General features: G+C 60.9%; 48 protein-coding genes, 2 tRNA genes and 5 pseudogenes (1 of these 55 running past the window's edge). 22 read left to right on the forward strand and 33 right to left on the reverse strand.

Features of this window, described 5'->3' with window-relative positions; translation table 11 throughout:
* The 4 genes from JWR98_RS23340 to JWR98_RS23355 form a co-directional block, all read left to right on the forward strand.
* Positions 1-684, forward strand: a 684-nt coding sequence (locus JWR98_RS23340) for a FecR family protein (RefSeq protein WP_205491319.1), incomplete at its 5' end; no start/stop codon positions are given.
* A gap of 116 nt (positions 685-800) precedes the next feature.
* Positions 801-3,368, forward strand: a complete 2,568-nt coding sequence (locus tag JWR98_RS23345; protein WP_078734508.1) for a TonB-dependent receptor — start codon at positions 801-803, stop codon at positions 3,366-3,368.
* Between the two features lie 137 nt (positions 3,369-3,505).
* Positions 3,506-4,114, forward strand: a complete 609-nt coding sequence (locus JWR98_RS23350; protein WP_078734509.1) for a biliverdin-producing heme oxygenase — start codon at positions 3,506-3,508, stop codon at positions 4,112-4,114.
* Positions 4,115-4,230: 116 nt separating this feature from the next.
* Positions 4,231-4,632 carry a YbaN family protein gene (locus JWR98_RS23355; RefSeq protein ID WP_078734510.1) on the forward strand — a complete coding sequence of 134 codons (402 nt, stop codon included), beginning with the start codon at positions 4,231-4,233 and terminating at the stop codon, positions 4,630-4,632.
* 49 nt (positions 4,633-4,681) lie between these two features.
* On the opposite strand, the gene JWR98_RS23360 is transcribed toward JWR98_RS23355, so the two are convergent.
* A complete protein-coding gene (locus JWR98_RS23360) occupies positions 4,682-5,245 on the reverse strand; it encodes an NAD(P)H nitroreductase (protein ID WP_205491320.1) in 564 nt (187 codons plus the stop codon).
* A 139-nt stretch (positions 5,246-5,384) separates the two neighbouring features.
* Between JWR98_RS23360 and JWR98_RS23365 the strand changes: the two are divergent.
* The 3 genes and pseudogenes from JWR98_RS23365 (at position 5,385) to JWR98_RS23375 (ending at position 9,019) form a co-directional block, all read left to right on the forward strand.
* Positions 5,385-6,823: pseudogene (locus tag JWR98_RS23365) on the forward strand (di-heme oxidoreductase family protein).
* 31 nt (positions 6,824-6,854) lie between these two features.
* Positions 6,855-7,919: an imelysin family protein gene (locus JWR98_RS23370; protein WP_078734513.1), complete on the forward strand. Its 1,065-nt coding sequence runs from the start codon at positions 6,855-6,857 to the stop codon at positions 7,917-7,919.
* A gap of 2 nt (positions 7,920-7,921) precedes the next feature.
* Entirely contained in the window at positions 7,922-9,019 is a 1,098-nt protein-coding gene (locus JWR98_RS23375) for a DUF1513 domain-containing protein (RefSeq protein ID WP_205491348.1), read from the forward strand.
* Positions 9,020-9,107: 88 nt separating this feature from the next.
* Here JWR98_RS23375 and JWR98_RS23380 read toward each other — a convergent pair whose 3' ends face one another.
* The 5 genes and pseudogenes from JWR98_RS23380 to colR form a co-directional block, all read right to left on the reverse strand.
* The gene (locus JWR98_RS23380) at positions 9,108-9,335 is read right to left on the reverse strand and encodes a hypothetical protein (RefSeq protein WP_078734514.1); all 228 of its coding nucleotides are present in this window, start codon (positions 9,333-9,335) and stop codon (positions 9,108-9,110) included.
* On the reverse strand, positions 9,332-10,051 hold the full coding sequence (locus JWR98_RS23385; RefSeq protein WP_078734515.1) for a lipopolysaccharide kinase InaA family protein: 720 nt from the start codon (positions 10,049-10,051) through the stop codon (positions 9,332-9,334). The genes JWR98_RS23380 and JWR98_RS23385 overlap by 4 nt, the downstream gene beginning before the upstream one ends.
* A 4-nt stretch (positions 10,052-10,055) precedes the next feature.
* On the reverse strand, positions 10,056-10,736 hold the full coding sequence (locus JWR98_RS23390; RefSeq protein ID WP_078734516.1) for a class I SAM-dependent methyltransferase: 681 nt from the start codon (positions 10,734-10,736) through the stop codon (positions 10,056-10,058).
* 187 nt (positions 10,737-10,923) lie between these two features.
* On the reverse strand, positions 10,924-12,204 hold the full coding sequence (locus tag JWR98_RS23395) for a sensor histidine kinase (RefSeq protein WP_205491321.1): 1,281 nt from the start codon (positions 12,202-12,204) through the stop codon (positions 10,924-10,926).
* Positions 12,194-12,876 (reverse strand): annotated as a pseudogene (colR, locus tag JWR98_RS23400) (two-component system response regulator ColR). The gene JWR98_RS23395 and the pseudogene colR overlap by 11 nt, the downstream one beginning before the upstream one ends.
* Positions 12,877-13,077: 201 nt before the next feature.
* Here colR and JWR98_RS23405 point away from each other — a divergent pair.
* Together JWR98_RS23405 and JWR98_RS23410 are read left to right on the forward strand one after the other, a co-directional pair.
* Positions 13,078-15,027, forward strand: a complete 1,950-nt coding sequence (locus JWR98_RS23405; protein WP_205491322.1) for an LTA synthase family protein — start codon at positions 13,078-13,080, stop codon at positions 15,025-15,027.
* A gap of 51 nt (positions 15,028-15,078) precedes the next feature.
* A complete protein-coding gene (locus tag JWR98_RS23410) occupies positions 15,079-15,798 on the forward strand; it encodes a phosphatase PAP2 family protein (protein WP_205491323.1) in 720 nt (239 codons plus the stop codon).
* Positions 15,799-15,876: 78 nt separating this feature from the next.
* On the opposite strand, the gene groL is transcribed toward JWR98_RS23410, so the two are convergent.
* The 5 genes from groL to JWR98_RS23435 form a co-directional block, all read right to left on the reverse strand.
* Positions 15,877-17,523 carry a chaperonin GroEL gene (gene groL, locus JWR98_RS23415; protein ID WP_078734520.1) on the reverse strand — a complete coding sequence of 549 codons (1,647 nt, stop codon included), beginning with the start codon at positions 17,521-17,523 and terminating at the stop codon, positions 15,877-15,879.
* A 50-nt stretch (positions 17,524-17,573) separates the two neighbouring features.
* Complete coding sequence (locus JWR98_RS23420) at positions 17,574-17,870, reverse strand: co-chaperone GroES (RefSeq protein WP_003175874.1); 297 nt, start codon at positions 17,868-17,870, stop codon at positions 17,574-17,576.
* A 247-nt stretch (positions 17,871-18,117) separates the two neighbouring features.
* A complete protein-coding gene (locus JWR98_RS23425) occupies positions 18,118-18,594 on the reverse strand; it encodes an FxsA family protein (protein WP_003175875.1) in 477 nt (158 codons plus the stop codon).
* A gap of 66 nt (positions 18,595-18,660) precedes the next feature.
* Complete coding sequence (locus JWR98_RS23430; RefSeq protein ID WP_078734521.1) at positions 18,661-19,392, reverse strand: HugZ family pyridoxamine 5'-phosphate oxidase; 732 nt, start codon at positions 19,390-19,392, stop codon at positions 18,661-18,663.
* A gap of 96 nt (positions 19,393-19,488) precedes the next feature.
* A complete protein-coding gene (locus JWR98_RS23435; RefSeq protein ID WP_042945227.1) occupies positions 19,489-20,496 on the reverse strand; it encodes a DUF481 domain-containing protein in 1,008 nt (335 codons plus the stop codon).
* A 132-nt stretch (positions 20,497-20,628) separates the two neighbouring features.
* Between JWR98_RS23435 and JWR98_RS23440 the strand changes: the two genes are divergently transcribed.
* From JWR98_RS23440 to JWR98_RS23455, 4 genes and pseudogenes are all read left to right on the forward strand, one after another.
* On the forward strand, positions 20,629-21,003 hold the full coding sequence (locus JWR98_RS23440; protein ID WP_003175878.1) for an MGMT family protein: 375 nt from the start codon (positions 20,629-20,631) through the stop codon (positions 21,001-21,003).
* 43 nt (positions 21,004-21,046) lie between these two features.
* A pseudogene (locus tag JWR98_RS23445) lies at positions 21,047-22,578 on the forward strand (AmpG family muropeptide MFS transporter).
* A 156-nt stretch (positions 22,579-22,734) separates the two neighbouring features.
* Positions 22,735-24,449, forward strand: a pseudogene (locus JWR98_RS23450) (proline--tRNA ligase).
* A 20-nt stretch (positions 24,450-24,469) separates the two neighbouring features.
* Positions 24,470-25,423: a hypothetical protein gene (locus JWR98_RS23455; protein WP_205491324.1), complete on the forward strand. Its 954-nt coding sequence runs from the start codon at positions 24,470-24,472 to the stop codon at positions 25,421-25,423.
* Positions 25,424-25,485: 62 nt separating this feature from the next.
* Here the strand turns inward: JWR98_RS23455 and dinB are convergent, their stop codons facing one another.
* Positions 25,486-26,544 (reverse strand): DNA polymerase IV, encoded by a 1,059-nt coding sequence (gene dinB / locus JWR98_RS23460; RefSeq protein ID WP_078734524.1) that lies wholly within the window; start codon positions 26,542-26,544, stop codon positions 25,486-25,488.
* Between the two features lie 276 nt (positions 26,545-26,820).
* On the opposite strand from dinB, the gene JWR98_RS23465 reads away from it, so the two are divergent.
* From JWR98_RS23465 to JWR98_RS23480, 4 genes are all read left to right on the forward strand, one after another.
* A tRNA-Met gene (locus JWR98_RS23465) sits at positions 26,821-26,897 on the forward strand.
* A 205-nt stretch (positions 26,898-27,102) separates the two neighbouring features.
* Positions 27,103-27,179: transfer RNA gene (locus JWR98_RS23470), tRNA-Met, on the forward strand.
* 266 nt (positions 27,180-27,445) lie between these two features.
* Complete coding sequence (gene mprF, locus JWR98_RS23475) at positions 27,446-30,088, forward strand: bifunctional lysylphosphatidylglycerol flippase/synthetase MprF (protein WP_205491326.1); 2,643 nt, start codon at positions 27,446-27,448, stop codon at positions 30,086-30,088.
* Entirely contained in the window at positions 30,088-31,368 is a 1,281-nt protein-coding gene (locus JWR98_RS23480) for a virulence factor family protein (RefSeq protein WP_078734526.1), read from the forward strand. Before mprF ends, JWR98_RS23480 begins: the two co-directional genes overlap by 1 nt.
* A gap of 133 nt (positions 31,369-31,501) precedes the next feature.
* Here the strand turns inward: JWR98_RS23480 and recJ are convergent, their stop codons facing one another.
* Positions 31,502-33,211, reverse strand: a complete 1,710-nt coding sequence (gene recJ, locus JWR98_RS23485) for a single-stranded-DNA-specific exonuclease RecJ (RefSeq protein ID WP_205491327.1) — start codon at positions 33,209-33,211, stop codon at positions 31,502-31,504.
* Between the two features lie 157 nt (positions 33,212-33,368).
* Positions 33,369-33,910 (reverse strand): annotated as a pseudogene (locus JWR98_RS23490) (YaeQ family protein).
* Positions 33,911-34,046: 136 nt separating this feature from the next.
* Here JWR98_RS23490 and JWR98_RS23495 point away from each other — a divergent pair.
* Positions 34,047-35,246 (forward strand): CaiB/BaiF CoA transferase family protein, encoded by a 1,200-nt coding sequence (locus JWR98_RS23495; RefSeq protein WP_078734529.1) that lies wholly within the window; start codon positions 34,047-34,049, stop codon positions 35,244-35,246.
* Between the two features lie 168 nt (positions 35,247-35,414).
* Here JWR98_RS23495 and JWR98_RS23500 read toward each other — a convergent pair whose 3' ends face one another.
* The 10 genes from JWR98_RS23500 to ffh form a co-directional block, all read right to left on the reverse strand.
* Complete coding sequence (locus tag JWR98_RS23500; protein ID WP_042945231.1) at positions 35,415-35,699, reverse strand: DUF3509 domain-containing protein; 285 nt, start codon at positions 35,697-35,699, stop codon at positions 35,415-35,417.
* Positions 35,700-35,921: 222 nt separating this feature from the next.
* A complete protein-coding gene (thrC, locus tag JWR98_RS23505; protein WP_003175891.1) occupies positions 35,922-37,331 on the reverse strand; it encodes a threonine synthase in 1,410 nt (469 codons plus the stop codon).
* 67 nt (positions 37,332-37,398) lie between these two features.
* On the reverse strand, positions 37,399-38,703 hold the full coding sequence (locus tag JWR98_RS23510; protein WP_003193959.1) for a homoserine dehydrogenase: 1,305 nt from the start codon (positions 38,701-38,703) through the stop codon (positions 37,399-37,401).
* Between the two features lie 127 nt (positions 38,704-38,830).
* Positions 38,831-39,562 carry a thioredoxin fold domain-containing protein gene (locus JWR98_RS23515; protein WP_003175893.1) on the reverse strand — a complete coding sequence of 244 codons (732 nt, stop codon included), beginning with the start codon at positions 39,560-39,562 and terminating at the stop codon, positions 38,831-38,833.
* A gap of 142 nt (positions 39,563-39,704) precedes the next feature.
* Positions 39,705-40,601: a site-specific tyrosine recombinase XerD gene (gene xerD, locus JWR98_RS23520; protein WP_078734530.1), complete on the reverse strand. Its 897-nt coding sequence runs from the start codon at positions 40,599-40,601 to the stop codon at positions 39,705-39,707.
* 175 nt (positions 40,602-40,776) lie between these two features.
* Positions 40,777-41,127 carry a 50S ribosomal protein L19 gene (gene rplS, locus JWR98_RS23525; protein WP_003175895.1) on the reverse strand — a complete coding sequence of 117 codons (351 nt, stop codon included), beginning with the start codon at positions 41,125-41,127 and terminating at the stop codon, positions 40,777-40,779.
* 45 nt (positions 41,128-41,172) lie between these two features.
* Positions 41,173-41,946 (reverse strand): tRNA (guanosine(37)-N1)-methyltransferase TrmD, encoded by a 774-nt coding sequence (trmD, locus tag JWR98_RS23530; RefSeq protein ID WP_176156668.1) that lies wholly within the window; start codon positions 41,944-41,946, stop codon positions 41,173-41,175.
* Positions 41,928-42,464 (reverse strand): ribosome maturation factor RimM, encoded by a 537-nt coding sequence (gene rimM / locus JWR98_RS23535; protein ID WP_003175898.1) that lies wholly within the window; start codon positions 42,462-42,464, stop codon positions 41,928-41,930. Before rimM ends, trmD begins: the two co-directional genes overlap by 19 nt.
* A 5-nt stretch (positions 42,465-42,469) precedes the next feature.
* Positions 42,470-42,721 (reverse strand): 30S ribosomal protein S16, encoded by a 252-nt coding sequence (gene rpsP, locus JWR98_RS23540; RefSeq protein ID WP_003175899.1) that lies wholly within the window; start codon positions 42,719-42,721, stop codon positions 42,470-42,472.
* 251 nt (positions 42,722-42,972) lie between these two features.
* A complete protein-coding gene (gene ffh / locus JWR98_RS23545) occupies positions 42,973-44,349 on the reverse strand; it encodes a signal recognition particle protein (RefSeq protein ID WP_065924831.1) in 1,377 nt (458 codons plus the stop codon).
* A gap of 231 nt (positions 44,350-44,580) precedes the next feature.
* On the opposite strand from ffh, the gene JWR98_RS23550 reads away from it, so the two are divergent.
* From JWR98_RS23550 to JWR98_RS23560, 3 genes are all read left to right on the forward strand, one after another.
* Positions 44,581-45,393: a cytochrome C assembly family protein gene (locus tag JWR98_RS23550; protein WP_078734531.1), complete on the forward strand. Its 813-nt coding sequence runs from the start codon at positions 44,581-44,583 to the stop codon at positions 45,391-45,393.
* 12 nt (positions 45,394-45,405) lie between these two features.
* The gene (locus JWR98_RS23555; RefSeq protein WP_205491338.1) at positions 45,406-46,644 is read left to right on the forward strand and encodes a transporter associated domain-containing protein; all 1,239 of its coding nucleotides are present in this window, start codon (positions 45,406-45,408) and stop codon (positions 46,642-46,644) included.
* Positions 46,645-46,920: 276 nt separating this feature from the next.
* The gene (locus JWR98_RS23560) at positions 46,921-48,231 is read left to right on the forward strand and encodes an MFS transporter (RefSeq protein ID WP_205491340.1); all 1,311 of its coding nucleotides are present in this window, start codon (positions 46,921-46,923) and stop codon (positions 48,229-48,231) included.
* Between the two features lie 111 nt (positions 48,232-48,342).
* On the opposite strand, the gene purT is transcribed toward JWR98_RS23560, so the two are convergent.
* From purT to JWR98_RS23605, 9 genes are all read right to left on the reverse strand, one after another.
* On the reverse strand, positions 48,343-49,524 hold the full coding sequence (purT, locus tag JWR98_RS23565) for a formate-dependent phosphoribosylglycinamide formyltransferase (RefSeq protein ID WP_078734534.1): 1,182 nt from the start codon (positions 49,522-49,524) through the stop codon (positions 48,343-48,345).
* 96 nt (positions 49,525-49,620) lie between these two features.
* On the reverse strand, positions 49,621-50,859 hold the full coding sequence (locus JWR98_RS23570; RefSeq protein ID WP_078734535.1) for a hypothetical protein: 1,239 nt from the start codon (positions 50,857-50,859) through the stop codon (positions 49,621-49,623).
* On the reverse strand, positions 50,856-51,332 hold the full coding sequence (locus tag JWR98_RS23575) for a CS1 type fimbrial major subunit (RefSeq protein ID WP_205491342.1): 477 nt from the start codon (positions 51,330-51,332) through the stop codon (positions 50,856-50,858). The genes JWR98_RS23570 and JWR98_RS23575 overlap by 4 nt, the downstream gene beginning before the upstream one ends.
* Before the next feature lie 48 nt (positions 51,333-51,380).
* Entirely contained in the window at positions 51,381-52,124 is a 744-nt protein-coding gene (locus JWR98_RS23580; protein ID WP_078734537.1) for a pilus assembly protein, read from the reverse strand.
* Positions 52,125-52,137: 13 nt separating this feature from the next.
* The gene (locus JWR98_RS23585) at positions 52,138-54,666 is read right to left on the reverse strand and encodes a CS1-pili formation C-terminal domain-containing protein (protein WP_205491344.1); all 2,529 of its coding nucleotides are present in this window, start codon (positions 54,664-54,666) and stop codon (positions 52,138-52,140) included.
* 119 nt (positions 54,667-54,785) lie between these two features.
* A complete protein-coding gene (locus JWR98_RS23590) occupies positions 54,786-55,277 on the reverse strand; it encodes a CS1 type fimbrial major subunit (protein WP_078734539.1) in 492 nt (163 codons plus the stop codon).
* 408 nt (positions 55,278-55,685) lie between these two features.
* Entirely contained in the window at positions 55,686-55,901 is a 216-nt protein-coding gene (locus tag JWR98_RS23595; RefSeq protein ID WP_078734540.1) for a DUF1289 domain-containing protein, read from the reverse strand.
* Positions 55,898-56,422, reverse strand: coding sequence for a gamma carbonic anhydrase family protein (locus JWR98_RS23600; protein ID WP_078734541.1), 525 nt, complete (start codon positions 56,420-56,422; stop codon positions 55,898-55,900). Before JWR98_RS23600 ends, JWR98_RS23595 begins: the two co-directional genes overlap by 4 nt.
* 32 nt (positions 56,423-56,454) lie before the next feature.
* The gene (locus JWR98_RS23605; protein ID WP_078734542.1) at positions 56,455-57,057 is read right to left on the reverse strand and encodes a CoA pyrophosphatase; all 603 of its coding nucleotides are present in this window, start codon (positions 57,055-57,057) and stop codon (positions 56,455-56,457) included.
* Positions 57,058-57,203: 146 nt separating this feature from the next.
* Here JWR98_RS23605 and JWR98_RS23610 point away from each other — a divergent pair, with 146 nt between their 5' ends.
* Positions 57,204-57,671, forward strand: the 5' portion of a protein-coding gene (locus JWR98_RS23610; protein WP_205491346.1) for an NUDIX hydrolase. It continues 69 nt past the right edge of the window; 468 of the gene's 537 nt are visible here — the first part of the coding sequence; the start codon lies at positions 57,204-57,206; the stop codon falls past the right edge of the window.

Below are 57,671 nucleotides of genomic sequence, written 5' to 3' on the forward strand. Positions count from 1 at the left end.
GCCACGGCCGCCGTGCTGCTGATCGGTCTGTTCAATTTCAGCAACCTGCCGGTGCGCCTGCAAGCCGACCATCTCACCGTGGTGGGCGAACGCCAGCGCCTGCAATTGGACGACGGCTCCCAAGTACTGCTCAACACCAATTCGGCGTTTTCCAGCACCGTGCAGGGCCATCAGCGCATCGCCCGCCTCTACCAGGGCGAAGCTTTTTTCGACATCCCGCCAAGCCACGGCCTGCCCCTGCAAATCGACGCCGGCCCGGTACGCGCCAGCGTGCGCGACACGGCCTTCGCCGTGCGCTACCTCAATGGCGAGGCGCAAGTGCAAGTGCAGCGCGGTGATGTGGACCTGAGCAACACCCTCAACGATGCCCGTGTGCGCCTCAGCGCCGGGGAAAGCATCCGCATCGGCCCCAAGGGCTTCGGCCCACCGGCCAAGCTGGATGCCGACAAGGACCTGGCCTGGGTGCAGGGCCGGCTAGTTTTCGAAAACTGCCCGATGAGCGAAGTGCTCGCCGAGTTGCGCCGCTATTACCCAGGATGGATCGTCAACACCAACGACAGGCTCGCCAGCGTCACCGTCACCGGTAATTACCGCCTCGACCAGCCGCTGGACGTGGTGCGCTCCCTGGCGCACATCACCTCGGCCAGGCTTTCGGAATTCCCGGCGCTGGTGATCCTGAACTAAATGAGAATAATTTTTACTCGATAGGCCCCGGTGGTACGTCTCGTCTTAGCCAATGCAACTGATTCCTATTTGGTTCGGTTCGCAACTATAAAGATTCGTACCCCGGAGCGCTCTCGATGTCCTCTCGTTTCAACCACCGGTCTTCTTCGCCCGTGTTGTCCTTGCTGACCGCCGCCATTCTGCTGGCCGGCGTGCCGGTGATGACCGCCAGCGCCGCCGAACCTGCAACGCGCAGCCACGGCAATTACACCTTCAGCATTGAACAGCAACCGTTGGTTTCGGCGCTCAATGCCTTTACCTCGGTGACCGGCTGGCAAGTCGGCCTGCCGGCAGAGCTGGGCCAGGGTGTGTCGTCGCCTGGCGCGCACGGCCCGCTGTCGCCGGAAAAAGCCCTGGATCGGCTGTTGGTGGGGACCAACCTGAGCTATCGCAAACTGGGCAGTAACAACATCGTGCTGGAAAAACGTGCGGCCGGCAGCACCCTCAACCTGCAACAGGTGACCATCAGCGCCACCCGCAACGAGCAGGACGTGACCCGCGTGCCAAGCACGGTCAGCGTGTATGAGCGTGAAGCACTGGACCGCCAGAACGTGAATAACATTCGCGAACTGGTGCGCTACGAGCCTGGCGTATCGGTGGGCGGTGCCGGCAGCCGCTCGGGCAATGCGGGCTACAACATTCGCGGTATCGACGGCGACCGCATCCTCACCCAGGTGGATGGCGTGGAGGTGCCGAATAACTTCTTCAACGGTCCCTACGCCAAGACGCGTCGCAACTACGTCGACCCGGAAATCGTCAAGCGCGTGGAGATCCTGCGCGGCCCGGCCTCGGCCCTGTACGGCAGCAACGCCATCGGCGGTGCGGTGAGCTACTTCACCCTCGACCCGGATGACATTATCAAGCCCGGCCAGGATGTCGGCGCCCGCCTCAAGACCGGCTACAGCTCCGCCGACGAGAGCTGGCTCACCTCCGGCACCTTTGCCGGTCGCGTACAGAACGTTGACGGCTTGCTGCACCTGAGCCAGCGCAACGGCCACGAAACCGAATCCTACGACGGCAACAATGCCACCGGCCTGGCCCGCACCGGCGCCAACCCGGAAGACGCACGCACCACCAACATCCTGGCCAAACTGGGTTGGAACTACGGCGATGACAATCGCCTGGGCCTGACCTACGAGAAGTACAAGGATGATCGCGACATCAACCTTAAAAACGCCGTCGGCGGGCCGTTCACCGGGGGACGCGGCTTCAATTTCTATCGTGCCCGTTCGGGCAACGACACCATCACCCGTGAGCGCTTCGGCCTGGAAAACAGCTTCGCGCTTGAGTCGCCGATCGCTGACCGCATCAAGACCAGCCTCAACTACCAGATCGCCAAGACGGACCAGACCACCGCCGAAATCTATCAACCGTCACGCCGCGTATTGCGCACCCGCGAGACACTCTACGAAGAAAAACAGTGGGTCTTCGACGCACAGTTGGACAAGGCCTTCAGCCTGGGCGCAACCGATCATCAAGTCACCTACGGCACCACCCTCAAGCAGCAGAAAGTCACCGGCTCGCGTGAGGGCAGTGCCACTTGCCTGACAGTCGGCAGCGGCTGCACGGCCATCGGCGCCCCCAGTCCATCGGCCAGCGACAGTGTCAAGCGCGCCAGCGATTTCCCGGACCCGACCATCAACACCTACTCGCTGTTTGCCCAGGACCAGATCGCCTGGGACAAGTGGACCTTCCTGCCCAGCGTTCGCTACGACTACACCCAGCTCAAACCCAAGCTGACTGAGGCATTCCTCAACACCGTCGACCCAACGCGGATCTACGATCACAGTAACAGCGAGAAAACCTGGCACCGCGTCACGCCGAAATTCGGCCTAACCTACGCATTGACCGAGCAATACACCTGGTTTGGCCAATATGCGGAAGGCTTCCGCACCCCTTCGGCCAAGGCTTTGTACGGCCGCTTTGAAAACCTCGATCAGGGCTACACCGTCGAGCCCAACCCGAACCTCAAGCCGGAAACCAGCAAGGGCATCGAAACCGGCATTCGCGGCAACTTCGACGCCGGCTCCTTCGACATCGCCGTGTTCTATAACAAATACCGCGACTTTATCGATGAAGACGCGGTGGTTGCCGGCAGTACCATCGAAGCCTTCCAGGCCAAGAACATCAAGCGCGCGACCATCAAGGGCGTGGAAGCCAAAGGGCGCCTGGACCTGGACGCGTTGGGTGCACCGCAAGGGCTCTACACGCAGGGGGCGATCAGCTACGCCCATGGCCGCAATGACGACACCGGCCAGCCGCTCAACAGCGTCAACCCACTCAAGGGCGTGTTCGGCCTGGGGTATGAGCAGGCGCAGTACGGCGCGCTGGTCAGTTGGACGCTGGTCAAAAAACAGAACCGCGTCGACAGCACCACCTTCTTCGCGCCCGACGGCAATTCCAGCAATGGCCCGTTCAAAACCCCAGGCTTCGGCATCGTCGACCTGACCGGTTTCTACAAAGTCACCCAGGACGTGACGCTCAACGGCGGTCTCTACAACCTCACCGACAAGAAGTACTGGAACTGGGACGACGTGCGCAGCTACGACGGTGTCGGCGAAGCCGGCGTGACCTCGCCCGCCAACCTCGACCGCCTGACCCAGCCCGGCCGCAACTTTGCGATCAATGTGATCTGGGACATCTGATAACGCCGCCCGCTTACCCCCGCCGACATTTCATCGGCGGGGTGAGGATTTTTTACTGTGCCGCGTCTTCTTGTTCGTCTAGTTGATAACAGCTCTCTTTACGGGCAACCAGGCGCTTCCCTTCCCAAGGACTTTTCATGACCGTTTCCACAACCACAGAACGCCCAAGCCTGCGCTCCCAGCGCCTGAACCAGATTACAAACGAGCCGCACACCAAGCTGGACGCTTTGGTCAAGGCTCACGCGCCGTTTGAAACCCAGGCCAACTTCGCGCGGTTCGTGGTTGCGCAGTACCTGTTCCAATCGGAACTGGTGAGCCTGTACAACGATGCCGAACTGATCAAGATCGTGCCTGACCTGGCCGAACGCTGCCGCGCCGAGGCCGCCAAGCTTGACCTGAGCGACCTGGATACCGAAGTGCCAGCACCGGTACCCGGCGCGGTGAAAAACCCAAGCAAAGCCGAGGCCCTGGGCTGGCTGTTCGTCTCCGAAGGTTCCAAGCTGGGCGCCGCGTTCCTGATCAAACGCGCCGTGGGCCTGGGCCTGGGCGAAACCTTCGGGGCCCGCCACCTGGGCGAACCGGCCGGCGGTCGCGCCGAGGGCTGGAAGCGTTTTACCCGAACCCTCGACGCTCTGGAATTCAGCGCCGAAGAAGAAGCCGCCGTGGAAAAAGGCGCGGTCGATGCGTTTGTGCGCTTCACCGTGTTGCTGGAACAGGCGTACGCTAGCGCACCTGAACTGGCCTGACCCCCCAAATTGAAATGCAATTTAAGTGTGGGAGGGGCGGTGCGACGATTCGACTTGCTCCCTCCCACACTTACATCATTTCAAGCTGATTTTTTTTTCATACTTTGCAAATACCCATGACTGGCAAAACCCAATCTCCCTCAAAAATCGCCCAGCTCCTCTTCGGCCTGCTGGCCTACGTCAGCCTGGGCATCGGGCTGGTGGCGATTGTCATACCGGGGTTACCCACCACCGAATTCATCCTGCTGGCCGCCTGGGCCGCCACTAAAAGCTCGCCCCGCCTGAGCGCCTGGCTGGAAAACCATCGCCTGTTCGGACCGATCCTGTACAACTGGCGCAACGGCCGGATCATCGCGCGCCGGGCCAAAATCAGCGCGACGGTGAGCATGGTGCTGTGCGCGATGTTGATGCTGGTGATGCTCGACCACGGCTGGCCGATCTACCTGGCCATTGCCGGGATGGGCCTGGGCAACCTGTGGATCTGGTCGCGCCCCGAGCGATTCGTAGCGCCCATCTGAACCCTCGGTTGCCGTAAGCCTGCTCACCCATAAAGCGGGACGCGGGGGGTTACCGACCTGTCCAGGCCTGAACAAACTGCGCCAGATCTTCTTTCGGCGCCGTGCGCGGTGGGTTCTGCGGCGTGCCCAGGTAAAGGAAGCCAATCACCTCTTCATCCGCCGTCAGCCCCAGGCCTTGGGCGACATGGGCTGAATAAGACAACTCACCGGTGCGCCACACCGCGCCAATCCCCTGGGCGTACGCCGCCAGCAAAATACCGTGGGCCGCACAGGCAGCGGCCAGCAGTTGCTCGGACTTGGGCACCTTGAAGTGCTCCTGCAAATGCGCAATCACCACCACCACCAACGGTGCGCGCAAGGGGCCGTTCTGGGCCTTGTCGATGACGGCTTGCGGGGCGTCGGCGTCCTGCAGGCGCGCGGCCTCGGCCAGTAGCGTGCCCATCTGCTCGCGGGCGGCGCCTTCCACGGTGAGGAAACGCCAAGGCCGCAACTGGCCGTGGTCGGGCGCCCGCATGGCGGCGGCGAACAGCACGTCGCGCTGCGCCTGGGTCGGTGCCGGCTCCAGCAAGCGCGGCACGGAAACACGGTTGAGCAAAGCGTCGAGAGCCTGCATTGGCCACCTCCAGAAAAAAATGTGCGGTCATTCTAGCGGGAATGAATCGGCTACCACCAAACGATAATTGCTCTTATTCATTCCCCCCGGCCCTGTTAGACTTTGCGACCGCATTTTTCGCCTTGGTCCAGGAAACTCGATGTTCCGTTCGCTTTTTCGCCTGTCCGTCGCCTGCATGGCCTTGAGCTTGACTGCGTGCGACGACGCCCCAAGGTTTGCCAAGGCCGAGCCGGGCGAAGCACGCGCGGGCGGCGCGGCGACGGTGAACAAGCGTGACCAGAACGCGTTTTCCTTGCCGTCGGCCAACCTGCCGCCAACGCGCCGCGTGGATTTCAGCGTCGGCAACAGCTTCTTTCGCAGCCCCTGGGTAATCGCGCCGTCCACCACCACCGCGCGTGATGGCCTGGGCCCGTTGTTCAACACCAACGCCTGCCAGAACTGCCATATCAAGGACGGTCGCGGCCATCCGCCGCTGCCCGACGCGGCCAATGCCGTGTCGATGCTGGTGCGCCTGTCGATTCCCCTGTCCAGCCAGGAGCAGCCGGCCTACGCCAAGCTCATCGAGCAGGCCGGTGTCGTGCCGGAGCCGGTCTATGGCGGGCAATTGCAGGACATGGCGGTGCCGGGCGTCGCGCCGGAAGGCAAGGTGCGCGTCGACTACACGCCGGTGAATGTCACCTTCAAGGACGGCAGCGTCGTCGAACTGCGCAAGCCCAGCCTGCAGATCACCCAGCTCGGCTACGGCCCGATGCACCCCGATACACGTTTTCGGCGCGCATCGCCCCGCCGATGATCGGCCTGGGCCTGCTCGAAGCCATCAGCGATGCGGATGTGCTGCGTAACACCGACGCGAAAACCGCTGATAAAGAAGCCCTCGTCGGCCGCGCCAATTGGGTCTGGGACGACGCTCAACAAAAAACCGTCCTCGGGCGATTCGGCTGGAAAGCCGGGCAACCCAACCTCAATCAACAAAATGTTCACGCGTTTTCTGGTGATATGGGCCTCACCACCTCCCTGAGACCCTTCGATGACTGCACCGACACCCAAGTGGCCTGCAAGCAGGCGCCTAACGGCAATGGCCCCGACGGCGAGCCGGAAGTCAGCGATAACATCCTGCGCCTGGTGCTGTTCTACACCCGCAACCTCGCCGTGCCCATGCGCCGCGACGTCGACAGCCCGCAGGTGCTGGCCGGCAAGAACCTGTTCTACCAAGCCGGTTGCCAGGGCTGCCATAAACCGACATTCACCACGGCGGCAAGCGCTGCCGAACCTGAACTGGCCAACCAGGTGATCCGCCCCTACAGCGACCTGCTGCTGCACGACATGGGCCCAGGCCTTGCCGACGACCGCAGCGAATTCAAGGCCGGTGGCCGCGACTGGCGCACCGCGCCGTTGTGGGGCATCGGCCTGACGCAAACCGTGAGTGGCCATACCCAGTTTCTGCATGACGGCCGCGCGCGCAACCTGCTGGAAGCCGTGCTCTGGCACGGCGGTGAGGCACAAGCGGCGCAACAGCATGTGTTGTCCTTCAATGCCGAGCAGCGCGCTGCGTTGCTGGCGTTCCTGAATTCTTTATAAGCTTCGCCCCACTTACACAAGGGAGCTCGACATGTTCCGTCCCAAGTTGTTGTTCACCAGCCTGGCCGCCCTCGCCCTCGGCGCCTGCTCGCCACAAGACCCACAAGCCGTGACCTCGGCGGCAATCGCCAAACAAGTGATCCTGCCGACCTACAGCCGCTGGGTCGAAGCCGACCGCCAACTCGCCGTCAGCGCCTTGGCCTACTGCCAGGGCAAGGAAAACCTGGACACCGCCCGCGCCGACTTCCTCCACGCGCAAAAAGCCTGGGCCGAGCTGCAACCGCTGCTGATCGGCCCGCTGGCCGAAGGCAACCGTTCCTGGCAGGTGCAGTTCTGGCCGGACAAGAAGAACCTGGTAGGTCGCCAGGTCGAGCAACTGGTCGAAACCCAGCCGCAGATCGACGGCGCCGCCCTAGCCAAGTCCAGCGTGGTGGTGCAAGGCCTATCGGCCTACGAATATATCCTCTATGACGCCAAGACCGACCTGGCCGACGACGCGCAGAAAGCCCGTTATTGCCCACTGCTGGTGGCGATCGGCGAGCGTCAGAAAGCCCTGGCCGAAGAGATCCTGGCCAGCTGGAACAGCACCGACGGCATGCTTGCGCAGATGACCAAGTTTCCGAACCAGCGCTACGCCGATTCCCACGAGGCCATCGCCGATCTGCTGCGCGTACAGGTGACGGCATTGGACACCCTGAAGAAAAAACTCGGCACGCCGATGGGCCGCCAGACCAAGGGCATCCCGCAGCCGTTCCAGGCCGATGCGTGGCGCAGCCAGTCATCCTTGCAGAGCCTGGAGGTCAGCCTCAGCGCCGCCCGGACCGTGTGGGTGGGCGTCGACAACAAGGGCCTGCGTGGCCTGTTGCCGGCGGATCAGAAGCCATTGGCCGACAAGATCGACGCCGCCTACGCCGCGTCCCTGAAACTGTTCGCCAGCAACCAGCGCACCCTCAACGAACTGTTGAACGATGACGCCGGGCGCCAGCAACTCAATGACCTTTACGACAGCCTCAACGTGGTTCACCGCCTGCACGAAGGCGAATTGGCCAAGGCGCTGGGCATCCAACTGGGCTTTAACGCCAACGACGGTGACTGATGATGCTCAGGCGACAGGCTTTGGCCATTGGCAGCGTGCTGCTCAGTGCACTCACATTGGGTGGCTGGACGCTGTTCAAGCAAAAAGACAAAGGCCCGCTGCTGCTGTCGGCACGGGATGATGCGCACGGCAAGCACTACGCCGTGGGTTATCAGCTGGACGGCAAGCAAGTGTTCGCCACCCAGGTCGGCCAACGTTGCCACGACATCATCAACCACCCGACGCAGCCGATTGCACTGTTTGTCGCCCGTCGCCCGGGCACCGAGAGCTACCTGATCGACCTACGTAATGGCGCCTTGCTGCAGACCCTCACCTCGAACGTCAATCGCCACTTCTATGGCCATGCGGTCATCCACAAGAGCGGCGACTGGCTGTACGCCACCGAGAACGACACGTCCGACCCCGGCCGCGGCCTGCTCGGTGTGTATAAGTTCGAAGGCGAGCGGCTGGTGCACAGCGGCGAGCTTTCCACCCACGGCATCGGACCGCACCAGGTGTCATGGATGCCCGACGGCGAAACCCTGGTGGTGGCCAACGGAGGCATTCGCACCGAAGCCGAAAGCCGCGTGGAAATGAACCTCAACGCCATGGAACCGAGCCTGGTGTTGATGCAGCGCGACGGCACCCTGATCAGCAAGGAAACGCTCAGCCAGCCAATGAACAGCGTGCGCCATATGGGCATCGCCAGCGACGGCACCATCCTGACCGGTCAGCAATTCATGGGGCCGTCCCAGGAGCGTTCCGAGCTGCTGGCGATCAAGCGGCCGGGGCAACCGTTCGTGGCGTTCCCGGTGGCTGATGAGCAGTTGCAGGCGATGGGGCACTACACCGCCAGCGTCGCCGTGCACAGTGAACTGCGCCTTGTAGCGCTGACGGCCCCACGGGGCAACCGCTTCTTTATCTGGGACATGGACAGCGGCGAACTGAGCCTGGATGGACCGTTACCCGATTGCGCGGGCGTCGGTGCGGTGGCCAATGGGTTTGTCGTCACCTCGGGCCAGGGCCGTTGTCGGTTCTACGATTGCCGCCAGCAACCGTTGGTAGCCACACCGTTGGCCTTGCCGGCGGGACTCTGGGATAACCACCTGCATCTGATTTAAACAAAATGGCGCCTGCCCCCGCGCTGATCGACAAGCAAAAAAAAAGGGCCTCGCATCGCAAGGCCCGTTTCGGGTGGTTTCAGTCGTTTCAACTCTGCGGCCTCATTCCTTGAGACAGGCCAAACATGAACAGCAGCAGATCGTGATCAGGCTTGGCCGCCACACTCGCCTTGGCAACGCGCGGCAGCAAACATTGCGCGCCGTCCTGCGTTGCACTGAGTACCTGCGTGCGAGGCTGTTCCCACGCGGCCAGGGCCAGGGCTGCAACACCCAACGCCCCCACCAGGAACACACCTCGTGCTATTTCTAGCTTCATTTGGTTAAACCCTTGATAGCGCTGCCAAACGCCGTCTCATAAAAGTAGCTGAGTTTTTGCCAGTCGCTATCGTTCCACGACGAATGGCGGCGCAGTTGCCGCATATCATGGGACGCCGCCCGATGAGCGGTCAGGCGCTGGCGACACTTCTCGAAATCCAGCAGCGCCACTTCCACATTGGCCGCGTCGCCCTCGCCGGTTACCCGCACAAAAATGTGCTTGATATACAGGCAACCGTGCTGCCAGCGCCCCTTATGCATACGCGCCAGGGTAGAGGCCAATTCCTTGAGGACACGCTCGTGCACCCACTCGCCGTAGCGTTCACGGCCACCGCCGGCGTACCAGTGTTCAATTTCTTCGAAACCATCGAGTGACGCAGTCACCAGCAAGGCCTTCCACTGGTGTTCGGCATCGCGCCGCGCTTCGCAGAACACCAGCTCAGGCACGCGCACATCCAACAGGCGCAGGCCCTTCAGGGCATCTCGCTCGCGCAGCACGGTGGGACGGCCGAACGGGTGCAGCCAACTGCGATAGATATGGCCGGTCTGGCGCTTGCTGTAGAGCAGGCGGCCGTTGGCGCTCGTTACGCGCTGCACACCACTCTCACCGCCGCGTCGACGGTTGGGTTCCTCGACCCATTCGCCTTGCTGGCGCCAGAAATAGTCAAAGCGTTCCTCTGGAGCTACGTGACTGCCTGCTACGCACTCAACTGCCATCCTCTTACCTCTTGCGTAATACGTACACCCGCCACATGGCGTAGAACGGTATGAAGTCCAGGGATTCCTGAACACGGAAACCGGCTTCCTCGAATTCTGCTTCGACGGTAGCAGCCGGTAACACAAACCGGTTTTGGTAACTTTCCTGCTCACCTTTTTTGCGACGCTGGCCTTCCAGGCGCTTGCGTTTCCACGCTTTGAAATTGCCGTCGACCCACAGCGAAACGATCACGCTGTCGCGGGTAACTCGCTGAAACTCGCGCAATATCGCCATTCGGTGCGCCGGATCACCAATGTGGTGCAGCAGGCGCATACAAAAAATGCTGTCGACCGAGTTATCGGGCAAATTGATATCAAAGGCAGATGTCTGCAAGGGCCGTACCCGTTTCACCACCTCCGCCGGCTGGGCGACAGTCGCGACTTTCAACATCGAAGCCGAATTGTCGGCACCGATGATCACGCGGTTGGGTTTCTCAGCCAACAGCGGCCAGAAACGCCCGGCACCACACGGCAAGTCCAGCACCAAGCCCGGCTCACCGGCCATCGCCAGGGCGCCACGGGCCAATTGTTCATCACGTTTATGGGACAAGCGACGCGCCAGACTGTCCTGATGCTTGAGCAAATATTCCCGGGCGTGTTCGTCGTCGTACTTTTCGGAAAATTCGAGCTTGATGGGGTTAGGCATCACTGATCTCCAGTTACTGATGCCTACAACCTTAAGCAGCGCACTGTGATCAACAGGTCAACCGTGTGTGAAAAACTTGTCCTGTCCAATCCCATACATTTCAAGACTTTACAAGCACAAACAGCAGCATGGGGCCATCTTCGCCGAATTGCGGGCAGGTCTGGCAGGATAGCGGCAGAGGGCAAGGTCAGGCCTTGTCCGGCCCCAGTTCGACGTGGAAGCGGCAGCCGTTGGGCTCCATGGTGCTAAGACTGACGCTCCAGCCCTGGTTCTCGCAGATACGCTGCACCAGCGACAAACCGAGCCCCAGTCCATCCCCGCGTTTTTCACTGCCGCGCACGAACGGCTCGAACATCGCTTCGCGCTTCTCTTCGGGAATACCCACGCCGCTGTCCTCGACCACGAACCCGCAGGGCTCCAGGGTCAGCCGGATAAAACCGTGCTCGGTGTAGTGCGAGGCGTTGCGCAGCAGGTTGCCCATAACCGCGTGCAGAAAGGTGGTGTTGTAGCGCGTGTCCAGTGGCTGGCCCGGCTGGTAGATCAGCTCAAGGCCCTTGTGCTCGATTGGCTCACGCCAGATGCCGAGCAAGTCCTCAGCCACCTGGATGAGGGTCACCTGGGGCGACATCGATGCATCGTTATGCTGAGCGCGGGCCAGCATCAGGAAGGTCTGCACCAGCTCGCGCATCTCTTCGCAGGCACGGGCAATGCGCTGCACCTGGTTACGCCCGCGCTGGTCGATGGCCGGGTTTTCCAGCAACAGCTCACAGGAGCTGGCCAGCACCATCAACGGCGTGCGCAATTCGTGGCTCACATCGCTGGTAAACAACTGCTCGCGAGACAAGGCCGCGCGCAGCCGCCCCAATGTGGCGTCGAACGCCACCGCCAGCTCACCCACTTCATCGGCCGCATAGTCCGGCGCCAGGGGCGGCGCCAGGCCCAGCAACTGGTCGCGGTGACGCACCTGGCGGGCCAGGCGGACCACCGGCGCCATCACCTTGCGCGCCAGCACCCAGCCGAGGAACACCGCCAGTGCCAGGCTGAGCACGAAGCCCACCAGCACCACGGCGAACAGCACGCGCTCACGCTCTTCGAAATCGCTCTGGTCCTGCAACAGCACATAGCGCCGGCCGTCGACGACTTCGACCATGGCGTGGTACGACAGTGATTCGCGGAACACTTCGTGAAAACCTGGTTCCAGGTGGCGCAGGTCCTTGGGCAGTTCGAAATCACCCGGTCCGCCGCTGAAATAGAACAACTGGTCCGGCTCGGGTCGGTGGCGCCAGTCTTCGACCGTGTCCATCAGCAGCAAGCGTTGCAAATCACCGCCCAGGCCCGCCGAGATCAACTTTTCTTCCACCAGGTGCACGGTCGCGATAATGCCCATGGCGAAGGCCCCCGCCACCAACGCACTCATCAAGGCAAAGGCAATGATGATCCGCTGGGAAAGGCTTTGCTTAAACTCCATCACGCCCCTCGGCCAGGCGATAACCAACGCCGTGCACTGTCTGCAGTAACGGTTTGGCGAAGGGCTTGTCGATGACTTGGCGCAACTGGTGGACGTGGCTGCGCAGGCTGTCGCTGTCCGGGCAATCGTCGCCCCACAGCGCCTCTTCAAGGATTTCGCGGCGCAGCACGTGAGGACTTTTTTGCATCAGCACCGCCAGCAGCTTGAGGCCGACCGGGTTGAGCTTGAGCAGGCGCCCTTCGCGGGTGACTTCCAGGGTGTCGAGGTCATAGCTCAAATCGCCCACCTGCAAGGCGCGGCGGCCGCGCCCTGGGCACGGCGCAGCACGGCTTCGATACGCGCGGCCAGTTCCGACAGGGCAAACGGTTTGAGCAGGTAATCGTCGGCGCCGGACTTGAAGCCCTGCAGCCGGTCGTCCAATTGGTCGCGGGCGGTGAGCATGATCACTGGCGTGTCGCGGCGGGCGTCCTCGCGCAGGCGCTTGCACAGGGTGTAGCCATCGATACCGGGCAGCATGATGTCGAGCACGATCAAGTCGTAATGCTCGGTGGCCGCCAGGTGCAGGCCCGACAAACCGTCCTGCGCACAGTCCACGGTGTAGCCTTTGAGCCCCAGGTAATCCGCCAGGTTGGCCAGAATATCGCGGTTGTCTTCAACCAATAAAATTCGCATGGGCAGTGTCTCCGTACGCGGTAACGGCCGTGTTGGCTCGCGCAGCTTAAGGCCAAGCGGGGCTCAGGGATAGAGCCGGAAGGTGCGTTGATAAGGGTTTTCAACCGATTCAACCGCTCAACGAGTTTTTCACTATAGCTTCACAAACTGACTACAGTGTCAGGGCGAATATCGCCGCCCATTGATATAAGGAACATGGACATGGGGCTTTTCAAATCGGCGCCAATGCGCTATCTGCAGTTGATCACCGGTGCCTGGCTGGTGGTTTTCCTGCTCACTCGCAGCGTGCTGCTCATTACTCACCTGGACGAAGTCGGCGGCAACCTGCTGCCGGTGTTTGGTGTGGGTGTGCTCTATGATCTGGGTTTCCTGGCCTACGCGGCGCTGCCGCTGGGACTGTACTTATTGCTCTGTCCTCCGGGCCTGTGGCGCCGCCGTGGACACCGCTGGTTCCTGCAGGCGGTGTTGACCGTGAGCCTTTTCGCCATGCTGTTCACCGCGGTCGCCGAATGGCTGTTCTGGGACGAGTTCGGCGTGCGCTTCAACTTTATTGCCGTCGATTACCTGGTGTATTCCGACGAGGTGCTGAACAACCTGCTGGAGTCCTACCCGATCGGCAAGCTGCTGAGCCTGCTGGCGATGCTGGCCATTGTGCTGAGCCTGGCGCTGCGCAAACCGTTCAACGCGGCGATGAACGCTCCGCTGCCGGCCCTGAGCGGCCGCGTGTTGAACGCCGTGGCGCTGCTGGTCGTCGCCGGCCTCAGCCTGCAATTGATCAGCCAGGACAGCCCGCGCACCCAGGGCGGCAACGCCTACAAGAACGAGCTGGCGAGTAACGGCCCCTATCAGTTTTTCGCCGCGTTCCGTAACAACGAGCTGGACTACCCCCAGTTCTACAAAACCTTGCCAACCGACGTGGTCGCCCAGCAATTGCGCGCCGAACTCAGCGAACCCAACGCCCGCTTCATCGGCCAGGACCCGCTGGATATCCGGCGCGAGATCAGCAACCCCGGCACCTTGCGCAAACCCAACATCGTGCTGGTGACCATCGAAAGCTTCAGCGCCAAGTACATGGGCAGCAATGGCGATGGGCGCAACCTCACGCCTAACCTGGATGAGCTGCGCAAACAAAGCCTGTATTTCAATAATTTCTACGCCACCGGCACCCGTACCGATCGTGGCCTTGAGGCCATCACCCTGGCGATCCCTCCGACGCCGGGGCGCTCGATCGTCAAGCGCATTGGTCGCGAGAGCGGGTTCGCGAGCCTCGGACAACAACTCTCCGCCATCGGCTACGACAGCGTGTTCGTCTACGGCGGGCGCGGTTACTTCGACAATATGAACGCGTTTTTCAGCGGCAACGGTTACCGGGTCGTGGACCAGAGCAGCGTGCCCGAAGCGGAAATTTCGTTTAAAAACGCCTGGGGCATGGCCGATGAAGATCTCTACAAACAGACCCTCAAGCTCGCCGACGCCGACTACGCCAGGCAGCAGCCGTTTTTGCTGCAACTGATGACCACCTCCAACCATCGTCCCTATACCTACCCGGATGGGCGCATCGACATCAAATCCGGCAATGGTCGCGACGGCGCGGTGAAATACACCGACCACGCCATCGGCGAATTCCTCGCCGCTGCGCGCAAGAAACCATGGTTCGATAACACGATCTTTGTGTTCGTCGCCGACCACACCGCCGGCAGCGCGGGCAAGGAAGACCTGCCCATCACCAACTATCAGATCCCCTTGTTCATCTACGCGCCAACGCTGATCGATGCCCGGGAAACCGCGCAATTGGCCAGCCAGATCGACATTGCGCCGACGCTGTTGGGCCTGATCAACCTGAGCTACGAGTCGACCTTCTTTGGCCGCAACCTGCTGCAGGACAACCCTCTTCCGCCTCGGGTCGTGGTCGGCAACTACCAGCATCTGGGGTTGTTCGACGGCAAGGACCTGGCGATTCTCAGCCCACGCCTGGGCCTGCGTCGCCATGACCAGGCCCTGGGTGAGAGCCAGGAGTTGCGGGTGAACAGCGATGATCCATTAATCCAGCGCGCGATCACCTACTACCAGGCCGCCAGCTATGGGTTCAAACAACAATTGCTGAGCTGGAGGGGGCACAAGGACGAGGCCCCAGCGCTGAGCACACGCTAAACAGAGCGTTCCGTACAGGTGAGTGCGGGACGTCTTCGATCAAGGTCCGCCATGCCATCCCATCCCGTTGCGCCGGCTTCCAAGCCGCTTGATTTTCGGTTGTACCTGGGCATTCCCGCCGCCGCCGCGCTGGCATTGCTGTTGTTGGAGCTGACCCCGCTGGACATGGCCCTCGCCAAACGGTTCTACAACGCGGCGGAGGGCGGCTTCGTCGGTCGCTACAGCTTCTTGCTCGAAGACATCCTGCATGACCGCGCCAAGCAGTTGGTGATCCTGTTTTCGGTCATGGCAATCCTGGGGTTTGTCGGCACATTTATCCTGCAACGCCTCAAGCCCTACCGCCGCGAACTGGGCTGCCTGGTGCTGTCCCTTGGACTGGCGACCGCCTTTGTTTCACCGTTGAAAACCCTGACCGGCGTGCAGTGCCCGTGGAGCCTCAAGGAGTTCGGTGGCGAGGAAACCTACAGCACACTGTTGAGCCATCGCCCAGCCACCGATAAACCCGGGCGCTGCTGGCCCGGCGGCCACGCGGCAACCGGGTTCGCCCTGTTCGCGCTGTTTTTTGCACTGCGTGACCGCAAGCCGCGGATGGCCCGCTACGCATTCATCTTCGCCGCCGGCTTGGGCAGCATCTTTTCAGTGAGCCGCATGCTGCAAGGGGCGCACTTCTTTTCCCACAATGTGTGGACGGCAATTTTTTGCTGGCTGATCTGCCTGGGCCTGTATGGTGTGTTGCTGTATCGGCCATCGAGGCCCTTGGCGCCGCGCTGAACCTCAGACAGCGCGCACAAAAAAGCCCCGCCTGCATCACTGCGGGCGGGGCTTTTTCAGTACAGGGGTAAGGCTGGCTTACATCATGCCGCCCATGCCACCCATGCCGCCCATGTCTGGCATACCGCCGCCAGCCGAGCCTTCAGCCTTCGGCTTGTCAGCGATGGCAGCTTCGGTGGTCAGGATCAGACCGCCGATGGAGGCTGCTGCCTGCAGCGCCGAACGGGTCACCTTGGTAGGGTCCAGGATGCCCATTTCGATCATGTCGCCGTAGACGCCAGTCGCAGCGTTGTAACCGTAGTTACCCTTGCCATTCTTGACTTCGTTGACCACAACGCTTGGCTCGTCGCCGGAGTTGGCAGCGATCTGGCGCAGCGGTGCTTCAACGGCGCGACGCAGTACAGCGATACCGACGTTCTGGTCTGCGTTGTCGCCGGTCAGACCGGTGAGGGCTTCCAGAGCACGGATCAGCGCAACGCCACCGCCAGGTACCACGCCTTCTTCGACGGCTGCGCGGGTTGCGTGCAGGGCGTCTTCAACGCGGGCTTTCTTCTCTTTCATTTCAACTTCGGAACCGGCGCCAACCTTGATCACTGCAACGCCGCCGGACAGCTTGGCCAGACGCTCTTGCAGTTTTTCACGGTCGTAGTCCGAGGAAGTCTCGGCAACCTGGGCACGGATCTGGTTGATGCGTGACTGGATGTCGCCTTCAACGCCAGCACCGTCAACGATGATGGTGTTTTCCTTGGAGATGGTCACGCGCTTGGCGCTACCCAGGTTTTCCAGGGTGGCGCTTTCCAGGCTCAGGCCGATCTCTTCGGAGATAACGGTACCGCCGGTCAATACGGCGATGTCCTGCAGCATGGCCTTGCGACGGTCGCCGAAGCCCGGAGCCTTGACGGCTGCGACTTTGACGATGCCACGCATGTTGTTCACAACCAGCGTTGCCAGGGCTTCGCCTTCAACGTCTTCGGAGATGATCAGCAGTGGACGGCCGGCTTTGGCCACGGCTTCCAGCACTGGCAGCATTTCGCGGATGTTGGAGATCTTTTTGTCAACCAGCAGGATCAGCGGGCTGTCCAGCTCGGCAACCATGGTTTCTGGTTTGTTGACGAAGTACGGGGACAGGTAGCCACGGTCGAATTGCATACCTTCTACAACCGACAGTTCGTTTTCCAGGCCCGAACCTTCTTCAACGGTAATCACGCCTTCTTTACCGACTTTTTCCATGGCTTCGGCAATGATGTCGCCGATGGAGCTGTCGGAGTTGGCGGAGATGGTACCTACCTGGGCGATAGCCTTGGTGTCAGCGCATGGCTTGGACAGGTTTTTCAGCTCGGCGACGATGGCGATGGTTGCCTTGTCGATGCCGCGTTTGAGGTCCATCGGGTTCATGCCGGCAGCGACGGCCTTGTAGCCTTCGTTGACGATGGCCTGAGCCAGAACGGTGGCGGTGGTGGTGCCGTCGCCTGCGTCATCGTTGGCACGGGAGGCAACGTCTTTGACCAGCTGCGCGCCCATGTTCTCGAAACGGTCTTCCAGTTCGATTTCTTTGGCGACGGAAACGCCGTCCTTGGTGATGGTCGGAGCGCCGAAGCTCTTCTCGATGATCACGTTACGACCTTTCGGGCCCAGGGTCGCTTTTACTGCGTCAGCCAGGATGTTGACACCGGTGAGCATTTTCTTGCGGGCGGAATCGCCGAATTTAACTTCTTTAGCAGCCATGATCGATATTCCTTAAATACTTTGTAGTAACGGGAAAATGAGCGGGGAAATCAGTCTTCCAGTACGGCGAGAATTTCATTCTCAGCCATGACCAGCAGGTCTTCGCCGTCGACTTTCACAGTGTTGCTGCCGGAGTAAGGGCCGAAAACAACCTTGTCACCCACTTTCACGGCCAGTGCGCGGACATCACCGTTTTCCAGGGTCTTGCCTGGGCCCGCAGCGACGATCACACCGTGGTTGGCTTTTTCAGCAGCCGAACCTGGCAGAACGATGCCGCCAGCGGTTTTCTTTTCTTCTTCGCTGCGACGGATGACGACGCGGTCGTGCAGAGGACGAAGCTTGCTCATTGTCGATCTCTCCTAATTGTGTTTTTCATCGGCCGGTATCAATTCCGGCGGGTTAAATTCCGGCGGTGCCGGTCGCGGTTCGCTTGGCGAAACGCGGAAGTCTGTCTAGTGTCACCACCAGAAACCTTGCGGTGACCGATACATAAGGGCGCATAAGCTGATTACAAGGGGGCGCAGATGAAATTTTTTGTGTCTGTGGCCGGGAAAATGCAACACGGCACCCGAAGGTGTCGTGCCAATGAAGCGGTTATTTGCTGTCGCGGTGTTCGAACTCGCCTTCGATCACATCGCCTTCACGCCCCAACGGCTGGCGTGGAGCCGGGCCGCCACGGGGTTGCAGGTCGTCGGCGAACGCACGCTGGCGCAGCGCCGCCTCTTCGGCGCGCTGGCGCATCTTGCCGGCCAGCAGTTTGCGGGTGAACGGCAGCAACAGAAACAGTCCGACCACGTCGCTGACAAAACCCGGCAGGATCAATAGGCCACCGGCCAGGGCCATCATCAGGCCTTCAAGCATGGTCTGGGCCGGCAGTTCGCCGCGGTTCAGGCTTTCACGGGCACGCAGCGCCGTGGCCAGACCGGCTACGCGCAGCACCAGGACGCCGAGCATCGAGCCCAGGATGATCAGCAACAGGGCCGGGAAAAACCCGATCGCGCTGCTGACTTGAACGAATACGAACAGCTCCAGCACCGGGAACAGCAGAAAGAGCAATAAAAAAGGGCGCATCAAATGGTTCCTCAACGCAAGAATGCCTTGCCAGTACACACTAGATGACGCCGCCCCTGCCTGAATTCAAGCTGAAGCCGGTTCTTTTTTCGGCCAGGCCTCGGCATGGGCCAGTGAAACCAGGGCTTCGCGCACTTGTGTCGGAGTGTTGCAAGGCTCGGCAAACGGCAACCAGCGCAGCGCCTGGCCGATGCGCAGATGCATGCCCTCGCTGTCGATGCCGGCCAGTTGTGCCGGCTCGCTGGCAGATAGCCCCGCCAGGTCGACGTAATGAGCGATGGCCTGGGCATGATCACTGTTCATGTGTTCGACCATGCTGCGCTCGGCCTTGCCGAAGAACGGGTTGGCCAGGGTCAACTGATCGACCCAGTGAATCGCCCCGAACCCGCCTATGTAACGGTGACGGACCGGCTTGAGCACCCAGAAGTCGAAATCATGGGCCTTGTGATAGTTGGCCGAATCGGGGAAGTAGCGGTAATAACGCTCGGCGGCCGCCTCGATGGCGACGGCGTCCGCCAGCTTCTCGGCTTCGGCCAGATAGGTCAGGCGCCCGACGGCCTGCACATCATCCGCCTCGCGCTCCCCTACCAACAGCGAGCACTTGGGATCCTGCTGCAGGTTGTGGGTGTGCTGGGCGATGCGGCTGATCAGGATCAGCGGGCGGCCCTGCTCGTCCAGGCAATACGGTACGACCGAGCCGAAGGGAAAGCCGGGCATGGCCTTGGATAATGTGGAGAGAGCCCCACGGTATTCCTTGAGCAACAGCTCTCGGGCGTTCCTGGCAACCTGTGCGCTCAACGTTTGACTCCTCGGGTAATGGCCCACCCACAGTCTATGGGAATGGATCTCAACTCAAGGTAATCAATATACGCGCCGGTTGCCAGAAGGTCTGTGTTACCAGGCGACACCGAAGCCTGCGGTGTAGCGGGTCTTGCTCAAGCTGCTTTCGGAGTCGCCGCTGATCACGTCGCGCTCGGCCTTGAGGTTGAGCGATGCCCACTCGGTGACCTTGTAGCGCAGGCCGACTTCCGCATCCAGAGAGTAATCGGCGGGTGCATCGATAGGCTTGCCCAATTCGCCGTTGGTGAAGAACTCGACGGTCTTGCCCACCAGGTAGCGGTTGTAGTTCCACTTCATGGCCAGCGAATAGAAGTTGTCCTTGCCGCCGTCGGCATATTCGTAATCGGTGCGGTTGACCAGCGAGCCCAGGGAGAACGCGCCCAGTTCATCGTCCCAGAACTGGTAGCCCGGGCCGGTACCCACGGTGCGTTGGCGCGCGAGGTCTTCTACCTTGTCGCGCTTGTAGGTCAAGCGACCTTGCCAGAACCAGTGTTCAGTGATGAAGCGGTCGAGGTCGTATTCCAGCGCCCAGTTGTCGGTGGTGGTCACATCGTCCTGGAATTCGCGGTTGTATTCACCCTGACCGGTATGACGCCATTGGCCATGGCGAGCAGTGGTCTTGAAGTCGATGTCGTAGTCGTTGGTGTCTTTCTCGGCACGTTTGTAGTCCAGTGCCATGTCGACATTGCCCTTCCACACCAGGTCTTCGATCACGGGCTTGGGCTTGATGATCTGCTGGATGCTCGCCAGGTCGACGGTCTTGGGCGCCTCGCCGTTGGCCAGCACTACCTTGCCGTCATCCGCCGCTTGCAGGGATTTGGCCTTTTCACCGGTGTAGGCGTCTTGCTTGACCAGCAGTTCCTGGTCGCTTTCCAGGGTTTTGACCTGCTTCCAGTCCACCGGGACAGCGCCGGCGTAATCGGTCTGAATCAGCAGTTTGCCGCCGTCGAAGACCTTGATCTTGCCGGTCAGGCGGTCACCGTTCTTCAACCAGACAGTGTCTGCGAGCAAGGGCGTTGAGGCGCTGAAAACAGCAAGGCACAGCAGGGTTCTGGACAACATAAGCGGATTCGAGGCTCGGAGTTGGCGAAAAGAGGGCATTATCGTGTTAGATAATGGCTTAGCAAGCACTGACTCAAGGATCCGGAATGAGTTCAATGCTCAGCGCGATGTTTACAGACGTTTCTTACAAGAATGCCGACGATTTCAACGGATAGCCTCACAGTGAACGACCCTGCCGAAAACCCCGCCGAAATGCGCCGCACCGCGCTGTACCTGACCTTGGCGCAAGTGCCCGAAGGCTGCGTGGTGAGTTACGGCGAGCTGGCGCAACTGGCGGGGCTGGGCCGCGCGGCGCGCTGGGTGGGACGGACCTTGAGCCAGCTCCCCGAAGGCACTCGGTTGCCCTGGCACCGCGTGTTGGGCGCCGGCGGTCGGATAAGCCTGCCGGTGGGCAGTGCCTCGGGCGACGAACAACGCGCGCGTTTGCGCGCTGAAGGCATTACGGTCCGCAATAATCGCGTGGATATTCAGCGCCATGGCTGGCGCCCGGTAGAGCACAGCGGTTAGAGTGCGCGCTTTGTTTCCGCAAACCTGAGGCAGACTCCAGCCCATGCCCCGTAAAACCTGGCGCGCGCGCTCGCTGCCTATGCCAGCCCCTCGACGTTAGTTCTGTTGTTGCTCGGCTTTGCCGCCGGCTTGCCTTACATGTTGGTGTTCTCGACGCTTTCGGTGTGGCTGCGGGAGGCCGGTGTGGCCCGCGAGACCATCGGCTATGCGAGCCTGATCGGTTTGGCGTATGCGTTCAAATGGGTCTGGTCGCCGCTGCTCGACCAATGGCGCCTGCCGCTGCTGGGCAAACTCGGACGCCGTCGTTCCTGGCTGGTGCTGTCCCAGTCGCTGGTGATCCTCGGGTTGATCGGCATGGGCTTCTGCGACCCGCAGAAACACTTGTCCTGGCTGATCGCCATTGCCGTCATCGTCGCCTTCGCGTCCGCCACTCAGGACATCGCGGTCGACGCCTATCGCCTGGAAATCGCCGACGACAGCCGCCAGGCCGCCCTGGCCGCCAGCTATATGTCCGGTTATCGCATCGCCGCCCTGCTGGCCACGGCCGGTGCTCTGTTCTTTGCCGAAGGCTTCGGTTCCACCGGTTTCAACTATAAGCACGCGGCGTGGACCGGCACCTATGTGCTGTTCGGCGTGCTGATGGTCCCGGCGCTGCTCACCACGCTGTTCATGCGCGAACCGAACGTGCCGCTGCGTACCCAATTGCAGGCCGGGCGCTACAGTTTCGTGCATCAGCTGGTGTCGGTGTTTGTGCTGATCGTATTGCTGGTGTCGGTTCCGGCGATGTTTACCCAGCTGTTCAATACCGATTTCGCCAGCGTGCTGTTCCAGGGCGTCAGCCTGTGGGACCTGCTGATGGAAGACCGTGCGTTCCTGCGTGCCATCCTCTATATCACGCTGACGGCGTTGTGCCTGTCGGCCATGGGCCGCCGCGGGCTGGCACCGGTGCTGACGCCAGTCAATGACTTCATCCTGCGCTACCGCTGGCAGGCGTTGCTGCTGCTGGGGCTGATCGCCACCTATCGCATGTCCGACACCGTGATGGGCGTGATGGCCAACGTGTTCTACATCGACCAGGGTTTTACCAAGGATCAGATTGCCGGGGTCAGCAAGATCTTCGGCCTGATCATGACCCTGCTCGGCGCCGGCATGGGCGGTCTGCTGATCGTGCGTTTCGGCATCCTGCCGATCCTGTTTATCGGCGGCGTGACCTCGGCCGCCACCAACCTGCTGTTCGTGATGCTCGCCGACCGGGGGCCGGACCTGCAGATGCTGATCTTCACCATCTCACTGGATAACTTCAGTTCGGGCCTGGCGACGTCGGCCTTTGTGGCCTACCTGTCGAGCCTGACCAACCTCAAGTTCTCCGCCACCCAATACGCACTGCTCAGCTCGATCATGCTGTTGCTGCCGCGCCTGATCGGCGGGTATTCGGGGGTGATGGTGGAGAAGTTCGGCTACCACAACTTCTTCCTGATCACTTGCGTACTGGGAGTGCCGACGCTGCTGCTGATTGCGTTGCACTGGTATCAGGAGAACCGGCGGATTCGGTTGAATCCGCCCGCCGAAGACTGATTTTTTGGGGCCCTTTAAAAGCCAGACCGCGGCGCCCCCATCGCGAGCAAGCTCTGCTCCCACAGACAGCCCTACATTCTGATGCCTGTACGGCGGCAGTTTGCGCCCGTACAATCCCAAGTCATTTCAAGTCCAAGCAACCGACAACGGCCTACCATGCGTACCAGTCAATATTTGCTCGCCACACAGAAAGAAACGCCTTCCGACGCGGTCGTGATCAGCCATCAGCTGATGCTGCGCGCCGGCATGATCCGCAAACTGGCCTCCGGCCTGTACACCTGGCTGCCCATGGGCTTGAAGGTGATGCGTAAGGTCGAAGCCATCGTTCGTGAAGAAATGAACGCTGCCGGCTCTCTGGAAGTGTTGATGCCGAGCACCCAGCCGGCTGAGCTGTGGCAGGAATCCGGGCGCTGGGAAGAGTACGGCCCTGAGCTGCTGCGCTTCAAGGACCGTCATGGCCGCGACTTCTGCGCCGGCCCGACCCATGAAGAAGTGATCACCGACCTGATGCGCAATGAGCTGAGCAGCTACAAACAGCTGCCGCTGAACCTGTATCAGATCCAGACCAAATTTCGCGATGAAATCCGCCCACGCTTCGGTTTGATGCGTGGCCGTGAATTCATCATGAAGGACGCCTACTCGTTCCACGCCGACCAGGCATCGCTGCAGGTCACTTATGACCGCATGCACCAGGCCTACTGCAACGTGTTCACGCGCCTGGGCCTGAAATTCCGCCCGGTTGAAGCGGACAACGGTTCCATCGGCGCGCCGGCTCCCACGAATTCCACGTGCTGGCCGAGTCCGGCGAAGACGATATCGTGTTCAGCAACGGTTCCGACTACGCGGCGAACATCGAGAAGGCCGAAGCCATACCGCGCGAAACCTCGCGCCCGGCGCCGGCTGAAGAACTGCGTCTGGTGGACACCCCGGACACCAAGACCATCGCGGCCCTGGTGGAGAAATTCAATCTACCGATTGAAAAGACCATCAAGACCCTGATCGTGCGCGCCGAGGAAGAAGGCAAGCTGATCGCCCTGGTGATCCGTGGCGACCACGAACTCAACGAAATCAAGGCCGCCCAGCAACCTGGCGTGGCCAGCCCGCTGGTCATGGCCACCGATGCCGAACTGCGCGACGCCATTGGCGCCGGCGCCGGCTCCCTCGGCCCGCTGAACCTGCCGTTGCCGATCATCATCGACCGCTCGGTCGAGCTGATGAGCGACTTCGGTATCGGCGCGAACATCGACGACAAGCACTACTTCGGTGTGAACTGGGAGCGTGACCTGCCGGTTCCGACCGTGGCCGACCTGCGCAACGTGGTCGCCGGCGACCCAAGCCCGGACGGCAAGGGCACCCTGGAAATCAAGCGCGGCATCGAAGTCGGGCACATCTTCCAGCTGGGCAACAAGTACAGCAAGGCGATGAAGTGCGAAGTACTGGGCGAGAACGGCAAGCCGATCACCCTGGACATGGGCTGCTACGGCATTGGTGTGTCCCGCGTGGTTGCCGCCGCCATCGAGCAGAACAACGACGACAAAGGCATCATCTGGAGCGACGCCCTGGCACCGTTCCAGGTGGCCCTGGTACCGCTGCGTTACGAAACCGAGCAAGTACGCGAAGCCACCGACAAACTGTATGCCGAACTGACGACCGCCGGTTTTGAAGTGTTGCTCGATGACCGGGACAAGAAAACCAGCCCGGGCATCAAGTTCGCCGACATGGAACTGATTGGCATCCCGCACCGCATCGTGGTCAGTGACCGCGGCCTGGCTGATGGCAATCTGGAATACAAGAGCCGGACCGAAGCCGAAGCCCAACCGTTGCCGGTGGCTGACGTGCTGTCTTTCCTCCAGGCGCGTATTCGTCGCTGAAAACCAGATCAAGAGAAGTCATGTTCAAGCGAAACACCAGAGCCCTGGGGGGCGCCGCCTTGTGCGGCGCCCTGCTGGTCAGCGGCTGCGCCAACCAGATGTCGCAACGCAGTGAGCACGAGGAACGGGTCGAGCGAAAGTTGCTCGACCATAGCCTGCAGATCGATGTAGGCGAACCTAAAGTGCTGGAGCTGCCGCAACGCCGGGTTCGCATTCATGAGCAGAAGACCTTCGAGGTCACCGAATTCGAAGTCACCCGTCGTTACGACCGCTACACGCCCTACCAGCCCTGGCGCAAACTCTATGAGATGCCCCTGGGTGCGGTGGCGTTGGTGGCAGGCGCGGGTGCCAACGTGGCGAATATCTTCGCCCTTGGCAACTTGCCCACCAGCATGACTCACGACTGGCTGACCTACGGCGTGGACGGCCTCAACCCGTTCATGAACGTGCAGTCCCATGGCCGCGCGCAGCAGAACCTGGCGGGTATCGATGAAGTCCAGCGCGACAAGCGCCTGGAGTATTCGAGCCTGCCCTGGAGCGAGCGTCCAGTACAGGTCTTCGCCGGCAAACAGACCCATGAGCTGACCACCGACCGCAACGGCGTTCTGCGCCTTAACCTGTTGGACAGCCCGTTTGCCGAACAGGACCTGAACCACGTCACGACTTTGAAGATCAGCGTTCAGGATGGCCAGGACGATGTGCGTTCGGACTCGACCCTGGCGATCAGCAGCACCCTGCGCGGCAAGTTGCTGGAAGCCCACGGCCTGATTTACGACGACCTGGAAGACGACGAAGTCAGCCAGTGGGTGCACCGGGTCAAGCGCCTGTCGGAGCTGGGCCTGGAAGAAGAAGCCAGCGAACTGGAACAAAGCCTGATCGAATTGACCCGCAATGATCCGGAGTTGCAGCAGGAGTTTCTGCAAGCGCTGACCAAGGATGCGGGGCGGTTGGTGGCAGATCCAGGGGCACGTTGAATCTGAAGCCTGGCGCAGATCAAATGTGGGGCTTGCTCCCTCCCACATTTTGGTTCCGATTTCTACCAGGAGAACTCTAACTGTTCGTTGCCGCCGCTCAGGTCCAGCAACCGTACGCCAATCCCCAGCAACCGCACCGGTTTCCCTCCGCGGTTAAACGCCTGAGTCAGCAACTGTTGATAACTCTCCAGGTCCCTCCCCGCCCCGGACTGTTCCAGGGTCGTCTGGGTAAAGTCGTGAAATTTCACCTTAACGAACGGCTTGCCCGCCTTATAGCTGCTGTCGATACGCGCCATGCGCCCAGCCAGGGTTTCCATCAGCTCAGGAAGTTTTGCCAGGCAACTTGAAAGATCCGGCAGGTCTACGTCGTAGGTATTTTCCACACTGATCGATTGCCGTCGGCTGTCGTTCTGCACCACGCGGTCATCGATCCCACGCGCCAGGCTCCAGAGCCGCTCGCCAAAACTGCCGAATTCGCGCACCAGTGCCAGCTTGTTCCATTCGCGCAGTTGCAGGCAATCTTCAATTCCCAGGCGCGCCAGCTTATCGGCGGTGACCTTGCCTACGCCGTGCAGCTTGCTCACACGCAATTGTGAAACGAAGTCTTCGACCTGGTCAGGGGTAATGACGAAGAGGCCGTTGGGCTTTTTCCAGTCACTGGCGATCTTGGCCAGGAATTTGTTCGGCGCCACGCCGGCGGACACGGTGATGTGCAACTGGTTGGAGACGCGGCGACGAATATCCTGGGCAATACGCGTGGCGCTGCCGCCAAAATGCGGGCTGTCGGAGACGTCCAGGTAGGCTTCATCCAGGGACAACGGCTCGATCAGGTCGGTGTAATCGCGAAAGATCAGCTGAATTTCCTTCGACGCTTCTTTATAGGCATCCATACGCGGCTTGACGATGGTCAGGTCCGGGCAGAGCTTCAAGGCATGTCGCGACGACATGGCCGAACGCACCCCATACGCCCGCGCCTCGTAGTTGCACGTGGCGATCACCCCCCGTCGATCCGCCGAACCGCCCACCGCCAGCGGTTTTTGCGCCAGGCTCGGGTCGTCGCGCATCTCGATGGCGGCGTAGAAGCAATCACAGTCGACGTGGATGATTTTGCGCTGTGTCATATAAAGGAGGCAATCCAACGGGTAGCCAGTATCGCATTCACCCCTGTATATAGCACCAGTAGTTTGAATCTTTCGTCTAAGCGGTAGGAAAATTCCTGGATGAATTTATTTTCTCAATCGAATTTAGCCTTACGATAGAGCTGAAAGCCACGGCCCGACTGGCCCGCACCGGTCAAACGGCCCGGCATGGAGAGCTAACCGATTGAACCACAAGCGCTTTTCTTTGAATCATGGGTTGACACACTCGCGTTCCTCTGTAGAATGCCGACACACAGACGCGGGATGGAGCAGTCTGGTAGCTCGTCGGGCTCATAACCCGAAGGTCGTCGGTTCAAATCCGGCTCCCGCAACCAAACATCAAAAAAGGCTACTCGAAAGAGTGGCCTTTTTTGTGCCTGCTCATTTTAGGCAAATCGCGGATTGTCGAACAAAAAACCTTTCCTCACGCGCACTTACGGGCGCGCAGCCACCCTTTCAGGGTTAATTCGCACTTATTTGACCCATCGGTTGATTAACGGTTGACACCTCGTCGCTGGGCTGTAGAATGCCGCCCACAGACGCGGGATGGAGCAGTCTGGTAGCTCGTCGGGCTCATAACCCGAAGGTCGTCGGTTCAAATCCGGCTCCCGCAACCAAACATCAAAAAAGGCTACTCGAAAGAGTGGCCTTTTTTGTATCTGGCAAAAAAGTTCTTCTGAAACAATGACATGGCATCTTTCATGAAACCCTGCGCGGTTTGTTGAGTCCATCTCATCGCACGCTATGCTTACGCCTCTACGACCAATGGCCGCAGTCGCCCCACCCGGTGATCCGCGTTAATATTTGTAATTATTTTGTCCATAGGGATTGGTAACTTGGCTGGATACCTCCATCCTGTCGCGCACAATCCACGAGGTGATTGATGCGCGCCAACTCGTCTGAACCACAAGAGACCGTTACAGCAGAACAACCGATCACTCCCACCCGCTTGCGCTGGCTGGATCTGTTGAGCAAATACCGGCAACCCATCGGGCTGGCCGTTACCTTGCTGCTGTTCGCAATCGCTCTGATCGCCTGCCGGCACTTGCTGCTGGAGCTGGATCTCTACGCCCTCCACGACTCGATTCTGGAAGTGCCCAAGCCGGCATTGCTGGGTGCATTTGCCGCAGCCGTCGCCGGGTTCATCATCCTATTGGGCTATGAGTTTTCCGGCGCGCGTTACGCCGGCGTAAACCTACCCGCCAAAACCCTGGCCCTGGGCGGCTTTACCGCGTTTGCCATCGGCAATGCCATTGGCCTGTCGATGCTCTCGGGCGGGTCGGTGCGCTATCGTTTATATGCACGCCATGGCATCGGTGCTTCGGAAGTGGCCCATATGACCGTGTTCGCCAGCCTGGCCCTGGGCTGCGCCCTGCCACCGCTGGCCGCACTGGCCACGCTGAGCAACTTGCCGGCCGCATCGACCTACCTGCATTTACCGCAAAGTGTGCTCGGCGGCGTTGCCGGCGCCGTGCTGCTGCTGTCGACGATGCTGTGCATCGGTATTTATCGCCGTCGCCTGCCGGAACAGCCGTATCGGGACAACCTGCTGGTCCGGGTTGGCCGTCGCACCCTGCGCTTGCCTGGCCGGCGCCTGACGTTCCTGCAGTTGGTCATCACTGCACTCGACGTTGCCGCCGCCGCCGCAGTCCTTTATATGTTGCTGCCGGAAGCCCCGCCGTTCGGCCCGTTCCTGCTGGTGTACCTGCTGGCCCTGGCCGCTGGCGTGCTCAGCCATGTACCGGGTGGTGTCGGGGTGTTCGAAGCAATCCTGCTCGCGGCCTTCGCCGATAAGCTCGGGGCGGCGCCATTGGCTGCCGCCCTGCTGCTGTATCGCATGATTTATGTGGTGCTGCCGCTGCTGATCGCCTGCGTGTTCCTGTTGGTCAATGAGGCCCAGCGCCTGTTTCAGACCCAACAAAGCCTGCGCGTGGCCTCGGGCCTGGCGGCACCGGTATTGGCCGTGCTGGTTTTTTTGTCCGGCGTGGTCCTGCTGTTTTCCGGCGCCACGCCAGAGATCGACTCACGCCTGGAAAACATCGGATTCCTGATCCCCCACCGCCTGATTGACGCGTCGCACTTCGGCGCCAGCCTGATCGGCGTACTGTGCCTGTTGCTGGCTCAGGGCCTGCGTCGACGCTTGTCGGCCGCCTGGATGCTGACCATGGTGCTGCTGCTGACGGGCGCCCTGCTTTCGTTGCTCAAGGGTTTCGACTGGGAAGAAGCCAGCCTGATGACCATGACGGCGGTATTGCTCGCGATCTTCCGTCGCTCGTTCTACCGCGCCAGCCGCCTGACCGAGTTGCCGTTTTCGCCGCTGTACCTGGTGTCCAGCGTCTGCGTGCTGGGCGCCTCGATCTGGCTGCTGCTGTTTGCCTATCAAGACGTGCCTTACAGCCATCAACTGTGGTGGCAGTTCACCCTCGACGCCAACGCGCCACGCGGCCTGCGTTCGTTGCTGGGGGCCGCCGTGTTGCTGGTGATCGTCTCGCTGACCTGGCTGCTGCGCACCGCGCGACCGGTGATCCACCTGCCGACGCCGCAAGAGCTGGAACGCGCCACCAAGATTCTGATGGCCTCGTCCCAGCCGGACGGTGGCCTGGCGCTGACCGGCGACAAGGCGCTGCTGTTCCACCCCAACGACGAAGCCTTCCTGATGTATGCCCGTCGTGGCCGCAGCCTGGTGGCCCTATACGACCCGATCGGCCCGACCCAACCGCGTGCCGAGATGATCTGGCAGTTCCGCGACCTGTGCGACATCCACCATGCGCGCCCGGTGTTCTACCAAGTGCGGGCGGAGAACCTGCCGTACTACATGGACATCGGCCTCACCGCGATCAAGCTGGGCGAAGAAGCCCGCGTCGACCTCAAACGCTTTGACCTGGAAGCCAAGGGCAAAGAGATGAAGGATCTGCGCTACACCTGGAACCGTGGCACCCGGGACGGCTTGTCCCTGGATATCTGCGAGCCGGGCACGGCGCCGATGGATGAATTAAAAGTTATCTCGGACGCCTGGCTTACCGGTAAGAATGTGCGCGAAAAGGGCTTTTCCCTGGGGCGCTTCAGCGACGACTACCTCAAGCACTTCCGTATTGCGATCATTCGCTTCGAAGGGCGCCCGGTGGCCTTTGCCAACCTGCTTGAAACCTACAATCATGACCTGGCCAGCCTTGACCTGATGCGTGCCCACCCGGACGCGCCCAAGCTGACCATGGAATTCATGATGGTCGGTCTGATTCAACATTATAAGAGTCACGGCTACGCCCGTTTCAGCCTCGGCATGGTGCCGTTGTCGGGCCTGCAACCGCGACGCGGTGCGCCACTGACCCAGCGCTTGGGTTCGATGGTGTTCCGGCGTGGCGAGCAACTGTATAACTTCCAAGGTCTGCGCCGCTTCAAAGACAAGTTCCAGCCTGACTGGGAACCCCGTTACATGGCCGTGCCGGCAGGACTTGATCCGCTGGTGGCGCTGGCCGATACCGCCGCCCTGATCGCGGGCGGCTTGACTGGATTGGTGAAACGCTGATGATTCGACGTTCCTGGCGGTATGTATTGGCCTTTGTAGTGCTGCTCGCCCTGGTCCTGGGCGCCGGCTTTTGGTACTGGAACCGCCCTGCCCCGCAGCCAACCCTGGAGCAACTGCCTCAGGCGGATGGCTCGGTGATGACCCGCGTGACCCCGGCCGTCACGCCAAAAGCGCGTGTCGCCGTCGCCGTGATGGCCGACGAAACCCTGACCGACAGCCAACTGATCGCCCTTAGTCAGGGCGGCAAGGCGCAGATCGTCCAGGTGATCCTGCCAAAAGACGACTGCAAGCTGCAGGAACAAGCGCTGCAAAGCGCCCTGGGCCAGCTCAAGGGCCCGGCGACGCTGGTCAGCGGCATCGGCCCTGGCGCGGCCCTCGCCTGGCGCTGGCTGGCCGCCCAGAACGACGACAAGGCCAACGCCATCTCCGTCGGCTTCGCCCTGGTGCAGGAAGGCTGCAAGGACCCACTGCCCAAGACCGCCGCCCACGGCAACTGGCTGGTGGCATGGAACGATAACCCTGACGATGAAAGCGCCAGTTTCGTACGCGATACCCCGCGTGCCACAACCAGCATCAGCGACTACGACATCCACTACCCGCAAGTCCTGAACAACGAACTGCGCAAGCAACTGGTGGGTTCGGACAACGGCGGACTGGCGATTCCGGTGGTGGAAGTACCGGCCGGCCAGGCCAAGGACACAGTCACCCTGTTCCTCTCCGGTGACGGCGGCTGGCGTGACCTGGACCGCGACGTGGCCGGTGAAATGGCCAAGATCGGCTACCCGGTGGTCGGCATCGACACCCTGCGCTATTACTGGCAGCACAAGACTCCGGAACAAAGCGCCAAGGACCTCGCGGAGCTGATGCAGCACTACCGGCAGAAGTGGGGCACCAAACGCTTCGTGCTGACCGGCTATTCGTTCGGCGCCGACGTATTGCCCGCCATCTACAACCGTATGCCGGAGAACGAGCAACAGCGGGTCGATGCAATCATCCTGCTGGCGTTCGCCCGCACCGGCAGCTTCGAGATCGAAGTGGAAGGCTGGCTGGGCAATGCCGGTAAGGAAGCCGCGACCGGCCCGGAAATGGCCAAGCTGCCGGCGGACAAGGTGGTGTGCATTTACGGCGAGGAAGAAGTCGATGAGAGTGGCTGCACCGACAAGACGGCGGTGGGCGAGGCAGTGAAGCTGCCAGGCGGGCATCACTTCGACGAAAACTACCCGGCGCTGGCCAAGCGCTTGGTGGATATCATCGTCAAGCATCAGGCCAAAAGCGAATAACCCAAGCCTTACAAAAATCAAAATGTGGGAGGGCTTGCCCCCGATAGCGGTAGGTCAGTCACAGCATTGTTGACTGACACCCAGCTATCGGGGCAAGCCCCCTCCCACAGTTGTTTTGCGGTGCTCATAAAATCTAGCGCGGTTCGATGTGCGCAATCATCAGTTGCACCGTTTCATTCCCACGGAACTCGTTAACATCCAGCTTGTAGGCCAACTCCACCCAACGCACGGTCGGGTTTGGCCAGACCTCACGGTCCACACCAAACGCAATACCATCGAGCTTCACCGACCCGCATTCGCTCTTGAGCACCACTTTCAGGTGCCGCTCCCCCACTACGCGCTGTTCCACCAACTGGAATACCCCGTGAAACAACGGCTCGGGAAAGTGCTGCCCCCACGGGCCGGCATGGCGCAGGGCGCGGGCCAGTTCCAGGTGAAATTCTTCCACCGCCAGGGTGCCGTCTGAAAGCAGGCGGCCGGTGAGGTCTTCTTCGCGCAATTGCCGGCGCACTTCGGCATCGAAGGCCTCGGCGAACAGGGGGAAGTTTGCCTCGGGCAACGTCAGCCCCGCCGCCATGGCGTGGCCGCCATACTTGGCGATAAGGTTGGGATGCTGGCTCGCAACCACTGCCAGGGCATCACGGATGTGAAAACCCTGCACAGAGCGCCCTGAGCCCTTGAGCAAGCCATCACCGGCGTCGGCGAAGGCGATGGTCGGGCGAAAATAGCGCTCCTTCATGCGCGATGCCAGGATGCCGATCACGCCCTGGTGCCACTCCGGGTCGAACAGGCACAGGCCGTAGGGCATCGAGTCCACCGGCAAGTCCTTGAGCTGGGCCAGGGCCTCGCGCTGCATGCCTTGCTCGATGGACTTACGGTCCTGGTTCATGCCGTCCAGTTGCGCGGCCATTTCCCGTGCCGCCGCGACATCGGTGGTGAGCAGGCATTCGATGCCCAGGCTCATATCGTCCAGGCGTCCGGCCGCGTTGAGCCGTGGCCCGAGGATAAACCCCAGGTCAGTGGAAGTGATGCGCGCCGCGTCGCGCTTGGCCACCTCAAGGATCGCCTTGATCCCCGGCCGCGCACGACCGGCGCGAATACGCTCCAGACCTTGATGCACAAGGATGCGGTTGTTGGCGTCCAGGGGCACCACGTCGGCAACGCTGCCCAGGGCGACCAGGTCGAGCAGATCGCCGATGTTCGGCTGCGGCTTGTTCGCGTACCAGCCCAGGTCGCGCAAACGCGCACGCAGCGCCATCAGCACGTAGAAGATCACCCCCACGCCGGCCAGGGCCTTGCTCGGAAAGTTACAGCCAGGCTGGTTCGGGTTGACGATGGCGTCCGCCGCCGGCAACTCGTCACCAGGCAAGTGGTGGTCGGTGACCAGCACCTTCAGCCCCGCCACTTTCGCCGCCGCCACGCCTTCGACACTGGAAATGCCGTTGTCCACCGTAATCAGCAATTGCGGCTCGCGCTGCAGAGCCACCGCGACGATTTCCGGCGTCAGGCCGTAGCCATATTCGAAACGATTGGGCACCAGGTAATCGACATGGGCCGCGCCAAGCAAACGCAGGCCCAGGGTGCCCACGGTGCTGGCAGTGGCACCATCGGCATCGAAGTCACCAACGATCAGAATGCGCTGACGCTGCTCCAGGGCCGTCACCAGCAAGTCCACCGCGGCGTCGATGCCCTTGAGCTGCTGATAGGGAATCAACCGCGCCAGGCTCTTGTCCAGCTCGGCCTCCGACTGCACCCCGCGTGCGGCGTAAAGGCGGGTCAACAGCGGCGGTAGTTCACCGAGAAAAGGCAGGACGGCGGGCAATGGGCGGGGATCGATACGCATGGGGTGACGGGAGCTTCTCTTCTAATACATCGGTTAAACACAGATAGTGAACGCAGCAGAGATCAAGTGTGGGAGCTGGCTTGCCTGCGATGCATACGACTCGGTACATCAGACACACCGAGTGGATGCCCTCGCAGGCAAGCCAGCTCCCACCTTTTCAACCGCGCTCGCCGACCAGCCATTGCAGTTGCACTTCATGCTGGCCACGGTCATCGGTCACAAAGATCGTGCCTTCGCTGATCATCACGTCCCACTTGATCACCCGCGGCATGTCCTTGGCCAGGGTCTCCAAGACTTCCTGGGGCACGGCAGCGATGTGCACGTTTTTCAGGTTGTTGGCCACCGGCACCACCTTGCCTTCCCACACGCGCAGGCTGCCATAGGCCAGCAGCTGGTGCGCTCGGTGCGGCGCGAACACCAGGTCAGGCGGTCGGCATCGGGCTGGCCGACTTCGATCCAGTGCAACACCCGGTCGTCCAGGCTTTTTTCCCACAGGGCGGGTTCATCCACATCCGACAGACCACGCCCGAACGCCAATTGCTCGTTGTAAAAGAGGGCGTAGGCCAGCAGGCGCACGGTCATGCGCTCTTCGGTTTCCGAAGGGTGACGGGCGATGGTCTGTTTAACGCTCTCATACACCGAACGGTCGAGGTCGGTGAGGTTGAGTTCGAATTTGTAGGTCGTGGACGGCTGGGCCATGAACGGGCTTCTAAAGACAGGGAAAGGCGCCAGTCTAACCGATGGCGGGGTCATTCAACGAATCATCCACCTTATCCCTCGCCGTTCGCCTATGTTAAAAGGCATCACACATCTGCCCAGCGTCTGAAGGATCCCCATGTCGTTTAATGCCAAACCGCTTGCCGGCCTGAAAGTCATCGAACTCGGTACCCTGATCGCCGGGCCGTTCGCCTCACGTATCTGTGCCGAATTCGGTGCCGAGGTGATCAAAGTCGAATCCCCGGACGGCGGCGACCCGCTGCGCAAATGGCGCAAGCTGTATGAAGGCACCTCGCTGTGGTGGTTCGTACAGGCGCGCAACAAAAAGTCACTGACGCTGAACTTCAAGCACCCGGATGGCCTGGCGATCCTCAAACAGCTGCTGGCGGACGCCGATATTCTCATCGAAAACTTCCGCCCCGGCGTACTGGAGAAGCTCGGCCTGAGCTGGGAAACCCTGCACGCACTGAACCCGAAACTGGTGATGGTACGGCTCTCGGGCTTCGGTCAGACCGGCCCGATGAAAGATCAACCGGGGTTTGGAGCCGTGGGCGAATCCATGGGCGGGCTGCGTTACATCACCGGTTTCGAGGACCGGCCGCCGGTGCGCACCGGCATTTCCATCGGCGACTCCATAGCCGCCTTGTGGGCGGTGATCGGTGCGCTGATGGCGCTGCGGCATCGTGAAGTGAATGGTGGCTTGGGCCAGGTGGTGGACGTGGCGCTGTACGAGGCGATCTTTGCGATGATGGAAAGCATGATTCCCGAATTCGACGTGTTCGGCTTTATCCGCGAACGCACCGGTAACATCATGCCTGGCATTACCCCCTCCTCCATCCACACCAGCGCCGACGGCAAGCACGTGCAGATCGGCGCCAATGGTGATGCGATCTTCAAGCGTTTCATGAGCGCCATCGGCCGTGACGACTTGGCCAACGACCCGCAACTGGCCGGTAATGACGGGCGTGACGGCCGCCGTGACGAGCTTTATGGGGTGATTGATCGCTGGGTGAATTCGCTGCCGCTGGAACAGGTGGTGGAGCAGCTCAACCAGGCCGAAGTGCCCGCCAGCCGCATCTACAGCGCCGAAGATATGCTCGGCGACCCGCAGTTCCTAGCCAGAGAGATGTTCCTCAAGGCGAAGTTGCCCGACGGCAAGGACTTCAAGATGCCGGGCATCGTGCCCAAGCTGTCGGACACCCCCGGCAGCTGCGAGTGGGTCGGGCCGCAGCTCGGTGAACACAACAGCATCGTGCTCAATGAGTTGGGATACGACGCCGCCGCGATCACGCGCCTGCGCGAACAGGGCGCCATCTGAATCGCAGGCAAAAAGAAACCCCGAAGCGTGGGGAGACACTTCGGGGTTAAACGTGGCCTTACAATGACCAGTACAACAAGCCACAAACACCGGAGCACAATGTTTGCTCTTGCTGTTAAAAAATCTGACAGGCCATGCTGTAGGAAGTTTCGAAGGATAAATAATTCTTCATGCGCACACCGGCGCACGCGTCATGGCCGCATTGCGCAAGGCTGCAATGACCGAGGGTTCCAGGCGGCCTTCAGCGATTTTCAGATCGCGCAGCAGGCAATCCACCACATCCACCAACGCGCGCTTGTCGGTTAATTGCGCGCGGTTGAATTCGCGCTCGACCATGATGGCGCCACTTGGGTTCTTCACGGTCACCAGGCATTCGCCCAGCACACCAGCGGTGGTCAGCGTAACCTGATAAGGGCTCAGTGCTTCTTCGAGCAATAGGCTGATACTTTGCATCTCGATCACCACTCAATAGTTCGGGAACAATCGTTTCAACGGGTGCAGCATCTATCCTAAGTGACTGGTTATGACGTAGGAAAGTTCGCTTTTTCGTTGTTGCGGGGGATGACGTTTCCAGCATGCGCCTGCAACATGACAATGAAAAAACGCTGGCACAGAAAGCAAAAACGCCGCTGACCCGAGGGAGGGAAAGCGGCGTTTTTGTATACGCGGTTCGCCTTACAACGGCTTACCCCGGTTGCCATGCTGGCTGACAAACGCCTGCACAGCTTTCAAATCATTGGCCAATACCGTGCAACGCTCTTGCCGCTCGAACAGGTCGGCCAGATGCGCCGGCAGTTCCAGGGCTTTGCCGACACCGGCCTTCTCCACCGCTTCCGGGAATTTGACCGGGTGCGCGGTGCCAAGGATCACCATCGGAATATCCAGGCTGCGACGGCATTCGCGGGCGGCCTTCACCCCGATGGCGGTATGCGGGTCGAGCAACTCGCCGGTCTGGGCATAGACTTCGGCGATGGTTTCGCAGGTCTGCGCATCGTCCACAGCCAGGGAATCAAACAGCTTGCGGGTTTCGGTCCAGCGTTCTTGCTCGACGTTGAAACCGCCGCCGCTCTTGAAGCTGTTCATCAATTCGGCAATGGCCGCACCGTTGCGACCGTGCATGTCGAACAGCAGGCGCTCGAAGTTCGACGAGACCATGATGTCCATCGACGGCGACAGCGTCGCGTGCAGGGTTTCCTTGATGTAGCCGTTGCCGCTCATGAAGCGGTGCAGGATGTCGTTGCGGTTGGTGGCGACGATCAACTGGTTGATCGGCAGGCCCATGTTGCGCGCCAGGTAACCGGCGAAAATATCGCCGAAATTGCCGGTAGGCACCGAGAACGACACCGAACGCGCCGGGCCGCCCAACTGCAGGGACGCGTGGAAGTAGTAGACGATCTGGGCCATGATCCGCGCCCAGTTGATCGAGTTCACCGCCACCAGGCGCGTGCCCTTGAGGAAGCTCTGGTCAGCGAAGCTGTTCTTGACCATTTCCTGGCAGTCATCGAAGTTGCCTTCGATGGCGATGTTGTGGATGTTCTCACCGAAGATGGTAGTCATCTGGCGACGCTGCACTTCCGAGACGCGCTGGTGCGGGTGCAGGATGAAGATGTCGACGTTTTCGCAGTGCTTGCAGCCTTCGATGGCGGCCGAACCGGTATCGCCGGAAGTGGCGCCGATGATCACCACGCGCTCGCCGCGCTTTTCCAGCACGTAATCGAGCAGACGACCGAGCAGTTGCAGGGCGAAGTCCTTGAACGCCAGGGTCGGGCCGTGGAACAGCTCCAGTACCCATTCATTGCCGTTCAGTTGGCGCAGAGGCGCGATGGCGTTGTGGGAAAACACGCCATACGTCTCTTCCAGGATCTTTTTAAAATCCGCATCCGGAATGCTGCCGGTGACGAACGGGCGCATCACTCGGAAAGCCAGCTCGTGATACGGCAGGCCGGCCCAGGAGGCGATTTCTTCCTGGGTGAAGCGTGGCAGGTTTTCCGGCACATACAGGCCGCCGTCGGTGGCAAGGCCTGCCAGCAGAACGTCTTCGAAATTCAGGGCCGGTGCCTGGCCGCGGGTGCTGATGTAACGCATGACTGGCTCCTCTAAAACATTCTCGAACAGGGGCCGCCGAATGGACGGGGCCCCTGGAACAAATCGGTTAGTTCAAGTGTTCGACGCGAATCCGCACCACCGGGCCGACCACGCCTTGCAGGGCTTCGAGGGCATGGATGGCATCGTTGATGTGCTGTTCGAGCACGCGGTGGGTCAGCAGGATCATCGGCACCTGGCCGTTTTGTTCCTCGACTTCCTTCTGCATGATCGACTCGATGTTGATACCGCGCTCCGACAGGATGCTGGCCACCTGGGCCAACACGCCTGGATGGTCCTGGGCCTGGATGCGCAGGTAATAGGCACTTTCGCAGGCTTCGATCGGCAGGATCGGATGGGCCGACAGCGAGTCCGGCTGGAAGGCCAGGTGCGGCACACGGTTTTCCGGGTCGCTGGTCATGGCGCGAACCACGTCCACCAGGTCGGCGATCACTGACGAAGCGGTCGGCTCCATGCCGGCACCGGCGCCGTAGAACAGCGTGGAACCGGCGGCGTCACCGTTGACCATCACCGCGTTCATCACACCATTGACGTTGGCGATCAGGCGGTCGGCCGGGATTAGCGTCGGGTGCACCCGCAATTCGATACCGGCCGGGGTGCTGCGCGCTACGCCCAGGTGCTTGATGCGGTAGCCCAGGGCTTCGGCGTAGTTCACGTCGGCGGTGGTCAGCTTGGTGATGCCTTCGGTGTAGGCCTTGTCGAACTGCAGCGGAATACCAAAGGCGATGGACGCCAGGATGGTCAGCTTATGGGCCGCGTCGATGCCTTCCACGTCGAAAGTCGGGTCGGCTTCGGCGTAACCCAGGGCCTGGGCTTCGGCCAGTACGTCTTCGAAGGTGCGGCCCTTCTCGCGCATTTCGGTGAGGATGAAGTTACCGGTGCCATTGATGATGCCGGCCACCCAATTGATGCGGTTGGCGGACAGGCCTTCACGGATCGCCTTGATCACCGGGATACCACCGGCCACGGCGGCTTCGAACGCCACGATCACGCCTTTTTCACGGGCCTTGGCGAAGATCTCGTTGCCGTGCACGGCGATCAGCGCCTTGTTGGCGGTGACCACATGCTTGCCGTTCTCGATGGCCTTGAGCACCAGCTCGCGGGCGACGGTGTAGCCGCCCACCAGTTCGATGACGATATCGATTTCAGGGTTGGTGGCCACGGCGAACACATCGTTGGTAATTGCAATACCGGTCGTTTCGAACTGAGGCTTCGGCGAACGCGTGGCAATTTGCGCCACTTCAATCCCACGCCCTGCACGGCGGGAAATTTCTTCAGCATTACGCTGAAGTACGTTGAAGGTGCCGCCACCGACGGTCCCTAACCCACAGATGCCTACTTTGACCGGTTTCACTGAAGAACTCCCCATGAAACGGCCGACGCAAGGTCGGCGTGGAAAACAGCCGCACGACTGCGGCTTTCAATTGATGGCCCGTTCACTTATCAACGGGCATGATCGTCAAAGGTTCGACGATGCTGGTTTATTTGGCACTCAGCGCCAGTTTGGCAACTTGTGGTGCCGGCTGGTAGCCCGGAATCACCTGGCCGTCAGCCAAAACGATGGCCGGCGTACCGTTCACACCGATGGACTGGCCCAGGGCGAACTGCTTGGAGACCGGGTTGGCGCACTTGGCGGCCTTGATTTCCTTGCCGTCGACCATCTTGTCCATGGCCGCTTTCTTGTCGGCCGAGCACCAGACTGCCTGCAACTGCTCGTCACCCGGCGATCCCAGGCCCTGGCGCGGGAACGCAACGTAGCGCACTTCCACACCGAGCTTGTTCAGCGCCGGCACTTCGGCGTGCAGCTTGTGGCAATACGGGCAGGTGGTATCGGTGAACACGGTGATGTGGGTCTTGGTCTCGCCGATCGCCGGGTAAACCACGGTTTCCGCCACCGGGATGCCATTGATCAGCTTGGACACGCCCAGGCGCTCGGCCTTCTCGGTCAGGTTGACCGGCTTGCCGTCCTTCAACTGGAACAGGTAACCCTGAACGATGTACTGGCCGTCGGCACTGGCGTACAGCACGCGGCTGCCCTTGAGCTTGACTTCATACAGGCCGGCCATGGGGCTTGCGCTGATGCTCTCGATCGGCGTGTCGAGCTGCAGGTTGGCCAGGCTCTTGCGAATGGTCTGCTCGGCGGCGTCATCGGCGACGGCAAAGGTGGAAACCAACGCAATCGCTGCGGCGGCAATAATCTGGGTCAAGCGCATGGGAACTCCTGAAGGCAGATGCAGGGACGGGAAGGAACACCGCGATCGATGGACGCGGGTCGGGACCGTCACCTTTGCTAACCGGCAAAGCCTACCACAGTTGGGCCGCGGGGCAGCCCGTGGCGGTAGAAATTGGCGGTTTTCAGCCTCGCGGGTGGTGCTTGGCGTGCATATCCTGCAAACGTGCGCGCGCGACATGGGTGTAGATCTGGGTGGTGGACAAGTCGCTGTGGCCGAGCAGCATTTGCACCACACGCAAATCGGCGCCGTGGTTGAGCAAATGGGTGGCGAACGCATGGCGCAAGGTATGGGGTGACAACGTCTTGCCGATCCCGGCGACCTTGGCTTGATGCTTGATGCGGTGCCAGAACGTCTGGCGGGTCATCTGCTCGCCCCGCAGGCTGGGAAACAGCACATCGCTGGGGCGCCCGCCGAGCAATTCACTGCGCGCCTCGCGCATGTAGCGCTCGACCCACACAATCGCCTCCTCACCCATCGGCACCAGTCGCTCCTTGCTGCCCTTGCCCATCACCCGCAGCACGCCCTGGCGCAGGTTGACCTGTTCCAGGGTCAGGCTGATCAACTCGGTCACCCGCAGGCCGCAGGCGTACAGCACTTCCAGCATCGCGCGGTCACGCTGGCCGATGGCTTCGCTCAAGTCGGGGGCGGCGAGCAGCGCCTCCACGTCGGCTTCCGACAGGGACTTTGGCAATGGCCTGCCGAGTTGCGGCATGTCGATTTGCAGGGTGGGATCGACGGCGATCAACTTTTCCCGCAGCAGGTAGCGATAAAAGCCACGCACACCCGAGAGGAATCGCGCCGTGGAGCGCGGCTTATAGTTCTGCTCCAGGCGCCAGGCCAGGTGATCGAGGATCAACTCGCGGCCCGCGTTGATCAGTTCCAGGTGTTTCTCTTGTAGCCAGCCGTTGAAAAGTGCCAGGTCGCTGCGGTAGGCCTGGCGGGTATTGTCTGAAAGGCCTTTTTCAAGCCAGAGGGCGTCGAGGAAGCGGTCGATCAGGGGATGGTCAATGGCGGGCATGGGGGCTCAGGCTGATGACGGTGATGTCCGGTAGATCCTATCGCAGGCAAGCCAGCTCCCACACGAGATTTGTGTCGCGCGTACGATCATTCCCACGCGGAGCGTGGGAATGATCAAATCCCAGACACAAAAAAGCAGCCCGCAGGCTGCTTTTTTCTGCATCGGGAAGCTGGACTTAAGCCAGTTTTTCCTTGATGCGAGCTGCTTTACCGGACAGGTCACGCAGGTAGTACAGCTTGGCTTTACGTACGTCACCGCGACGCTTAACGGCCATGCTGTCGATTTGCGGGCTGTAGGTCTGGAAAGTACGCTCTACGCCAACACCGTTGGAGATTTTACGAACGGTGAAAGCACTGTTCACACCACGGTTACGCTTGGCGATTACCACGCCTTCGAACGCTTGCAGACGCGAACGGTCGCCTTCCTTCACTTTCACCTGAACGACAATGGTGTCGCCCGGGGCAAAGGTAGGGATCTCTTTGGTCATCTGCTCTGCTTCGAGTGCAAGGATGATTTTGTTAGTCATGCTGTGCTCCTAAGGTAAGTCAATGGACTTACCATCGATACGTTGTTAACTATCGTCCCGCGCGAGGATGTATTCCTCGAGCAGCTTCTTCTCTTCTCCAGAAAGCGAGCGGCTTTCCAGAAGATCGGCGCGTCGTTCATAGGTCCGACCAAGGGACTGCTGTAAACGCCAACGCCGGATGTGTGCGTGATTGCCACTTAGCAATACGTCGGGAACACGCTGATCCGCATACACCTCCGGTCGGGTGTAGTGCGGGCAATCCAGCAAACCATCCGTGAAGGAGTCTTCCTCCGCGGAGTCCGCATGCCCTAAAGCTCCAGGCAGCAGTCGTGTAACCGCATCTATCAGGACCATCGCCGGCAGCTCGCCGCCAGACAGGACATAGTCCCCAATCGACCACTCTTCATCGACATGAGCCTCAATAAAGCGCTCGTCAATGCCTTCATAGCGACCGGCAATCAGGATCAATGCTTCCTCATTCGCCAGTTCGCGTACCGCAGCCTGTTTCAGCTGACGGCCTTGAGGGGACAGGTAAATAACCTTCGCCTTCTCCCCAGCGGCGACCTTGGCCTGAGCCAACGCATCTTCCAGGGGCTTGATCTTCATCACCATGCCCGGGCCACCGCCAAATGGGCGATCGTCCACAGTGTGATGTCGATCCGTCGTGTAGTCTCGCGGGTTCCAACAGGTAAGCTGCAACAGCCCCTGTTTCACCGCCCGACTGGTGATGCCGTACTCGCTGATGGCGGAAAACATCTCGGGAAACAAACTGATCACTTCAATGCGCAAATTAGCCACGCTTAGAAGTCCGCGTCCCATTCCACCTTCATCTCGCCCGCGGCCAGGTCGACGGCCAACACGCATTGCTCGGTATAGGGCAACAGGCGTTCGCGATCATCCAGGCTGCCAGCGCAAGGCTTGACCACCATTACATCATTGGCGCCGGTTTCCAGAAGATGGTCGATTTTCCCGAGCAATTGCCCGAGTTGATCAATAACCTTCAGACCTTCCAGCTGGTACCAGTAGTACTCGCCGTCGGTCAATTCAGGGAACAGGTTGCGTGGCACGCAGATCTCATAACCGGCCAGAAGACGCGCTTCTTCACGATCATCAAGACCCTTGAGCTTAGCGACCAGGAACTTGTCGCTCCCGCGTCCACTGACCAGCTCGACCTGTTTCACGCTACCCTCGCGCTTGAGCGTCCAGGTTTTGTACTGCAACAGGTTTTCGGTCGGATCAGTAAAGGAATACACCTTCACTTCGCCGCGAACGCCATGAACAGAGTAAATCTTGCCGATAACGATCAAATCATCAGCAACCGCTGGCGTCGCGTTCATATTGCTCAGGCTGCGGCCTTAGCCGAGTCCTTCAACAGTTTTGCAACGCGCTCGGATGGCTGTGCGCCAACGCTCAGCCAGTAGGCTACGCGCTCTTGGTTCACGGACAGACGAACTTCTTGACCACGAGCAACAGGGTTGAAGAAACCAACCTGTTCCTTGTGCGAACCGTCACGCGGGTTGCGGCTGTCGGTTACGGTCAAGTGGTAAAACGGGCGCTTTTTGGAGCCGCCAAGGGCAAGACGGATTGTTAGCATGTGAACATCGTTCCTGTAGTCGGTGCTGCAAATCTAAATGCACAGCGGGCATAGGTGCCCGAAAGGCCGCATATTCTAAGGAATATCCGGACTTTTGCAAATGTCTTTTTCTGGCGCCTATCAGCGGGCCATTCAGATCTGCCATAGAGCCGTCGATTAAAACGGCGAGTCAGCCCCCGCCAACGGCGGGTTTGCTGGAGATCCCACATCCTTGTGGGTCGGAGCGAGAGCCAGGCTCCCGCTCGAATACTTTACATCTTGGGCATGCCGCCGCCGGGCAACATACCGCCCATGCCGCGCATCATCTTGGCCATACCGCCCTTGGCGGAGAATTTCTTCATCATCTTCTGCATCTGCTTGTGCTGCTTGATCAAGCGACCGATGTCCTGCACCTGGGTGCCGGAACCCATGGCGATCCGACGTTTGCGCGAACCGCTGATCAGCTCAGGGTCGCGGCGCTCGGCCGGGGTCATGGAGTTGATGATGGCTTCCATCTGCTTGAACTGCTTCTCTGCCGCGCCCTGGGCATTGCCCATTTGCGCCAGGTTCACACCGCCGATGTTCGGCAGCTTGTCCATCAGGCCGCCGAGGCCACCCATGCTCTTCATTTGTTGCAACTGGTCGCGGAAGTCTTCGAGGTCGAAGCCCTTGCCCTTCTTCAGCTTTTTAGCCAGCTTGTCGGCTTTGTCCTTGTCGAGCGTGGCTTCAGCCTGTTCGATCAGGCTGAGCACGTCGCCCATGCCGAGAATGCGCGAGGCGATACGCTCGGGGTGGAACGGTTCGAGCGCTTCGCTCTTCTCGCCCATGCCGATGAACTTGATCGGCTTGCCGGTGATGGCACGCACCGACAGCGCGGCACCGCCACGGGCGTCGCCGTCGACCTTGGTGAGGATCACGCCGGTCAGCGGCAGCGCGTCACCGAAGGCCTTGGCGGTGTTGGCCGCATCCTGGCCGGTCATGGCATCGACCACGAACAGCGTCTCGACCGGGTTGATCGCGGCATGCAGCGCCTTGATCTCGCCCATCATCTCTTCGTCGATGTGCAGACGACCGGCGGTATCGACGATGACCACGTCGATGAATTTCAGCCTGGCTTCCTTAATGGCCGCGTTGGCGATGTCGACCGGCTTCTGGCTCAGGTCGGACGGGAAGAAGGTCACGCCCACTTCGCCCGCAAGCATTTCCAACTGTTTGATAGCCGCCGGGCGGTACACGTCCGCCGAGACCACCATCACGGACTTCTTCTTGCGCTCTTTAAGGAAGCGCGCCAGCTTGCCGGCGGTGGTGGTTTTACCCGCACCTTGCAGACCGGCCATCAGTACAACGGCAGGCGGCACGGCGCTGAGGTTCAAGTCTTCGTTGGCAGCGCCCATCAGGCTTTCGAGTTCGGCCTGGACGATCTTCACAAAGGCCTGGCCCGGCGTCAGGCTGCGCGACACTTCAGTGCCGACCGCACGCTCCTTGACCGAGTTGACGAAGTCCTTGACCACGGGCAAGGCCACGTCGGCTTCCAGCAACGCCATGCGCACTTCACGCAGGGTGTCTTTAATATTGTCCTCGGTCAGCTTGGCCTTGCCGGTTACGTGGCGCAGCGTCTGCGAGAGACGGTCAGTCAAGTTTTCAAACATGCGCGATCCTTTCAGGCCCTATTCATCGAAATGCAGGTAGACCGAGGTAATGGCGGCCCAGGCTCTAGCAAATCGCTATTAAAACGGCGCTCGGCGAGCCTGCGGCGTGGGCAGGTCGCGGATTATAGCGAAGACTGCGCCCATGCACACCCGCTGTCTGGTGCGGGAGTCTTTCGTGCACGGCCTGGGTATGCCAAACTCAGCGCCTTTCGGGCTTGCCTAACAGGATTTATGCTCCCTTTGTCACCCAGCTTGCTACCCAGCCTCGCCGCCGCGCTTCTATATGCCGCTGCGACCCTCTACCAGGGCACTCGCCTGGCCCAATGCGCCAAGGCCGACAAACGCCTGCTGGCAGGTTTTGGCGTCCTCGCCCTGCTGGCGCACGCCGCGAGTCTGTTCACTCACTTGATGACGCCGGACGGCCTGGCCCTGGATTTTTTCAGCGCGGCCAGCCTGATCGCTGCCGCCGTGATCGGCCTGACACTGATCGCCTGCGCGCGCATCCCGGTGGAAAACCTGCTGATCCTGTTGTTCCCGCTGGGGTTGCTCACGGTCCTGCTGTCGCAATTCGCCCCGCCCGGTACAGTGCAGGTGATCGATGAGGAACCGGGCATGCTCGCCCACATTCTGTTGTCGATCCTGGCCTACGGTATGTTCACCATCGCGGTGTTCCAATCGCTGCTGGTGCTGCTGCAAGACCACCAGCTCAAGCACAAGCATCCCCTGGGGCTGATCAAGAACTTCCCGCCGCTGCAAACCATGGAAAGCCTGTTGTTCGGTTTCCTCTGGGCCGGCTGGACCCTGCTCTCGCTGTCGTTGATCTCCGGCTGGCTGTTCGTCGAGAACCTGTTCGCCCAGCACCTGGTGCACAAAACCTTGCTCGCGTGCCTGGCCTGGATAGTCTTCAGCGTATTGCTGTGGGGCCGTAACCGCCTGGGCTGGCGCGGGCACAAGGCAATCCGCTGGACGCTGGCCGGTTTCTGCCTGCTGATGCTGGCCTATTTCGGCAGCAAGCTGGTTCGCGAATACATCCTGCATATCTGACGGGCAGCAATCATGGACAACTTGCCCCTGGGGCCGATGCTCGCGGTAATCGCCTTGCTGGTGTTATGGGCCGGACTGTTTACCGCCATTGAAGCCGCCCAACAGCACCTGCTGGCGCTGCGCCCCGGCACCCGCCAGGGCGACAAGGCCGCCGCCCGCCTGAATTTTCCGCGCAACAGCCTGATCCTGTGCAACAGCCTGTGCCGCGCCGCCGTGGTGATTCTGTGCACGTTGCTGGCGATCTACGCCTGGGCGCAGAACGGCCCCTGGCTGGGCTGGCTGATCTCCTGCGCGGTGCTGCTGGTGCTGGCCGACTACCTGCCCCGCGCCCTGGCCACCCGTTATCCGCAAGCGGTACTGGGTTTCGGCAATACGCTGCTGGGCGTGCCGCTGAAAATCCTCTACCCCGCGGCCTGGCTGCTCAATGGCATCAGCCTGCTGCTGTTGCGCCCATTTGCACGCAAATCCGACGTGGTGAAAAAAAGCGACGAACCGCAACCCGATCACGATGACGAACCCGAGCCCGACGCCGACGAAAACCGCGCGCCCGGCATGCCCGGCATCCATGCCCTGGACAACATCACGGTCAACGACATCCTGGTGCCCCGCAGCGAAGTGGATGGCATCAACCTGGATGACTCGATCGAAGACATCATCGAACTACTGCGCACCTCCCCGCGCACCCGCCTGCCGGTGTTCCACAGCGATATCAACCAGGTGCAGGCCGTGCTCAATACACGGCAGGTCCAGCATTTGCTGCCCGACGCCAGCCTGACCAAGGACGCATTGCTCGCCGCCTGCCACGAACCCTACTTCGTGCCGGAAAGCACGCCCCTGCAACTGCAACTGCTGAACTTCCACAAGCAACAGCGGCGCCTGGGCATGGTGGTGGACGAGTACGGCGAGGTGCTGGGCATCGTCACCCTGGAAGACATCCTCGAAGAGATCGTCGGCGAGTTCGAAAGCGAACAAGGTGCCGACAACCCGCACGTCGAGCCGCAGCCGGACGGACGCTACATCATCGACGGCGCCGCCTCGATCCGCGAACTGAACAAGAGCCTGGGCTGGCACCTGCCCAGCGACGGCCCCAAGACCCTCAACGGGCTGGTCACCGAAGCACTGGAGACCATTCCGGATTGCGCGGTATGCCTGAAGATCGGCCGCTATCGCCTGGAGATTCTCGAAACCGAGGACAACCGAGTGAGCAAGGTGCTGATCTGGCACACCAGCCGGGTGCCGGTGGCGGCATAACCGCGCGATACCCCCTCCCACATTGGCTTGAAGTGTTTGAGAGATCGTGTAGCCGTCTCTTGTCGTATTTCCAAACCCCTTCCTATAATCCCTGCGGCTTACCCAAGCCCCGCCCGACCGCGTGCTATCCGCACTAAACGCGTCCAGGCACCGCGTTATCGTGTCTGACCGGTGTTCGCTCCCATCCCGAGCCACTCCGTGCACAACCCTGATCCATGGGTGTTCGACCAATAATAATCCGCGTCCAAACGCGCAACGACCGTCAGGGATACCGCCATGAGCACCACCTATAACGAGGCCGCGAGCGCCGCGCCGACCAACTCGACCGCACGGGTTGCCACCGCGAGCATCGTCGGCACTGCTATCGAGTTCTATGACTTTTATATCTACGCCACCGCCGCCGCATTGGTGATCGGCCCGGTGTTCTTCCCGCAGAGCTCCGGCACCGCGCAAATGCTGGCGTCGTTCCTGACCTTCGGTATCGCCTTTATCGCCCGTCCGCTGGGCTCGGCGTTGTTTGGCCACTTCGGCGACCGCATCGGTCGTAAGTCCACACTGGTGGCTTCGCTGCTGCTGATGGGCGTGTGCACCACGCTGATCGGCTTGCTGCCCGGTTATGACAGCATCGGGGCCTGGGCGCCGATCCTGTTGTGTGTGCTGCGCTTTGGCCAGGGCCTGGGCCTTGGCGGCGAATGGGGTGGCGCCGCGCTGCTGGCCACCGAAAACGCCCCCAAGGGCAAGCGCGCCTGGTTCGGCATGTTCCCGCAACTGGGCCCGTCGATTGGCTTCCTGGCCGCCAACGGCCTGTTCCTGATCCTGGCCATGAGTCTGAACGACGAGCAGTTCCGCAGCTGGGGCTGGCGTATCCCGTTCATCCTCAGCGCCGCGCTGGTGATGGTCGGCCTGTATGCACGTCTGAAGCTGCACGAAACCCCGGTGTTCGCCAATGCCGTGGCCAAGGAAAAGCCGGTGAAAGTGCCGTTGGTGGAGCTGTTCAGCCAGCATTGGCTGCCGGTGCTGCTGGGCGCGGCGTCAATGGTGGTGTGCTATGCGCTGTTCTATATCACCACGGCGTTTTCCCTGAGTTACGGCGTGTCGACCCTGGGCTACAGCCGCGAAACCTTCCTCGCGCTGCTGTGTTTTGCCGTGTTGTTCATGGGGTTGGCCACGCCTATCGCCGCGTTGGCCAGCGACCGTTATGGACGCAAGCCGGTGCTGATCGTCGGCGCAGTCCTGGCGATTGTGTCGGGTTTCACCATGGAGCCACTGCTGACCCACGGCTCGACCTGGGCCGTGGCGCTGTTCCTGGCACTGGAGCTGTTCTTGATGGGGGTGACCTTCGCCCCGATGGGCGCGCTGTTGCCGGAACTGTTCCCGACCCGCGTGCGTTATACCGGGGCTTCGGCGGCGTATAACCTGGGTGGGATTGTCGGTGCGTCGGCGGCACCGTTCTTCGCGACCAAGCTGGTGGCGATGGGTGGGCTGAGTTATGTCGGCGGGTATGTGTCGGCGGCGGCGTTGCTCAGCCTGATTGCAGTGCTGTGCCTGAAAGAGACGCGGGATAATGACTTGAATAGTGTTGCCTGATAGTTCGCTATCGGGAGCAAGCCCCCTCCCACACTTAACCGCGTTTAATCTGTAGGAATGCGGTCAAAATGTGGGAGGGGCGGTGCGACGATTCGACTTGCCCCGATGCTTTTAGAGCTCTACAACAACCGCCTGGGACGCACGAGTCGCCTTGGCCCGAGCCGCCTCAATCGACTCATCCCGCGCCAATGCCACGCCCATACGGCGTTGGCCGTTCACTTCTGGCTTACCGAACAAACGCAACGCCGTGTCCGGTTCGCTCAGTGCGGCGCCGAGGTTGGCGAATGCCGTCTGGGTCGACTGCCCTTCCACCAGAATCACCGCCGAGGCCGAAGGCCCGAACTGGCGAATCAATGGAATCGGCAGGCCGAGGATGGCGCGCGCATGCAGGGCAAACTGCGACAGGTCCTGGGAAATCAGAGTCACCAGACCGGTGTCATGCGGGCGCGGCGACACTTCGCTGAACCACACCTGATCGCCCTTGATGAACAGTTCGACGCCAAACAGGCCACGCCCGCCCAAGGCCTCGGTCACGGCTTTGGCCACGCGCTCGGATTCGGCCAGGGCCACCGGGCTCATCGCCTGCGGCTGCCAGGACTCTTGGTAATCGCCTTTTTCCTGACGGTGACCGACCGGCGCACAGAAGGTGGTGCCGCCAATGTGGCGCACGGTCAGCAGGGTGATTTCGTAGTCGAAGTCGATAAAGCCTTCGATGATCACCCGGCCCTTGCCGGCACGTCCGCCTTCCTGGGCGTAATCCCAGGCTTTTTGCACGTCATCCATGCCGCGCAACAAGCTCTGGCCCTTGCCCGACGAACTCATCACCGGCTTGACCACACAGGGGAAGCCCAGGTCCTGCACGGCCTTGCTGTAGTCTTCGAAGGTATCGGCGAAGTGGTACGGCGAGGTCGGCAGGTCCAGTTCTTCGGCGGCCAGACGCCGGATGCCCTCGCGGTTCATGGTCAGCGAGGCGGCGCGCGCGGTCGGGATCACCGTGAAACCTTCGGCCTCCAGCTCCACCAGAGTGGCGGTGGCGATGGCTTCGATTTCCGGCACGATAAAATGCGGCTTCTCCGCCTCGATCACCGCTCGCAGGGCGGCGCCGTCGAGCATATTGATCACGTGGCTGCGATGCGCCACCTGCATGGCCGGCGCGTTGGCGTAGCGATCCACGGCAATCACTTCAACGCCCAGGCGCTGCAGCTCGATTACCACTTCCTTGCCCAGCTCGCCGCAGCCACACAGCAAAACGCGGGTCGCGGTAGGCGACAGTGGAGTTCCGATTCGGGTCATCTCAAGTCCTCAAGGGAGCGGATCAGGGGGAGAAAGGCCGCGATAATACATGAACGCGCCATACCGACTCCACTGATCAGCGCCGGGCTGCACGCGCTATACCTCTGAATCCCAGATCACCGAGACACTGCCCGACCACGTCTCGCCCTCTCGCTTGAGCATTTCTTCCACGCCTTCGCGCTGGACTTCGAAGTGCAAGGTCGCGGGCCTGCGGTCGACGTAAAAAGATGGTTGAAACAACTCGCTGCCCGTTCCGCTGACCCGCAACGGCAGCCGATTAACCGCCGCGCCATCGGTGTTGGTCATGCCGTTGGGCAAGCTGACCAGCACGTCCAACGGCACCAGGTCGCCGGCGGCGTTTTTCACCGCGCAGGTATCGCCGATCTGGCCGGTGCCGCATTCGAGCTGCATCTTGAAGCGTGAACTGGCCGAGAGGTTGAAGGTCTGGTCGCGGAACAGGCGCGCGGGTTTACGGCCCTGGTTGAGCCAGGCTTGCCAGCCGCCCTGGGGCTCCAGTTGGATGCGATTGCCACCGGGTGGGATTTCGACCTTGAGGGTGTGCTCGACGGTCAGCGTAAAGACAATCTGGAACGTCGAATCGCTGGGGAGCATTACGTCGCCAAAATCGATCTGCTGACCGGGGCCAACCGTATAGGTCACCTGCCCGGTATACAGGCCAGCCTCCATTTTCAACGGGTTAGGCGTCTCCAGCTCATAAGCGAAAATGACATTCCCCGTGTTGGCGTAATTGATGACAAAGCCTTGATCGAGGTCGAAATTGGCCTGTTTGGAGCACATCGTTTCGTCGTTGGGGAAAATCCAGAAGAAGTTGGCCCAGTTGTGCCCCACGCCCGACAAATACGACACCCCCGTACACGGAGGAGCGGTCAACCAGGTGCTCCCCCACAAACGAGCATGCCCCCAAGACCCGCCGATCCCCGTCAGATCCTCGACCGATCGAAAGGTGTAATACGTTGCGCCAATTCCCTTGATCCGCACCCTTAACACGTCCGTCGCACCGGTTTGCGAATGAGTCACCTGCAGGTCGGACCAGCCCGGCAACTTGATCATCGGCCCGTTGCGCTGACTGTGCCCGGCTCGGATGGGCTCCTTGGCGGAAAACGTCACCGGCATGAACAGACTGTGAATATTCAAAGAGGCGCAGTACGCCGGGTGGGCCGCGCATAACGCACGATTCGGCGTGTCATTTCTGAATTTGTTCTCAAACGGTTTTGCCGGATCAGGTCGGAATGACGCATCGATATTCACGCTACCCGCACTGGCCAAGGCAGGGAGCGCCATACACAGCAACAGCAGAAAGAAACGCTTACTCATGGACTCATCGCCTCAAAAATCATATGCACCGTGCCGTGGTAATCCCCAGCCGCGAAGCGTTCCTCCCCCTGCACCGCCGCGATTTCCAGCATCACCCGCCGGCCCGGCCGGGCGTCGTCCACCACCGGCTGGCTGTCCAGCGACAGCGCCACTTTGTTGAACGCCACGTTCAGGTCGATCTCGTCGCGGCCATTGGACAGATAGGCCCGCTCGCTCAGGCGCGCGTTGATGCCGCCGTTGATGTTCTTCACATCAAAGTGGGCGCGCAGCGGGCTGAGGGTCGAGGTGGCCAGGTTCCAGTTCAGGCGTTGTTCGCGCGCCAGCAGTTGCGGGTCTACCGGCAACACAAAAAAGCTGGCGGCCGGAATGGTGACCGACACTTCGAACTGCTCGACGAAGCGCGCGGCCAAGGCCACGGGGGCCAGCGCCGAGGCGATTGCCAACAGACCGGCGGTGAGTGAGTTACGCAGCATGTTTTCCATCCTTGCCTGGGCGCGATGGGGTTGGGGTCGAAAGCGTTTTCATTGGCCGACCACACGCACTTTTTGGGTCTGCGCGCCCTCGACCAGATCGAAGCGGTATTCGCGCCCGGCCTGTTTGTCGAACTGGAACGTACGCCCCGCCAGCACATGGTGCTTGGTGGTGGGCTGGCAGTCGTTTTCCTGCTTGACCGAGCAATCCTTGAACTCGCCGACCACCACCACGGTGTTGCCGTTATTACGCAGGCTGTAGTGGCTTGGCGTGTCTTTGATCACGCTGTCGTAGCGTGAATCCTTGGGCCGTACGAAAAACACGGTGCCGTAGCCGGCCAGGATGTTGACTCCGGCCGACAGGTCCTTTTTGTACTCTTCGCGTTCTTCGGGCGTGATGGCGAATTCATCGTCCTTCTCCGGCACCACCGGGATGAAGCGCACGCGGAAGTAGCGCTCCTTGTCGCGCTCGCCCATGTACAACAAGCGCGTGCCCTGTACGCCGTTGGCCGGCACGATCAAGCGCGCGGGGCTGGCCATCAGGCCGTTGCGGGCGGTCATGTCGGGCTGCGACTGCACCGGCACTTCGCGGTGGCTGCCGTCGGCGTCATAAAGGATCTCGAAGATGTTCACTTTGACGAAAGCCGTGCTATCACCACCGTTGAACACACGTTTCAAATAGGTACTTTTATCGCCCTCCAGGTAGTCGTACACCACCCCGACATTGATCTGCGGCCCGGCCAGTGCGGCACTGGAGCACAACGAAAAACCAAGAACAGCCCACCAGCGTTTCATCACTTTTCAACCTCTACTCATGCTTAACCGGCGATCGCGGCCGGGTGGCCATATCGGCCAAGGTGTCTGGGGTACAGCGCAGATCGCCGATCATCAGCACGTCGTTCTCGCGGCGCGCGTTGTCCGGGTCCAGGCGGAACTGGCACAACAACTGGTTCTTGGCGCGCACTTCGAGGGTCGGCGAGCCGGCATTCATTTCCATCGAGAAGAACCCGTCCGCTTCGCTCACACCACGGCTGGCGTGGTTGATCACGTGGTGACCGCGCAGCGGACGGCCTTGGGCGTCGACCAGGCGGCCGAGCACGGTCACGGTCTTGCTCACGGTGATCTTGCGGTACTCCACGCCACCCTTGTTCAGGTGGTAGCGGGTACGCGCCGGCTGAATGCTCGCGGAGGGCACGTCGTTGCCTTCGAAGTCGAAGTTCACCGTGCTGTTCTTGTACGCCGTGATCGGGATGAAGTTGCGCCCCACCCGCAGGTGCGCGCTGCCGCCGCTGAGGTCGTCGGCGCGCAGGGCGATGTCATCCAGGTCCGATTCCACATCGACGATCATCCCGGCACCGGACCCTTGGTGCTGACTGGTTATCACCAGCTCTTCGCCACTGAAGGCCACGGTGCTGTCCAGGTTCAGGCCACCGGTGAGGTTGCCGTTGTAGGAAGAGCGCTGGATAAACGCATCGCCGTTGATATGGTCGCTGCTGAAGTTGGCCAGCCCCGACATGCCCACGCCATAGGTGTCGGTGATCGCCGTGGCCGAGACGCTTTGCAGCACATGGCCCTGCAGGTCTTTGCGATAGGTGAGCGAGGCGTTGTTGTCGCGCCCGCCGTCGCGCGAGGTGCGCGTACCGATGCTGCCGGAAAGCTGCTCACCGGCACTGCCCAGGGCCAGGCTGACGGTCAGGTCGAGCCCGCGATTGCGTGCATCGCCGCTGCTGTAGCTGCCGGGGCGGTCGAACACTGAGAACCGCCAGTTACCCTCGTTGCCGAACAAAGACGTACGTTGTGTCCAGCCCAGGTCCAGCGCCACGCCTTCGGTATTGCCGGTGCTGTGGGAAACACGTGCATTGAGGGTGTTCTTGCTGTCCAGGCGATGGTTGACCGACAGCGATGAGTTGCTGGTCTGGCCGATAAACACATTGCGCTGACGAATCCGCGTGCCGTCCGGCAGGGTTTCGTAGGTGTTGGTGGTGTCCAGCCAGCTACGGGTATGGGTGGCGAAAATACTGCCGGAGCCGTAGTTGTACATGGTCTGCACATCGAGGCCGGTACCGTGGTCCTGGGTGTCGTAGACATTGGCGAAAAAGTTGACGTTATTGGCCACGGTCCAGTCGATGGAGGTGCCGTATTGCAGCATCTCGCGCACCTGGCGCGCCGAGACGCCGAGAATCACTCGCGGGTGCAGCAGGTAGTTGAGCGCGGCGCCGGCCGCGACCTTGCCCGACGACTGCTCATCCCAGTTGCTCAACAGTTTGCTTTCCTGCCCGGCGAACAGGTTGTAGCGCCAGCGCTCGTCCGCGTTACGCCAGTTGCTCGGTTTGTACACCAGCTCTTCGGTGGTGGAGGTGATTTGCCCGTCCTCGATCAGGCGCACTTCCACTTCGTAGATACCGCCCGGCAATGGCCGCGTGTCGAGGGTGCGCAAGCCGGCTTCGACCGGCTGCGTATTGATCAGCAAGCCGTTGCGGTAGATCTCCACCGAACCTTGCCGGTTGGCGGTGACGTAGATCGGGTAGACGCTGGGCTTGGCACTGTGGATGGCCAGGCTGTCGGAGCTGCCGTACATCACGCCCACCGCCGTGTCGGGGCTGGCGCCGAACGCACGCGGTTGGCGGCTCAAGCCTTCGGAGCTGGGCATGAAGTAGCCCATGCGCAGGAAGCGGCCGGCCAGTTCACGCTGTGAGTAGAGTTCGTGTACCGCGTGGTAAAGCTTGTCATCCGGCCCGCCCATGCGCGCCAGTTGCATGTTCAGGCTCTGGGTCCAGTTGCCCAGGCTGCTGCTGGCTTCCAGGCCGTAACGCCCGCCCAGGTCCTGATCCTTGCCACCGTTGAGGTTCAACTGGTTGCGAATGATCAGGCCGGTACTGCCGCCTTCAGGTTGGTCGTAATAGCGCTTGGCTTCGGCATCGCGCTCGGCATTTTCGGTGAGGATCGATACCACCGAGCTTTCCAGGTTGTAATGCACGGCCAGCATCTGCTGCGGGCAACGGCCCCGGCAGGCGCCGAGCGTTATGCCCTGCTGTAGATAAGTGGCCCATACATCACGCTCGGCCGGGGTGAACTGGCTGTCGCTGCTGTCGGTAAAGTCCAGCAAGGTCAATTGGTCATCGCGAGACAATACAATCATCGCCTCGCCAAGAAACTGCCCATCCAGGTCCACCCGAACCGCCAGTGGCACGTCGAAGAAGTGTTCTTCAAAGTCCGAGGGCAAACCTTCGGCTTGGGCCAAAAGGCTTCTTACTGTTGTATCGGGCGCAGGAGCAGCTAACGCACTCGCGCATATAAAGAGCGCAAGCGCCGCCGCGACGGGAGTCATCGGAAACATGAACGAAGTACTCTAATTACAGTGGGCAGCGATCCAGAAACCACCTGACAGGCGATCACTCACCTGCCAGGCGGCAAGAGGACTCAATGAATTAATCACTCAAAGAGCTGGAACCGGCTTTACGCCTCGACAACGGCGTCGAATACCATATGCACTTGGCCGGTGTAGGCGCCCGGCTCATAGCCGCTGCCGGGTTTGGTCGGTGTGATCACCATATCGACGCGACGACCGGCACTGGCTTCTTCCTTGGTCACCACCGGCTTGGCGGTCCCCACGGTCAGGGTGACGCCGTTGAAGGTCACACCCAACGGAACCGATGCCGAACCGTTGTACAGCACGGCGGCGGACTCCAGGCTGGCATCGATTCGACCGGCGGTGTGGCGGGTGTCGAACTGCGCGCGCAGGTTGCTCAGGTCACCGTTGGCTGGGTTGTAGTTGAGTACCTGGTCCTTGGCGATCAGGTCCGGATCGACCGGTTGAACGTGAAACGTGGTTGCCGGCACGGTGGCCACCAGGTTGATGGACGCACGCCCTTCGCCTGCCGCGAAAGCCAGGGAAGAGTTCAACGCCAGGAAGGCCAATGGCGCGGCGATTGCGATTTTCTTGAACATGTAGGTACCTGCATTTCAGTTGAGATTAATTAACATCCATAGGAGACGGCCCTTTCGCATGACAGAACGGTTAACCCGTTGTTGTCAGACCGAAAGTTCAACGCCGGAAGAGTATTAATTGAAAACAACCGGAAGTAAGCAGGAGGGTTCTGTGTCACACGTAGTTAAATAGCACTCGACACAACATGAAAAAACCGCGACTTCTAACAATTACTAAATACAGCTGTAAGAAGCGGACTACACTTCTATAAAATCAAAATAATACGATTGACCTCTGCTTTATCAGAATAGATAGGAACACGTAAACAACAATAATTTAGTGCAATAGCACTAAATTAACAGCCAATCCAAACCAACTAACCGACGACCGGTTAGTTGCATCTCCTTCAAGGAATTCGTCGACAGGCTTCAGGCACCCGGCTTGGCGCCAACCATAAACAGCAGGCCGTTGGCCCTGGCGCGCTCATGGCACAGCACCAGCACCTGGCGCCGCTCGGCATTGTCCATGCGCCCCCAGCGCGTAATCTCCGCCGCCGTGCGCTGGCAGCCGGTGCACAGGTCGTCGTCATCCAGTGCGCAAATGCTCACGCATGGCGAGGCGACGGGGCGTTCGGGTGGGTTCATTGCGGCTGCTCGGCCAGGTCGCGCGCATACCGTTGGGCGTTATGCACATAGTGCGCGGCACTGGCTTCAAGCATCTGCTTCTGGGCCTCGGTCAGTTCGCGCACCACCTTGCCCGGCGAGCCGATGACCAGCGAACCGTCGGGAATCTCCTTGCCTTCACCGATCAGCGAGTTGGCGCCGATGATGCAATGCTTGCCGATTTTCGCGCCGTTGAGCACCACCGCGTTGATGCCGATCAGGCTGTAGTCGCCAACGGTGCAGCCGTGCAGCATGGCGTTATGGCCGATGGTCACGCCGGTGCCGAGGGTCAGCGGGTAGCCCATGTCGGTGTGCATCACGCTGCCGTCCTGCACGTTGCTGTTCCTGCCGATCAGGATCAGTTCGTTGTCGCCACGCAACACCGCGTTGAACCAGACATTGGCGCCCTCCTCCAACTTGACCTTGCCCACCAGCGTGGCATTGGGTGCCACCCAGCTGTGGGGGTGAGTCTCGACACGGGCGTCGCCCAGGCGGTATTTCATGGTATGTCCTCAGGCTGGCATTTATCGATGGCTTAGCGATTGATGAAGCTCTTGGGTGGCTGGTGCAGGCTGATCTGGGCGTCGTCATACAGCAGGTTGATCAGCTCGACGATCATGATCGCCGTCAGTCCCCAGATCTTGTACTCGCCGAACCGATAGCTGGGCACATACCAACTGCGGCCCTGGTAATCGATTCTGTGGGTATGTTCGCGTGGGTCTTGTCGGAAAAAATCCAAAGGCACGCTGAAGACTGCGGCGATTTCGGCGTCGTTGGCCAGGTATTCGACGTAATCGGGAATAACCCCCACATACGGCGTGACCCGAATACCGTGCAAGGAAATCAGCGGGCTCAACGGGCCGATCACCTCGACCAGCCCTGGTGGCAGGCCGATTTCTTCTTCGGCTTCACGCAGGGCGGTGAATACCAGATCCGGGTCTTCGGGGTCGCGGCGTCCGCCGGGAAAGGCCACTTCGCCACCGTGGGTCGACAGGCCACTGGCGCGCAGGGTCAGGATCAGCTCAGGTTCGTCACTGCGGGTAATCGGCACCAGCACCGCGGCCTCGGGGAAACGCCCGTCGGTTTCCAGCGTGTGGGGAGTGTGATTGCTTACCCGGCGAAGTAGCTCGTCCAGCATGAGTCATCTCGGTCTGTTGGCTACCTTGCATCATGCACCAAAGCGCACGGGCGCCCAACCCCAAAACCCCGGCGGTGTCGCTAAACGACAACTTGCAGCGCCCTGCCCGCCACGCCAAGATAGACGCACTTTCCAGGAACCCCAGCATGAACTTCTGCAGCCAGTGCGGTAAACCGGTCATTCAACGCATCCCCGAAGGCGACGGCCGCCTGCGCTTCGTCTGTGATCACTGCTCGACCATCCATTATCAGAACCCCAATATCGTTGCCGGTACCCTGCCGGTGTGGGGCGACAAAGTGCTGCTGTGCCGACGCGCCATCGAGCCACGCCTGGGTTACTGGACCCTGCCCGCGGGCTTCATGGAGAACGGCGAGACCGTCGAACAGGCGGCCCTGCGCGAAACCCTGGAAGAAGCCTGCGCCCGTGTGCGCAACCTCAACATCTACACCCTGATCGACGTGCCACACATCAACCAGGTGCACATTTTCTACCGTGCCGAGCTGGTCGACCTGGATTTCGCCGCCGGTATCGAAAGCCTTGAGGTACAGCTGTTCGACGAAGCCGACATCCCCTGGTCCGAGCTGGCTTTCCGCACGGTTGGGCGGACCCTGGAA

The organism is Pseudomonas lactucae, from assembly GCF_016937615.1.
In the GTDB taxonomy this organism is placed as follows: Bacteria; Pseudomonadota; Gammaproteobacteria; order Pseudomonadales; family Pseudomonadaceae; genus Aquipseudomonas; species Aquipseudomonas lactucae.

What these genes read in the sequence shown, in the direction of transcription:
- JWR98_RS23345 (WP_078734508.1), top strand. Translation starts at nt 801, where the DNA reads ATGTCCTCTCGTTTCAACCACCGGTCTTCTTCGCCCGTGTTGTCCTTG.
- JWR98_RS23350 (WP_078734509.1), top strand. Translation starts at nt 3,506, where the DNA reads ATGACCGTTTCCACAACCACAGAACGCCCAAGCCTGCGCTCCCAGCGC.
- JWR98_RS23355 (WP_078734510.1), top strand. Translation starts at nt 4,231, where the DNA reads ATGACTGGCAAAACCCAATCTCCCTCAAAAATCGCCCAGCTCCTCTTC.
- JWR98_RS23360 (WP_205491320.1), bottom strand. Translation starts at nt 5,245, where the DNA reads ATGCAGGCTCTCGACGCTTTGCTCAACCGTGTTTCCGTGCCGCGCTTG.
- JWR98_RS23370 (WP_078734513.1), top strand. Translation starts at nt 6,855, where the DNA reads ATGTTCCGTCCCAAGTTGTTGTTCACCAGCCTGGCCGCCCTCGCCCTC.
- JWR98_RS23375 (WP_205491348.1), top strand. Translation starts at nt 7,922, where the DNA reads ATGCTCAGGCGACAGGCTTTGGCCATTGGCAGCGTGCTGCTCAGTGCA.
- JWR98_RS23380 (WP_078734514.1), bottom strand. Translation starts at nt 9,335, where the DNA reads ATGAAGCTAGAAATAGCACGAGGTGTGTTCCTGGTGGGGGCGTTGGGT.
- JWR98_RS23385 (WP_078734515.1), bottom strand. Translation starts at nt 10,051, where the DNA reads ATGGCAGTTGAGTGCGTAGCAGGCAGTCACGTAGCTCCAGAGGAACGC.
- JWR98_RS23390 (WP_078734516.1), bottom strand. Translation starts at nt 10,736, where the DNA reads ATGCCTAACCCCATCAAGCTCGAATTTTCCGAAAAGTACGACGACGAA.
- JWR98_RS23395 (WP_205491321.1), bottom strand. Translation starts at nt 12,204, where the DNA reads ATGGAGTTTAAGCAAAGCCTTTCCCAGCGGATCATCATTGCCTTTGCC.
- JWR98_RS23405 (WP_205491322.1), top strand. Translation starts at nt 13,078, where the DNA reads ATGGGGCTTTTCAAATCGGCGCCAATGCGCTATCTGCAGTTGATCACC.
- JWR98_RS23410 (WP_205491323.1), top strand. Translation starts at nt 15,079, where the DNA reads ATGCCATCCCATCCCGTTGCGCCGGCTTCCAAGCCGCTTGATTTTCGG.
- groL (WP_078734520.1), bottom strand. Translation starts at nt 17,523, where the DNA reads ATGGCTGCTAAAGAAGTTAAATTCGGCGATTCCGCCCGCAAGAAAATG.
- JWR98_RS23420 (WP_003175874.1), bottom strand. Translation starts at nt 17,870, where the DNA reads ATGAGCAAGCTTCGTCCTCTGCACGACCGCGTCGTCATCCGTCGCAGC.
- JWR98_RS23425 (WP_003175875.1), bottom strand. Translation starts at nt 18,594, where the DNA reads ATGCGCCCTTTTTTATTGCTCTTTCTGCTGTTCCCGGTGCTGGAGCTG.
- JWR98_RS23435 (WP_042945227.1), bottom strand. Translation starts at nt 20,496, where the DNA reads ATGTTGTCCAGAACCCTGCTGTGCCTTGCTGTTTTCAGCGCCTCAACG.
- JWR98_RS23440 (WP_003175878.1), top strand. Translation starts at nt 20,629, where the DNA reads ATGCCGACGATTTCAACGGATAGCCTCACAGTGAACGACCCTGCCGAA.
- JWR98_RS23455 (WP_205491324.1), top strand. Translation starts at nt 24,470, where the DNA reads ATGTTCAAGCGAAACACCAGAGCCCTGGGGGGCGCCGCCTTGTGCGGC.
- dinB (WP_078734524.1), bottom strand. Translation starts at nt 26,544, where the DNA reads ATGACACAGCGCAAAATCATCCACGTCGACTGTGATTGCTTCTACGCC.
- mprF (WP_205491326.1), top strand. Translation starts at nt 27,446, where the DNA reads ATGCGCGCCAACTCGTCTGAACCACAAGAGACCGTTACAGCAGAACAA.
- JWR98_RS23480 (WP_078734526.1), top strand. Translation starts at nt 30,088, where the DNA reads ATGATTCGACGTTCCTGGCGGTATGTATTGGCCTTTGTAGTGCTGCTC.
- recJ (WP_205491327.1), bottom strand. Translation starts at nt 33,211, where the DNA reads ATGCGTATCGATCCCCGCCCATTGCCCGCCGTCCTGCCTTTTCTCGGT.
- JWR98_RS23495 (WP_078734529.1), top strand. Translation starts at nt 34,047, where the DNA reads ATGTCGTTTAATGCCAAACCGCTTGCCGGCCTGAAAGTCATCGAACTC.
- JWR98_RS23500 (WP_042945231.1), bottom strand. Translation starts at nt 35,699, where the DNA reads ATGCAAAGTATCAGCCTATTGCTCGAAGAAGCACTGAGCCCTTATCAG.
- thrC (WP_003175891.1), bottom strand. Translation starts at nt 37,331, where the DNA reads ATGCGTTACATCAGCACCCGCGGCCAGGCACCGGCCCTGAATTTCGAA.
- JWR98_RS23515 (WP_003175893.1), bottom strand. Translation starts at nt 39,562, where the DNA reads ATGCGCTTGACCCAGATTATTGCCGCCGCAGCGATTGCGTTGGTTTCC.
- xerD (WP_078734530.1), bottom strand. Translation starts at nt 40,601, where the DNA reads ATGCCCGCCATTGACCATCCCCTGATCGACCGCTTCCTCGACGCCCTC.
- rplS (WP_003175895.1), bottom strand. Translation starts at nt 41,127, where the DNA reads ATGACTAACAAAATCATCCTTGCACTCGAAGCAGAGCAGATGACCAAA.
- trmD (WP_176156668.1), bottom strand. Translation starts at nt 41,946, where the DNA reads ATGGGACGCGGACTTCTAAGCGTGGCTAATTTGCGCATTGAAGTGATC.
- rimM (WP_003175898.1), bottom strand. Translation starts at nt 42,464, where the DNA reads ATGAACGCGACGCCAGCGGTTGCTGATGATTTGATCGTTATCGGCAAG.
- rpsP (WP_003175899.1), bottom strand. Translation starts at nt 42,721, where the DNA reads ATGCTAACAATCCGTCTTGCCCTTGGCGGCTCCAAAAAGCGCCCGTTT.
- ffh (WP_065924831.1), bottom strand. Translation starts at nt 44,349, where the DNA reads ATGTTTGAAAACTTGACTGACCGTCTCTCGCAGACGCTGCGCCACGTA.
- JWR98_RS23550 (WP_078734531.1), top strand. Translation starts at nt 44,581, where the DNA reads ATGCTCCCTTTGTCACCCAGCTTGCTACCCAGCCTCGCCGCCGCGCTT.
- JWR98_RS23555 (WP_205491338.1), top strand. Translation starts at nt 45,406, where the DNA reads ATGGACAACTTGCCCCTGGGGCCGATGCTCGCGGTAATCGCCTTGCTG.
- JWR98_RS23560 (WP_205491340.1), top strand. Translation starts at nt 46,921, where the DNA reads ATGAGCACCACCTATAACGAGGCCGCGAGCGCCGCGCCGACCAACTCG.
- purT (WP_078734534.1), bottom strand. Translation starts at nt 49,524, where the DNA reads ATGACCCGAATCGGAACTCCACTGTCGCCTACCGCGACCCGCGTTTTG.
- JWR98_RS23570 (WP_078734535.1), bottom strand. Translation starts at nt 50,859, where the DNA reads ATGAGTAAGCGTTTCTTTCTGCTGTTGCTGTGTATGGCGCTCCCTGCC.
- JWR98_RS23575 (WP_205491342.1), bottom strand. Translation starts at nt 51,332, where the DNA reads ATGCTGCGTAACTCACTCACCGCCGGTCTGTTGGCAATCGCCTCGGCG.
- JWR98_RS23580 (WP_078734537.1), bottom strand. Translation starts at nt 52,124, where the DNA reads ATGAAACGCTGGTGGGCTGTTCTTGGTTTTTCGTTGTGCTCCAGTGCC.
- JWR98_RS23585 (WP_205491344.1), bottom strand. Translation starts at nt 54,666, where the DNA reads ATGTTTCCGATGACTCCCGTCGCGGCGGCGCTTGCGCTCTTTATATGC.
- JWR98_RS23590 (WP_078734539.1), bottom strand. Translation starts at nt 55,277, where the DNA reads ATGTTCAAGAAAATCGCAATCGCCGCGCCATTGGCCTTCCTGGCGTTG.
- JWR98_RS23595 (WP_078734540.1), bottom strand. Translation starts at nt 55,901, where the DNA reads ATGAACCCACCCGAACGCCCCGTCGCCTCGCCATGCGTGAGCATTTGC.
- JWR98_RS23600 (WP_078734541.1), bottom strand. Translation starts at nt 56,422, where the DNA reads ATGAAATACCGCCTGGGCGACGCCCGTGTCGAGACTCACCCCCACAGC.
- JWR98_RS23605 (WP_078734542.1), bottom strand. Translation starts at nt 57,057, where the DNA reads ATGCTGGACGAGCTACTTCGCCGGGTAAGCAATCACACTCCCCACACG.